The organism is Vreelandella sulfidaeris Esulfide1 (assembly GCF_054072535.1).
Window position 1 is genome coordinate 2,461,807 of sequence record NZ_CM133364.1, and the last position, 57,382, is coordinate 2,519,188.

General features: G+C 54.7%; 54 protein-coding genes and 1 pseudogene (2 of these 55 running past the window's edge). 22 read left to right on the forward strand and 33 right to left on the reverse strand.

Annotated features, from left to right (window positions below):
- The 7 genes in view from ACW44H_RS11535 to cobT are tightly spaced (at most 59 nt apart) and all read right to left on the reverse strand, a layout consistent with a single transcriptional unit that may run on beyond the window.
- Positions 1-168, reverse strand: the beginning of a protein-coding gene (locus ACW44H_RS11535; protein ID WP_457504621.1) for a bifunctional adenosylcobinamide kinase/adenosylcobinamide-phosphate guanylyltransferase. Its footprint begins 258 nt before the window's first position; only the first 168 of its 426 coding nucleotides appear in the window; its start codon is at positions 166-168; its stop codon lies off the left edge, out of view.
- Positions 120-773 carry a histidine phosphatase family protein gene (locus ACW44H_RS11540; protein ID WP_457504623.1) on the reverse strand — a complete coding sequence of 218 codons (654 nt, stop codon included), beginning with the start codon at positions 771-773 and terminating at the stop codon, positions 120-122. The genes ACW44H_RS11535 and ACW44H_RS11540 overlap by 49 nt, the downstream gene beginning before the upstream one ends.
- A complete protein-coding gene (cobS, locus tag ACW44H_RS11545; RefSeq protein WP_457504625.1) occupies positions 710-1,480 on the reverse strand; it encodes an adenosylcobinamide-GDP ribazoletransferase in 771 nt (256 codons plus the stop codon). The genes ACW44H_RS11540 and cobS overlap by 64 nt, the downstream gene beginning before the upstream one ends.
- On the reverse strand, positions 1,477-2,046 hold the full coding sequence (locus ACW44H_RS11550) for a bifunctional adenosylcobinamide kinase/adenosylcobinamide-phosphate guanylyltransferase (protein ID WP_457504627.1): 570 nt from the start codon (positions 2,044-2,046) through the stop codon (positions 1,477-1,479). The genes cobS and ACW44H_RS11550 overlap by 4 nt, the downstream gene beginning before the upstream one ends.
- Complete coding sequence (cobD, locus tag ACW44H_RS11555) at positions 2,030-3,145, reverse strand: threonine-phosphate decarboxylase CobD (protein ID WP_457504628.1); 1,116 nt, start codon at positions 3,143-3,145, stop codon at positions 2,030-2,032. Before cobD ends, ACW44H_RS11550 begins: the two co-directional genes overlap by 17 nt.
- 59 nt (positions 3,146-3,204) lie before the next feature.
- Entirely contained in the window at positions 3,205-4,197 is a 993-nt protein-coding gene (cbiB, locus tag ACW44H_RS11560; protein WP_457504629.1) for an adenosylcobinamide-phosphate synthase CbiB, read from the reverse strand.
- The gene (gene cobT, locus ACW44H_RS11565; RefSeq protein WP_457504630.1) at positions 4,194-5,243 is read right to left on the reverse strand and encodes a nicotinate-nucleotide--dimethylbenzimidazole phosphoribosyltransferase; all 1,050 of its coding nucleotides are present in this window, start codon (positions 5,241-5,243) and stop codon (positions 4,194-4,196) included. Before cobT ends, cbiB begins: the two co-directional genes overlap by 4 nt.
- Positions 5,244-5,521: 278 nt before the next feature.
- On the opposite strand from cobT, the gene edd reads away from it, so the two are divergent.
- From edd to ACW44H_RS11605, 8 genes are all read left to right on the forward strand, one after another.
- The gene (edd, locus tag ACW44H_RS11570) at positions 5,522-7,414 is read left to right on the forward strand and encodes a phosphogluconate dehydratase (RefSeq protein WP_457504631.1); all 1,893 of its coding nucleotides are present in this window, start codon (positions 5,522-5,524) and stop codon (positions 7,412-7,414) included.
- Positions 7,411-8,379, forward strand: a complete 969-nt coding sequence (gene glk / locus ACW44H_RS11575; protein WP_457504632.1) for a glucokinase — start codon at positions 7,411-7,413, stop codon at positions 8,377-8,379. The genes edd and glk overlap by 4 nt, the downstream gene beginning before the upstream one ends.
- 23 nt (positions 8,380-8,402) lie before the next feature.
- Positions 8,403-9,350 (forward strand): carbohydrate kinase family protein, encoded by a 948-nt coding sequence (locus ACW44H_RS11580; protein WP_113269514.1) that lies wholly within the window; start codon positions 8,403-8,405, stop codon positions 9,348-9,350.
- Positions 9,351-9,551: 201 nt separating this feature from the next.
- The gene (locus tag ACW44H_RS11585; protein WP_113269513.1) at positions 9,552-10,274 is read left to right on the forward strand and encodes a FadR/GntR family transcriptional regulator; all 723 of its coding nucleotides are present in this window, start codon (positions 9,552-9,554) and stop codon (positions 10,272-10,274) included.
- 17 nt (positions 10,275-10,291) lie between these two features.
- Complete coding sequence (gene dgoD / locus ACW44H_RS11590) at positions 10,292-11,440, forward strand: galactonate dehydratase (protein ID WP_113269512.1); 1,149 nt, start codon at positions 10,292-10,294, stop codon at positions 11,438-11,440.
- Between the two features lie 43 nt (positions 11,441-11,483).
- Complete coding sequence (locus ACW44H_RS11595; protein WP_113269511.1) at positions 11,484-12,446, forward strand: 2-dehydro-3-deoxygalactonokinase; 963 nt, start codon at positions 11,484-11,486, stop codon at positions 12,444-12,446.
- Positions 12,447-12,529: 83 nt separating this feature from the next.
- A complete protein-coding gene (locus ACW44H_RS11600; protein WP_113269510.1) occupies positions 12,530-13,135 on the forward strand; it encodes a 2-dehydro-3-deoxy-6-phosphogalactonate aldolase in 606 nt (201 codons plus the stop codon).
- 39 nt (positions 13,136-13,174) lie between these two features.
- The gene (locus ACW44H_RS11605; RefSeq protein ID WP_457504635.1) at positions 13,175-14,059 is read left to right on the forward strand and encodes an SMP-30/gluconolactonase/LRE family protein; all 885 of its coding nucleotides are present in this window, start codon (positions 13,175-13,177) and stop codon (positions 14,057-14,059) included.
- A 200-nt stretch (positions 14,060-14,259) separates the two neighbouring features.
- Here the strand turns inward: ACW44H_RS11605 and ACW44H_RS11610 are convergent, their stop codons facing one another.
- The 4 genes from ACW44H_RS11610 to zwf all read right to left on the reverse strand — a co-directional run bounded on the left by ACW44H_RS11610 (position 14,260) and on the right by zwf (position 19,079).
- Entirely contained in the window at positions 14,260-15,855 is a 1,596-nt protein-coding gene (locus ACW44H_RS11610; protein WP_113269508.1) for a solute:sodium symporter family transporter, read from the reverse strand.
- Between the two features lie 260 nt (positions 15,856-16,115).
- The gene (locus ACW44H_RS11615; protein ID WP_113269507.1) at positions 16,116-16,778 is read right to left on the reverse strand and encodes a bifunctional 4-hydroxy-2-oxoglutarate aldolase/2-dehydro-3-deoxy-phosphogluconate aldolase; all 663 of its coding nucleotides are present in this window, start codon (positions 16,776-16,778) and stop codon (positions 16,116-16,118) included.
- A 128-nt stretch (positions 16,779-16,906) separates the two neighbouring features.
- Positions 16,907-17,572 carry a 6-phosphogluconolactonase gene (gene pgl, locus ACW44H_RS11620; RefSeq protein WP_113269506.1) on the reverse strand — a complete coding sequence of 222 codons (666 nt, stop codon included), beginning with the start codon at positions 17,570-17,572 and terminating at the stop codon, positions 16,907-16,909.
- A 1-nt stretch (position 17,573) separates the two neighbouring features.
- The gene (gene zwf, locus ACW44H_RS11625; RefSeq protein WP_113269505.1) at positions 17,574-19,079 is read right to left on the reverse strand and encodes a glucose-6-phosphate dehydrogenase; all 1,506 of its coding nucleotides are present in this window, start codon (positions 19,077-19,079) and stop codon (positions 17,574-17,576) included.
- Between the two features lie 290 nt (positions 19,080-19,369).
- Between zwf and ACW44H_RS11630 the strand changes: the two genes are divergently transcribed.
- Genes ACW44H_RS11630 through trkA form a run of 4 tightly spaced genes read left to right on the forward strand, consistent with a single transcriptional unit; the run spans position 19,370 to position 24,148 of the window.
- The gene (locus ACW44H_RS11630) at positions 19,370-20,860 is read left to right on the forward strand and encodes a TrkH family potassium uptake protein (protein ID WP_113269700.1); all 1,491 of its coding nucleotides are present in this window, start codon (positions 19,370-19,372) and stop codon (positions 20,858-20,860) included.
- Positions 20,861-20,869: 9 nt separating this feature from the next.
- The gene (locus tag ACW44H_RS11635; RefSeq protein ID WP_113269504.1) at positions 20,870-22,063 is read left to right on the forward strand and encodes a sensor histidine kinase; all 1,194 of its coding nucleotides are present in this window, start codon (positions 20,870-20,872) and stop codon (positions 22,061-22,063) included.
- Positions 22,053-22,778: a response regulator gene (locus ACW44H_RS11640; protein ID WP_457504638.1), complete on the forward strand. Its 726-nt coding sequence runs from the start codon at positions 22,053-22,055 to the stop codon at positions 22,776-22,778. The genes ACW44H_RS11635 and ACW44H_RS11640 overlap by 11 nt, the downstream gene beginning before the upstream one ends.
- Complete coding sequence (gene trkA / locus ACW44H_RS11645; RefSeq protein ID WP_113269503.1) at positions 22,775-24,148, forward strand: Trk system potassium transporter TrkA; 1,374 nt, start codon at positions 22,775-22,777, stop codon at positions 24,146-24,148. Before ACW44H_RS11640 ends, trkA begins: the two co-directional genes overlap by 4 nt.
- A gap of 17 nt (positions 24,149-24,165) precedes the next feature.
- Here trkA and ACW44H_RS11650 read toward each other — a convergent pair whose 3' ends face one another.
- The 6 genes and pseudogenes from ACW44H_RS11650 to ACW44H_RS11675 all read right to left on the reverse strand — a co-directional run bounded on the left by ACW44H_RS11650 (position 24,166) and on the right by ACW44H_RS11675 (position 29,192).
- Positions 24,166-24,903, reverse strand: coding sequence for an anti-sigma factor (locus tag ACW44H_RS11650; RefSeq protein ID WP_113269502.1), 738 nt, complete (start codon positions 24,901-24,903; stop codon positions 24,166-24,168).
- Positions 24,900-25,454, reverse strand: coding sequence for a sigma-70 family RNA polymerase sigma factor (locus tag ACW44H_RS11655; protein WP_241524604.1), 555 nt, complete (start codon positions 25,452-25,454; stop codon positions 24,900-24,902). Before ACW44H_RS11655 ends, ACW44H_RS11650 begins: the two co-directional genes overlap by 4 nt.
- Before the next feature lie 118 nt (positions 25,455-25,572).
- Positions 25,573-26,097 (reverse strand): DUF3455 domain-containing protein, encoded by a 525-nt coding sequence (locus ACW44H_RS11660; RefSeq protein ID WP_113269500.1) that lies wholly within the window; start codon positions 26,095-26,097, stop codon positions 25,573-25,575.
- 203 nt (positions 26,098-26,300) lie between these two features.
- Positions 26,301-27,635: pseudogene (locus ACW44H_RS11665) on the reverse strand (carbohydrate porin); the annotation flags it as partial.
- A 30-nt stretch (positions 27,636-27,665) separates the two neighbouring features.
- Entirely contained in the window at positions 27,666-28,919 is a 1,254-nt protein-coding gene (locus tag ACW44H_RS11670; RefSeq protein ID WP_113271324.1) for an IS256 family transposase, read from the reverse strand.
- Between the two features lie 93 nt (positions 28,920-29,012).
- Complete coding sequence (locus ACW44H_RS11675) at positions 29,013-29,192, reverse strand: carbohydrate porin (protein WP_241524651.1); 180 nt, start codon at positions 29,190-29,192, stop codon at positions 29,013-29,015.
- A 522-nt stretch (positions 29,193-29,714) separates the two neighbouring features.
- Between ACW44H_RS11675 and ACW44H_RS11680 the strand changes: the two genes are divergently transcribed.
- The gene (locus ACW44H_RS11680; protein WP_113270878.1) at positions 29,715-30,746 is read left to right on the forward strand and encodes a LacI family DNA-binding transcriptional regulator; all 1,032 of its coding nucleotides are present in this window, start codon (positions 29,715-29,717) and stop codon (positions 30,744-30,746) included.
- A gap of 10 nt (positions 30,747-30,756) precedes the next feature.
- On the opposite strand, the gene gap is transcribed toward ACW44H_RS11680, so the two are convergent.
- The gene (gene gap / locus ACW44H_RS11685) at positions 30,757-31,761 is read right to left on the reverse strand and encodes a type I glyceraldehyde-3-phosphate dehydrogenase (RefSeq protein WP_113270810.1); all 1,005 of its coding nucleotides are present in this window, start codon (positions 31,759-31,761) and stop codon (positions 30,757-30,759) included.
- Positions 31,762-32,051: 290 nt separating this feature from the next.
- On the opposite strand from gap, the gene pyk reads away from it, so the two are divergent.
- Together pyk and ACW44H_RS11695 are read left to right on the forward strand one after the other, a co-directional pair.
- The gene (pyk, locus tag ACW44H_RS11690; RefSeq protein WP_113270811.1) at positions 32,052-33,512 is read left to right on the forward strand and encodes a pyruvate kinase; all 1,461 of its coding nucleotides are present in this window, start codon (positions 32,052-32,054) and stop codon (positions 33,510-33,512) included.
- A gap of 71 nt (positions 33,513-33,583) precedes the next feature.
- Positions 33,584-34,060: a methylglyoxal synthase gene (locus tag ACW44H_RS11695; protein ID WP_113270812.1), complete on the forward strand. Its 477-nt coding sequence runs from the start codon at positions 33,584-33,586 to the stop codon at positions 34,058-34,060.
- Positions 34,061-34,074: 14 nt separating this feature from the next.
- On the opposite strand, the gene cra is transcribed toward ACW44H_RS11695, so the two are convergent.
- Positions 34,075-35,052 (reverse strand): catabolite repressor/activator, encoded by a 978-nt coding sequence (gene cra / locus ACW44H_RS11700; RefSeq protein ID WP_113270813.1) that lies wholly within the window; start codon positions 35,050-35,052, stop codon positions 34,075-34,077.
- 234 nt (positions 35,053-35,286) lie between these two features.
- Between cra and ptsP the strand changes: the two genes are divergently transcribed.
- From ptsP to pgi, 4 genes are all read left to right on the forward strand, one after another.
- On the forward strand, positions 35,287-38,172 hold the full coding sequence (gene ptsP, locus ACW44H_RS11705) for a phosphoenolpyruvate--protein phosphotransferase (RefSeq protein WP_113270814.1): 2,886 nt from the start codon (positions 35,287-35,289) through the stop codon (positions 38,170-38,172).
- Positions 38,172-39,143 (forward strand): 1-phosphofructokinase, encoded by a 972-nt coding sequence (pfkB, locus tag ACW44H_RS11710; RefSeq protein WP_113270815.1) that lies wholly within the window; start codon positions 38,172-38,174, stop codon positions 39,141-39,143. The genes ptsP and pfkB overlap by 1 nt, the downstream gene beginning before the upstream one ends.
- Positions 39,140-40,873 carry a PTS fructose-like transporter subunit IIB gene (locus ACW44H_RS11715; RefSeq protein ID WP_113270816.1) on the forward strand — a complete coding sequence of 578 codons (1,734 nt, stop codon included), beginning with the start codon at positions 39,140-39,142 and terminating at the stop codon, positions 40,871-40,873. The genes pfkB and ACW44H_RS11715 overlap by 4 nt, the downstream gene beginning before the upstream one ends.
- A 185-nt stretch (positions 40,874-41,058) precedes the next feature.
- Positions 41,059-42,726 (forward strand): glucose-6-phosphate isomerase, encoded by a 1,668-nt coding sequence (gene pgi, locus ACW44H_RS11720; protein WP_113270817.1) that lies wholly within the window; start codon positions 41,059-41,061, stop codon positions 42,724-42,726.
- A gap of 252 nt (positions 42,727-42,978) precedes the next feature.
- On the opposite strand, the gene ACW44H_RS11725 is transcribed toward pgi, so the two are convergent.
- The 4 genes from ACW44H_RS11725 to dhiT all read right to left on the reverse strand — a co-directional run bounded on the left by ACW44H_RS11725 (position 42,979) and on the right by dhiT (position 44,997).
- Entirely contained in the window at positions 42,979-43,479 is a 501-nt protein-coding gene (locus ACW44H_RS11725; RefSeq protein ID WP_113270818.1) for a DinB family protein, read from the reverse strand.
- A gap of 248 nt (positions 43,480-43,727) precedes the next feature.
- On the reverse strand, positions 43,728-44,198 hold the full coding sequence (locus ACW44H_RS11730; protein WP_113270819.1) for a GNAT family N-acetyltransferase: 471 nt from the start codon (positions 44,196-44,198) through the stop codon (positions 43,728-43,730).
- On the reverse strand, positions 44,195-44,734 hold the full coding sequence (dhiA, locus tag ACW44H_RS11735) for a type II toxin-antitoxin system antitoxin DhiA (RefSeq protein WP_113270820.1): 540 nt from the start codon (positions 44,732-44,734) through the stop codon (positions 44,195-44,197). The genes ACW44H_RS11730 and dhiA overlap by 4 nt, the downstream gene beginning before the upstream one ends.
- On the reverse strand, positions 44,728-44,997 hold the full coding sequence (dhiT, locus tag ACW44H_RS11740; RefSeq protein WP_167408833.1) for a type II toxin-antitoxin system toxin DhiT: 270 nt from the start codon (positions 44,995-44,997) through the stop codon (positions 44,728-44,730). Before dhiT ends, dhiA begins: the two co-directional genes overlap by 7 nt.
- A gap of 218 nt (positions 44,998-45,215) precedes the next feature.
- Here dhiT and ACW44H_RS11745 point away from each other — a divergent pair, with 218 nt between their 5' ends.
- Positions 45,216-46,301 carry a PA0069 family radical SAM protein gene (locus ACW44H_RS11745; protein ID WP_113270822.1) on the forward strand — a complete coding sequence of 362 codons (1,086 nt, stop codon included), beginning with the start codon at positions 45,216-45,218 and terminating at the stop codon, positions 46,299-46,301.
- Positions 46,302-46,343: 42 nt separating this feature from the next.
- Complete coding sequence (locus ACW44H_RS11750) at positions 46,344-46,643, forward strand: winged helix-turn-helix domain-containing protein (protein ID WP_113270823.1); 300 nt, start codon at positions 46,344-46,346, stop codon at positions 46,641-46,643.
- Here ACW44H_RS11750 and ACW44H_RS11755 read toward each other — a convergent pair whose 3' ends face one another.
- The 4 genes from ACW44H_RS11755 to coxB are packed head-to-tail and all read right to left on the reverse strand — an operon-like array spanning position 46,644 to position 52,811.
- Positions 46,644-48,812 (reverse strand): heavy metal translocating P-type ATPase, encoded by a 2,169-nt coding sequence (locus ACW44H_RS11755; RefSeq protein ID WP_457509019.1) that lies wholly within the window; start codon positions 48,810-48,812, stop codon positions 46,644-46,646.
- Positions 48,813-48,859: 47 nt separating this feature from the next.
- Positions 48,860-49,204 (reverse strand): hypothetical protein, encoded by a 345-nt coding sequence (locus tag ACW44H_RS11760; protein WP_241524653.1) that lies wholly within the window; start codon positions 49,202-49,204, stop codon positions 48,860-48,862.
- Between the two features lie 17 nt (positions 49,205-49,221).
- Positions 49,222-51,762 (reverse strand): cytochrome c oxidase subunit I, encoded by a 2,541-nt coding sequence (gene ctaD / locus ACW44H_RS11765; protein ID WP_457504645.1) that lies wholly within the window; start codon positions 51,760-51,762, stop codon positions 49,222-49,224.
- Positions 51,759-52,811, reverse strand: a complete 1,053-nt coding sequence (coxB, locus tag ACW44H_RS11770; RefSeq protein WP_457504646.1) for a cytochrome c oxidase subunit II — start codon at positions 52,809-52,811, stop codon at positions 51,759-51,761. The genes ctaD and coxB overlap by 4 nt, the downstream gene beginning before the upstream one ends.
- A gap of 44 nt (positions 52,812-52,855) precedes the next feature.
- On the opposite strand from coxB, the gene ACW44H_RS11775 reads away from it, so the two are divergent.
- Positions 52,856-53,317 (forward strand): DUF2231 domain-containing protein, encoded by a 462-nt coding sequence (locus ACW44H_RS11775; protein ID WP_457504647.1) that lies wholly within the window; start codon positions 52,856-52,858, stop codon positions 53,315-53,317.
- A 41-nt stretch (positions 53,318-53,358) separates the two neighbouring features.
- Here ACW44H_RS11775 and ACW44H_RS11780 read toward each other — a convergent pair whose 3' ends face one another.
- From ACW44H_RS11780 to ACW44H_RS11805, 6 genes are all read right to left on the reverse strand, one after another.
- Positions 53,359-53,784 carry a CopD family protein gene (locus ACW44H_RS11780; protein ID WP_113270827.1) on the reverse strand — a complete coding sequence of 142 codons (426 nt, stop codon included), beginning with the start codon at positions 53,782-53,784 and terminating at the stop codon, positions 53,359-53,361.
- 78 nt (positions 53,785-53,862) lie between these two features.
- Entirely contained in the window at positions 53,863-54,708 is an 846-nt protein-coding gene (locus tag ACW44H_RS11785; RefSeq protein ID WP_457504649.1) for a DUF2797 domain-containing protein, read from the reverse strand.
- Positions 54,692-54,976, reverse strand: a complete 285-nt coding sequence (locus ACW44H_RS11790; RefSeq protein WP_113270829.1) for a YeaC family protein — start codon at positions 54,974-54,976, stop codon at positions 54,692-54,694. Before ACW44H_RS11790 ends, ACW44H_RS11785 begins: the two co-directional genes overlap by 17 nt.
- Positions 54,977-54,986: 10 nt before the next feature.
- Positions 54,987-55,838: a rhomboid family intramembrane serine protease gene (locus tag ACW44H_RS11795; RefSeq protein WP_113270830.1), complete on the reverse strand. Its 852-nt coding sequence runs from the start codon at positions 55,836-55,838 to the stop codon at positions 54,987-54,989.
- 226 nt (positions 55,839-56,064) lie between these two features.
- On the reverse strand, positions 56,065-57,051 hold the full coding sequence (locus tag ACW44H_RS11800; RefSeq protein WP_113270831.1) for a metallophosphoesterase: 987 nt from the start codon (positions 57,049-57,051) through the stop codon (positions 56,065-56,067).
- A 2-nt stretch (positions 57,052-57,053) separates the two neighbouring features.
- A protein-coding gene (locus ACW44H_RS11805) for an NAD(+) kinase (protein ID WP_457504651.1) crosses the window boundary here: on the reverse strand, positions 57,054-57,382 show its 3' end. Its footprint extends 604 nt past the window's final position; 329 of the gene's 933 nt are visible here — the last part of the coding sequence; its start codon lies off the right edge, out of view; its stop codon occupies positions 57,054-57,056.

Consider the following 57,382-nt stretch of genomic DNA (forward strand, 5'->3'; position numbering starts at 1 on the left):
AAGCCACTCAAGCACACCGGTAATTACCAGCGGTGTATTGGCGGCTAGCGCCTGCTGGCTATTAATGAGTCGCTGGCCAGCCTCAAGTCGGTGCCAGCTTGCCGAAGGAAAGCGTGACGTTACGGCGTCGCGTTTACCAGCGCAGGCACCGCCGATGAAGAGCTGCATTGCCATTCCCCTTTTCCATGCTCATCTGTCTGATAAATAAGCTGCCAGCGTCTTCCCTGGGCTTGAAGTACCGTGCTGCCCCAGAAGTGGATCGTTTCAAAACGTCGGCGCAGCTCACGAATCACGCCGCCGTGGGTGACGGCCAAAATCTTTTTATGGTCGTTAGCCCGGGCATTACCCGCTAGGTCATACAACCAAGCATCCAAGCGCTCGCGCAGTTGGGCCGCCGATTCGCCGCCGGGAATTTGCAGTTCGCCCACGCTATCGATCCAGGCGCGGTAGTGGGGCAAGTCTTTTAGCTCATCGTAAACTTTGCCTTCATACTCGCCAAAATTGAGTTCGCGCAAGCGTGGCTCAAGGGCTAGGGGCAACCCTTCCCTAGCCGCTTCCGCCCATTTCAGGGTCTGCTGGCAGCGATCAAGGTCACTTGAGTAGATGGCATCGAAATGCTCATTGGCCAAGGCTTCCCGTAGCGCCAGTAGCCCCGCTTCTGCGTCGGGAAAAAGCAGCGGGATATCACGCTGGCCTTGATAACGGCGCTCTAAATTCCAAGCGGTGATACCGTGGCGAACTGCCACCAGCTCCACAGTAAGATCAGTAGCCAAAGCTCTCCTCCTTCGATGGTGGCGCCTACCATATCGCCGTTAATGCCATTAAACAGTCGCAACATGAACCAGCGCATCAGTACCACGAAAACAGTGGCGATTAGCACCATTACCACGACGCTGGGCGCCCACAGCGCAAACACCGCCAGTGGCAGCAGCGCAAACGCCACGTCCTGACCACTAAGCGATTGCTTCCAGCTCCATGCCAAACCCTTCGGCCGGGCGCAGGGAGTCAGCACCAGTAATGCAACGCCTGTCCAGCGCCCTAGCGCGGGGACTATTAACAGCCACCACCAGGGTGCGTGATAAGCTAGTAATGCCCACAGCAGCACGGCCTTCCAGGCAAGCAGAAACACCAGCGCCAACATACCAAAGCTACCGATCTGCGGGTCCTTCATGATCTCCCAACGGCGCGCTAACGGCTGGTTACTGCCCAACGCGTCGGCAATATCCATCACGCCATCCAAATGCAGCCCGCCCGAAAGCGCCACCCATACGCTTAATATGGCCAGTGCGGTGATTGGTGCAGGAACGTTCTGCATGTATATCGCCAATAACCCTATCACGCCACCGATTAACAAACCCACCAACGGATAGGCGCGCACCGCCCAGCGCCGGGTTTCCGGTGTCCAGGGTGCTACTATTGGAATGGGTATCCGAGTCAGAAACTGTAGCGCTAATACCAGCCCAAACAACGCATTTCTCAAACGCACATCTCCCTTTCTCGCTTCCTCTCTTCTTCTTTCCATTCCACGGCACAGCCCGCGATCACCTCAACGACGGAATCGGCTTCCGCCGCCAGCCAGCGATGGGCGCGCTGAAGAAACGCCAGGTAGCGCCAGGTTTCGGCATCCGTAGGCGGTAACGCTTCATTGATATCATTGGAGACAATCACAAAATGCATGCGACGCGATCGGGCATCAGAGAGTGCGTTTGCCAACAGCGCCAATCCCGCCTCTTCACTCAACTCACTGGCATACAGGACTTGACTGGCCCACAGGGTTAAGCAGTCGAGCAGAACGACACTGCCGTCCGGCACCTTGGCTATCGCTTGATCAATACGCAGCGGGGCTTCAATTGTTTTCCACTGAACGTTCTGCCACTGCTCATGCCTGGATTGACGATGGCGGGCCACTCGTTCGGCCATCTCGGCGTCGTAGACGTCGGCAGTGGCTAAGTAATAACAGGACGAACCGCCTGCTGCGCTCACTGCCCGCTGCTCGGCGATGTCGCTTTTACCCGAACGCGCTCCGCCGCTAACGAAGACAATCATTTAGCACCTTTATCAAGCGTCGATTGGCGGGCTCGTCGCGCAGCGCCACCCGCAGCCATTCGCCATTAAGCCCGACAAAATTATGTGTATGGCGCACCAATACGCCCCGGCGCAGCAGCCGCTCAAACAGGATGTCGCTGGTGATGCCCTGCCCTCGCTGTTCCCCCCCAGGGCGAAGCAGGAAAAAACACGCTTGGCTAGGCACTACCTCCAGGCCTAACTGAGTAAGCGCTTGCGCCATACGCGGTCGCTCAGTGGCCAGCCACCGCTGGGTGCGTCGGACAAACACAGCGTCTGCCAGTAGTGGCGCCACTAGTTCAGCCGCGAGGTGATTAACGCTCCAGGGCGGTTGGTGGGCCTGTGCCGCTTGAACAGTCGCCGCATCCGCCAGCAGGTAGCCCAGCCGGAGACCTGGCAGGGTATAAAACTTGGTCATTGAGTGCAGCAGCATCAGATGCGGATAGCGCGCCAACAGCGGTGCCAACGAGCCCTGTTGTGGCGTTTCACCCACCGTATCACCCACCATGTCGACAAAGGCTTCGTCGACCACAACGCAGCAACCAATTGCAGCGGTGTGCGCCAGTATTGTCTGCATCGCTGAGAGGTCGATGAGCGTGGCCGTGGGGTTATTGGGTCGGCAAAGGAACAGCACATCAACGTCGTTGAGTGATGCCAGTAGCGCATCAACATTCAAACTGAAGTGCGGTGCGGGCAGCGCAATCTCGCTGATCGAAAGCCGATGGGCGTGACAGGCACGGGCATACTCGCCAAAGCTTGGGTTGATAATCGCAGCTCGCTGGCCTGCATGCAGTGCGGCGGCGAGATAAATCGCCTCAGCACCACCGTTAGTTAGTAGCACCTGTTCGGGCTGAAGTTGGTGTTGAGCGGCGATCGCATGACAGGCAGCGTGATAGTCTGGTGCTGGATAGTGCTCAAGGCCCGCCAGTTGCTTCGTTAACCAATCGCGAACCCATGCGGGCGGCCCCAGTGGATTCAGGTTGGCGCTAAAATCTTCCAAGCGATGATCTGCTGGCAAACCAAAGTGCGCCAGGAGCGCCTTGGCTTGGCCACCGTGGCTAGGCCATGCATGTGTAATCATAGACGCCTCGAGGCTGTATCTGAAAAACTAGCTGTGCTCACTGGTTTTTCAAACAAAGCCTAAATAATGAATAGTAGCCCAGCTATCACGCCCACTGAGAGCAGCATAAACAACACCCAAGCGCCGTGCATTAAACGAATCGTGGCGTTGATATGGGCAACCCCAAGTATTTCCAATGGTTCACCCAGGGTAGCGCGATGAGAAGCCACGCCCTGATAAAAATTAGTCCCGCCTAGTTGCACACCCAACAACCTAGCTACCATGGCTTCCGGCCAACCGGCGTTGGGGCTGGGATGCCGTGGGGCATCGCGGCAGGTGTCGTGCAGTGCACCTTTCCAGCGCAATCTTAGAATACCTAAAACATTCATTAGCAGGCCGGCGAGCCATAGACACAACGCGGTTAAGCGTGCCGGTAACCAGTTGGCTACATCGTCCAGCTTGGCGGAGGCAAAACCAAAATCAGCATAGCGTTGGTTTTGGTAGCCGACCATCGAATCCAGGGTATTCACTGCTTTATACGCCAGCGCCAGCGGTGCCCCGCCAATCAGGGCAAAAAACAGCGGCGCAGTGATACCGTCCACGGTGTTTTCCGCGACGGTTTCCACCGTACCGCGGGTGATTTCTGCTTCGTCCAAGCTATGGGTGTCGCGACCGACAATCATTCCCAGCGCTTTTCGCGCAGCGGTTAAATCGCCCATGCTCAGCGGCTTTACCACAGCACGGGCCGCATCGCCCAAGCCTTTAATCGCCAGTGTCGTGGAAAGCAGCCAAAGTTCTGCAATAAGCGCCAGCCCGGGGTGCAACTGCATCAGTACTAAAAGCAACAGCCAGCTAATACCCCATACGCCACCGACCACGATGAGCGCTAGCAGCGCGCCGCTCCATCTTCGCTGCTGCGCCGTACCGCGATTCCATAGCCGTTCAAAACTGCTGATAAAGCGGCCCATTATCACCACCGGGTGCGGCAGAGCGCGCGGGTCGCCAACGATTAAATCAATCGCGATCGCCAGTGCGATCAGCGTTATCCCACCTAACGTGGCACCAACAATCATGCCCTCGCCTTGTCACTAACGCCTGCTGAATCAAAGGTGGCCATTTCCGCTATCATCGCTGCCGCTGATTGAAGCAAGGGATAAGCCAGCACGGCGCCGCTGCCCTCGCCTAGCCGCATGCCCAGGTCCAGCAGCGGCTTCGCATCGAGGGCACGTAGCGCCACCTCGTGTCCGGGTTCTTGGGAGCGATGGCCAAAAATCAAATAACCGCGCACGGCTGGACAGATTCGACAGGCGGTTAATGCAGCGACGGTGGCAATAAAGCCATCCACAATGGTCGGCAATCGATGCGCGGCAGCGGCTAAATACGCACCGGTCATGGCGGCAATTTCCAGCCCGCCTAGCTTGGCAAGCACTTCCAAAGGATCCTGTGGGTCAGCATTGCGTGCGGCTATGGCGCGTTCGATTACTGCCACTTTGTGGGTTAATTGCTGCTGATGAATACCGGTTCCCACGCCCGCTAAGCTCGCCACCGACTCGCCGGTTAATACCGCCAGCATTGCGCTACTGGCGGTAGTATTGGCAATGCCCATCTCTCCGACCATGATGCACTTTGCCCCCGTTTTTTTTGCCCGCTCAACCGCTGCCACACCGACGTTAACAGCCTCTAACGCTTGCTCAGGCTGCATCGCATCCGCTACCACCATATTAGCGGTACCGCGGCATACCTTGGCATTGACCACACCAGCAGCCGTAATATCGCTCGCCACGCCGACATCCACGACTTCAATACGCGCGCCAATCTGACGAGCAAAAACATTAATCGCCGCGCCACCCTGAGCAAAGTTCGCCACCATCTGGGCGGTCACCGCTTGCGGAAAGGCAGAAACGCCCTCAGCGGCAACCCCATGATCGGCGGCAAAGACGATCACGGCCGGTGGTGTAATGCTGGGCTTAAGTTCCCCGGTAATGGCGCACAGCTGTGCGGCTAACTCTTCCAATGCGCCCAAGCTACCTGGCGGTTTGGTCAATGTATCCAAATAACGACGCGCTTCTTCACCCGCATGTAAATCAACTGACTGAATGTGGTCAACAATGGCGTGCATGCAGGCTCCGGCTTGGTGAATTGACAATAAAGGTTAAACATGGCGCGCAAAATGGTAGCAAAAGCCTGAGTGCTATACTTGCTATTTCCTTGGTGGCTCTACCAAGCTGTTGGGGTCTTGAGGTTTCACGCTCGTAGCTGCGTGACGTATTCGCCAGCCCACATTCGGGTAAGAAAACTACAAATGCGGTTTTTATTGCCGTAAAGTCTCTTATATCGACGCTAAAAAATGTAAAATAACTACATGCCACACACCGTCTCTATCATGCAGAGGTCCCTATGCCGAGCTCAACACCTGCTACTTTAAACCCCACCGTTGCTGAGGTTACCCAGCGTATTCGTGACCGCTCGAGACAACGGCGTGCTCTATATGAAGCCCATATGGCTGCCCAGCATAAACAAGGCGTACATCGTGGCGAACTTTCCTGCGGCAACCTGGCGCACGGCTTTGCAGGTTGCGACGTGCCTACCGATAAGGGCCGACTTAAGTTAACCAATAGCGCGAACTTGGGTATCGTATCGTCCTACAACGATATGCTTTCAGCCCACCGGCCCTTTGAAGATTACCCTGCTGCGATTAAAGAAGCCGCACGCGGCATGGGCTCAACCGCTCAGTTTGCCGGTGGTGTACCCGCCATGTGCGATGGGGTGACTCAAGGCCAGCCGGGCATGGAGCTATCTCTTTTCTCCCGCGATGTGATCGCCATGGCGACAGCAGTGGCACTTTCCCATAATATGTTTGATGCCGCTCTGTATTTAGGTATCTGCGATAAAATCGTGCCTGGGCTGTTCATTGGCGCGGCCCGCTTCGGCCATCTACCCGCCATATTTGTGCCCGGCGGCCCAATGACGACTGGGCTGCCCAACGACGAAAAAGCACGTGTTCGTCAGCTTTACGCAGAAGGCAAAGCCGGTCGTGAAGAACTACTGGAGGCTGAATCCCAGTCTTATCACAGCCCCGGCACCTGCACGTTCTACGGCACCGCCAACTCTAACCAGTTGATGATGGAGATGATGGGGCTGCATTTACCTGGCGCCTCCTTTGTGAACCCCGGTACTCCCCTACGCGACGCGCTCACCCGTTACGCAACCGAACAAGCTATTCGTAATACCGAGCAAAGTGGCAATTATCGCCCATTCTACAAACAGATTGATGAGCGTGCGATCGTTAACGCCATTGTCGGTTTGTTGGCCTCAGGCGGTTCTACCAATCATACCTTGCACTTGGTTGCCATGGCGGCAGCAGCAGGGATTACCATTAACTGGGACGACTTCACCGACCTTTCAGCCGTTGTGCCCAGCATGACCCGCATTTACCCCAATGGCCAAGCGGATGTTAACCACTTCCAGGCAGCTGGCGGCATGAGCCTGCTCATTCGTGAGCTACTTGAAGCAGGGCTAATGCATGCGGATATTCCTACCGTATTTGGCACTGATATGACCGCCTATACCCAGGAGCCTTTCCTTGAAGAGGGTAAGCTCATATGGAAAGAAGGCCCGACGACCAGTCACGATTCAGACGTACTGCGTCCGGTTAGTAACCCCTTCTCCCCCACCGGCGGCCTTACCGTGCTTGACGGCAACCTTGGCCGTGGCGTGATCAAAATCTCGGCGGTTAAGCAGGCTCATCGGATTGTTGAAGCGCCGGTTAAACTGTTTGATGACCAAAATCAGGTAAAAGCGGCGTTTGAATCCGGCCAGCTTGATCGTGATGTTATCGTTGTCGTTCGGTTCCAAGGCCCCAAGGCCAACGGCATGCCCGAACTCCATAAGCTCACTCCGTTTTTGGGCGTACTCCAGGACCGTGGCTACAAAGTTGCCCTGGTAACCGACGGGCGCATGTCCGGCGCATCGGGCAAGGTACCTGCCGCCATCCACGTCACGCCAGAAGCCGTTGATCGCGGACCACTATCGAAACTCCAAGATGGCGATATCGTGCGCCTTGATGCCGAGAGCGGCGAACTTAACGTGCTCATGGACGCAGCTACGCTTGAAGCGCGCCCTTGCGCGCATATTAGCCTTGAACATAACCACTTCGGCATGGGGCGTGAGCTCTTTGGCGGCTTCCGCCACTTAGCCACTAAGGCTGAAGAGGGGGCGGGTGTATTTGGCGGTTTCGAAGCGGAAGTGCTAGCGCGGGAGCTCGAAAAAATTGAGCAGGAGGACCAATGAGCCGACCGGCCCTCATTGGCGATATTGGCGGCACCAATGCACGCCTGGCGCTAGTAACGCCAGGCGAAATCACGCCGCACGATATTATTAATCTACCCTGTGCTGACTATCCCGGCGTTATCGAAGCGGTTCATGACTATCTGGAACGCGTAGGCGCCACGGGCGCAAACGCGCCCCAAGAGGCTTGTTTAGCCTTCGCCTGTCCCGTTCATGCTGAGCGGGTCAAAATGACCAACAACCACTGGGCGTTTTCAAAAAGTGATGTTCGGCAGACGCTGAATCTGTCGCTTTTTAAGGTCATTAATGACTTCACCGCCCAGGCGCTGGGCGTTCCTCATGTTGCTGCCAGTGAATTGGTCGAAGTCCAGCCGGGCAAGAGCCAAGCGCACGCCACGCGCCTTGTCATCGGGCCTGGCACGGGGCTAGGCGTTGCCGGCGTATTTCCCGGTCAGCGAGCTTGGATTCCGCTTCCCACCGAAGGCGGCCATGTCACCTTCGCACCGACAGATGATACCGAGCGGGCGATTGTGGATGTATTTAAACAACGCCACACACGCATCAGTGTAGAGCGCATATTATGCGGTCAGGGTATAGTAGAGCTTTACCAAGCCTACTGCAGTTTTGAAGGCACTGAGCCACGTTTTACGCACCCAGCGGAAGTCACACAAGCAGCTAACGAAGGCGACCGACTAGCCACTGCTGCCCTACTACGCTTTCTAAAAATTCTTGGCGATGTGTGCGGCGACGCCACTTTAACCATGGGCGCCCGCGGCGGCGTTTACCTATGTGGCGGCATACTACCGCGCCTACTGGACTGGCTGCCAAAAAGCGAACTGCGCGCCGCTTTTAGCAATAAAGGCCGTATGGGCACCTACAACAACGACATCCCTATTTGGGTGGTTACCGCCCCCTGGACCGGCTTATTAGGCGCCGCCGAAGCGCTGCATAACGAAGAAGTTTTCTAACAATATCAATAAAGGAGCGACGGATGACTCCAGTCATCGCATTTGGGGAGGCACTGGTTGATATGCTCTCCAGCCGTTTAGGGGCAGCAACCAATGACCAGGAAACCTTTACGCCCTATGCGGGCGGGGCGCCTGCCAATGTGGCGGTCGCCTGTGCCCGCTTGGGGGTGCCTAGCCAGTTCCTTGGTATGGTGGGCGACGATACGTTCGGACACTTTATCGTGCGCGAACTCGACAGCCACGGCGTAGATACCAGTGGCGTGGTCTACACTCAGCAATCACGCACCGCACTGGCGTTTGTTTCCCGTGATACACACGGTGAGCGCACCTTTGACTTTTACCGGCCACCCGCGGCTGATTTACTTTATCGCCTCGAGCATTTACCCCAGGGCGTATTTGAGAATCCTGCCATTTTACATCTATGCAGCAATAGCCTGACCGACCCAGAGATCGCCGACGTTACCCTGGCGATGGCCACCATGGCCAAACGGGCAGGCTGCTTGGTCAGCGTAGACGCTAATCTGCGTCATAACCTTTGGCCGAGTAGAGAAGCGGATACCCACTTGGTAACGCAACTGCTGGACAGCGCGGAGCTGCTCAAACTTTCCCTGGAAGAGCTTGACTACTTACGTGCCGATCATCCCGCAGAAGCCTGGCTTTCAGAACGGTTGGCATCGGGGGTTAAGGTCATTCTGATCACCGACGGCCCCAATGACGTCGTGCTTAAAGGCGTCGGAATCGACCAGCGCATTGCACCACCAAACGTTGAAGCCGTAGACACCACGGCCGGGGGCGACGCCTTTATTGGTGGATTGCTGGCTGAGCTCTCGGCCCATGGCATCAATGAAAACTGGCAAAACGATAACGCCTTTCTACACCGCGCCGTTGATACTGCTTGCCGCTGTGGTGCCCACGCAGTCACCCGGCCCGGCGCGTACGCGGCGTTGCCAACGCGGGCTGATATTACCTAACCAACAGAAAGCAGAGTATTAACAATATGGCGCGCCTCAAAAAGGCACGCCATTTTTTATGTCTCCGTTAAGGGTTGCTATGCTTCATGGGGGGGTTTCTATACGCGAATTCTATTCGTACTTATGTCTAAAGCTGTTGGCTTGTGCAAATGTCAGACATTTAATAGACTGAGTTCAATAACGTCTATTACGAGACACACCATGACATTGGACGCCCTGCCGCCCCATCAAGGGGGCGCTGAACATTTAGCGCGTTTACTCGCCCAAGCGCTACTAGCAGGCCACTGGCAGCCGGGGGACACCTTCCCTCGTGAATTGGATATCAGCCGACACTTTGCGGTTAGCCGCAATCAGGTCCGTAACGCACTGACCAGCCTCACCGCCGCGGGATTATTAGAGCGTACGGCGGGCCGCGGCACGTTGGTTCGCGAGATAGGAGACTGGCACCTGCTCGACCCACTCATGAGCGAGTGGATGACGGGCCTGGTTAACCTTGATCCTCAGCTGGTACGGGAGATTTACGCTTTTCGCTACTCCGCCGAGCCGGTAGTGGCGGGGCTGGCGGCACTGGCAGCTCAAGCTGAGGACATTGACCAGTTGGAGAATGCTTTTGCGGGCATGCAAAGCACCGCTGGCAGTGTTGATTCGCGTGCCGAGCATGCTGAGTACGACGTTGCTTTTCATGATGCCGCCTACCGGGCCAGCCACAATCTTGTCTGGCGGCAAATGGGGCATTTACTCCGCCCTTCCATCATGGCGCTGGTACACCGTTCGCAGCACCGCACCGACACATTAGACGACAGCCTAGCCCGCCACCGTCAAGTGCTTGAAGCCATACGCAACCGCGATGTCAACGCAGCTGAAAATGCCGCCCGGGAAGTATTGCGCCGCACCGCCACCGACCTTGGCATCGTTAGTCAATAATAGAAGGATGACCGAATATGAAAATCACCCAACTTAAGACTTGGCAAGTTCCCCCGCGTTGGCTGTTCCTCAAGATCGAAACCGACGAAGGCTGCTACGGCTGGGGCGAGCCGGTCATTGAAGGCCGTGCCGCCACCGTTGAAGCTGCCGTACACGAGCTTTCCGACTACCTGATCGGCCAGGATCCTCACCGCATCGAACATCTATGGAACATCATGTATCGCGCCGGTTTTTATCGCGGTGGGCCCATTCTAATGAGCGCCATTGCCGGTATCGATCAAGCGCTGTGGGATCTTAAAGGTCGCGACCTGGGCGTGCCCGTTCATCAACTATTAGGCGGTGCCGTGCGCGACAAAATGCGCATGTATGCCTGGACGGGTGGCGACCGCCCAAGCGACGTCGGCGCTGGCGCCAAAGCGTTGGTCGAGAAAGGTTTTACCGCCTTCAAAATGAACGGCACGCCTGAGATGCAAATCGTCGACTCACACCGTAAGGTCGATGAAGCTGTGGCTCGTGTAGCGGAAGCCCGCAACGCGGTGGGTCCTGATGTGGGTATTGGCATCGACTTTCATGGTCGTGTGCACCGTCCAATGGCCAAAGCGCTGCTGCGCGAGCTAGAACCCTTCCACCCGATGTTTGTAGAAGAGCCGGTCGCCCCCGAGCACTTGCCCTGCTTGAAAGACATTGCCGGTGGTTTAGGCTACCCGCTGGCCACCGGCGAGCGGCTACATACACGCTTTCAGTTTCGCGACCTGCTAGCCGACGGCATGATCGATATTATTCAGCCGGATATCTCTCACTGTGGCGGTATCAGTGAAGGCCTCAAGATCGCTGCCCTGGCATCCGCCTACGATGTCGCCCTGGCGCCTCACTGCCCGCTTGGCCCATTGACCTTAGCGGCTTCGTTACAGCTGGACGCGGTCAGCCACAACGCTTTTATACAAGAACAAAGCATGGGCATTCACTATAACCAGGGCAACGATGTACTCGACTACTTGGTCGATAAGTCAGCACTCGCCATTGAAGACGGCTTCTGCGCCATTCCCCAAGGCCCTGGGCTTGGCGTTGAGATCAACGAAGAATTCGTTGAAGAACGCGCCAAAGTGGGCCACCGCTGGCGTAATCCGGTCTGGGCTCACGAAGACGGCTCTGTTGCGGAATGGTAAGCCACGCGATCAATCTTGAGAGCAAGCCGATGAGTACAAGCCCATGAGTACAAACAAGGCATTAAATAGCCTAGTGTGGATTGCCGTGGACTGGGGTTCCAGCAACCTGCGTGCCTGGGGGTTGGATAAAGACGACCAAGTGATTAGCCAAGCCAGTAGCGATAAGGGCATGCTGTCGCTAAAGGCCAATGAGTATGAAGCCGAACTGCTGCGACTGGTGGGCAACTGGTTGCCCGCCACTGGCCAGATTGATGTAGTGGTATGCGGTATGGCGGGTGCCCGCCAGGGCTGGCTGGAAGCCGCCTATTTGCCGGTACCCACGCGGCTTGACCAACTCAGCCTGGGTGCGGTAACGCCCATGCTGACGGGCAGCCAGTTACGTGTTTATCTGCTCCCGGGATTAAGCCAAACCCGCAGTGCCACGACGAACTTTGATGTGATGCGCGGCGAAGAGACCCAACTGGCAGGCTTGGTCGCCGAGACGCCAGGTTTTTCGGGCCTCGCCTGCCTACCTGGCACCCACGCCAAATGGGCGACGCTTGAAGCTGGCGCCGTTACTCAGTTCACTACCTATCTAACTGGTGAGCTTTACCAACTGCTAGCACGCCAATCGGTTTTACAGCACTCTATTGGCAATGACGACCTCAACGACGCAGTTTGTCTTGACGCTTTTACTGCAGCAGTCAAAGAGAGTTATGAAGCGCCAGAAGCATTCAGCAGCCGCCTATTTGGCCTGCGCGCGCAAGATTTACTCGATAGCCAACTTCCTGCTGGGAAAATGCGGGGTGCAACACTTGCTGCAAGGCTCTCAGGTCTTGCCATCGGCCTTGAACTCTCCGGCGCCTGTCGTCAGCGCTCTAACGATGAGCCAATCATGTTGATTGGCGGTCAAGCCCTTTGCCATCGCTATACCGTGGCACTGAATACGATCGGCTACCAGGCGCAGCATTTGGAGGGCGATAAGGCGGTGCTTGCGGGCTTACGGCTAGCCCACCATGCGTTATAGGTTTGAGGCTGCCGCCATTGTTGTGCCGTACATAAGTTGTGCCGTACATAAGTTATGCCGTACATGAAATGGAGAGATTGCCTATGTCACTGCCACTGATTGGTATTTTACGCGGTGTTACCCCCGAAGAAGTCGTTGAAATCGCAGAAGCGGTGCTGGCCGCGGGAATTACGAAAATTGAAGTGCCGCTCAACTCACCCAACCCACTGGAAAGCATTCGTCTGCTGGTGAATGCATTTGGTGAACGCGCATTGATTGGCGCAGGCACAGTATTGACGGTTGCTCAAGTGCGCGATGTGTACGACGCTGGAGGACGATTAATCGTTTCGCCCAACTGCCGACCCGCGGTGATTGAAGAAACGCACCGGCTTGGCATGGCAAGTTGGCCAGGCATTGTCACACCTTCCGAAGCCTTCGATGCACTCGATGCAGGCGCTACCGGGCTTAAATTATTCCCGGCGGTACAGGTTGGGTTAGAAGGTATGAAAGCCGTACGCGCGGTACTACCGCCAGGTACACTTTTATATGCAGTGGGCGGCGTAGGCGTCGACAATTTTGCCCAGTGGCGCGCTGCAGGCGTCGATGGCGCTGGTCTTGGCAGCGCCTTATACAAACCCGGCCAAAGTGCCTCTCGGGTAGGTCAACAGGCGCAGGCCCTGGTCGACGCTTGGCAAGCGGGAGAACAATAAGGAAAACAATAAGGAGAACAAGCTAAAATGAATACCGACATGAGTGTTTCAACGTGGCAGGCCGAATTAGCGGTCGATTGTCGCTGCACCCTGGGTGAAGGCCCGCAGTGGGACGCTGATAACGAACGTCTTTGTTGGTGCGATATTCTCGAACAGCGGCTGCACTGGTTGTCACCTATCAGTGGGGAGAGTGGTCATTACCAGCTTGATCATATGGTATCGCTGGCCGCTCCACTCGATAGCGGCGGCCTGCTACTAGTCGGTGAAGACCGCTTGAGCCGCTTCGACCCAAGCAACGGCAGTACTGAAACGTTTTGTGATTTTGAAGCCGATAACCCTATCACCCGTAGCAATGATGCCCGTGTAGATCGTTACGGCAGCCTATGGCTTTCCACCATGGGAAAATCCGCTGAAAAAAACGCAGGCAGCCTTTACCGTCTCCATCGCGGTAGGCTCACGCGTTTGCGCTCAAACCTGACGATACCCAACGCCATTTGCTTCTCGGCTGATGGCCAGTTTGCCTGGTTTACCGATACAGTGACGGGCGTAGTGATGCGCTGGTCGCTCGACAGTGAGGGTTGGCCCCAAGGCGAACCGCAGCCCTGGGCAGACTTTTCCTCAACAACAGGCAATCCTGATGGCGCGGTAGTGGATAGCGAAGGCTGCCTATGGCTGGCCCTTTGGGGCGCGGGCCGGGTTGTTCGTCTGGACCATAACGGCCAAGTTATCGGTCGTATTGAGCTTCCCGTCAGCCAACCTTCTTGCTCAGCCTTTGCTGGCCAGGACCTAAAAACACTGTATATCACAACGGCCCAAGAGGGGTTTAGCGCTGAACAGCTTGCCCAGGAGCCAACCGCCGGCTCGCTTTATGTCGTCGAAACCGGTGTCAAAGGGCTAGCCGATCCGCTGCTGCGTCTAGAATAAACGTGTTGCCATTACTCCAAGCTAACCCTCTGTCATTGTAAGCAAGGCGAAGCAATCTCGGGGTATCTGGCATCGAAAGTTGAGATTGCCGCGTCGCTGCGCTCCTTGCAACGACGCTGTTTTAAACAAAAGGCCCCGCTAGTAAATACTAGCGGGGCCTTGTCGTTACGGCTTCACTTCGTCGCTGCTCAGTATGGCAATTAACCAGCGAAGCTTATGTACATAACGATTACCAATACCACCAAAACGATACCGGCGGGCACGGCGCCTTTCCAAGGCGTTAGATCTACATCTCCGCTGTGCTCCTGAATCCAGTCCGTTTCCCTTGGGCGAACCTTGCCAATAATCAGCATCATCACTACCAACAGTACGAAGACTAGCGCCACAAAGTGGAACTCATGCATGATCTGCGGTAGTAGAGTAAACGGCGGTACAAAATAGCCTGCGGCAATCAATAAGCAGCCACCCACCAAGCCAATTTTAGCCGCCATGGGAGGAACGCGCTTCGTTAACAGCCCGACCAGTACCACCGCCAGGATTGGAATAAAGTAGATAGCGTTCATTTTTTGCAGATAGCCAAACAAGCTCTCCTGGCCTGCCAGCAGCGGCGCAATAATCATGGTGATAATAGCCATGATCCAGCCAAACACCTTGCCCGACTTAACAACCTGCGCTTCTGTAGCGTCCTTATTCAGTACGCCTTTATAGATACCCAGACTGAAAATCGTGGTGGTACTGTTCAACGCCGAGTTAAACGACGACAAAATCGCACCAACCATGACCGCAGCGAAAAACCCGGTTAGGTAAGGTGGTAGTACGTTGAACACCAAGTGACCATAGGCCTCATCGGCACGCACGCCCTGGTCGGCATAAAGGTGATAAGCAATGATGCCGGGCAGCACTAGGTAGAGTGGCCCCAGCAGCTTGAAGAGACCGGTCAACAGGACGCCCTTTTGCCCTTCAGCAAGGTTCTTCGCTGCAAAGGTGCGTTGGATAATCTGCTGGTTAGTGCTCCAGTAGAAAAGGTTAATCAGGAAAACGCCGGTAAATAGGGTGAAAAATGGCACTTGCTGCTCGGAGCCGCCAATCGAATTAAGCTTCTCCGGGTCGCTCTCTTTAAGGATATTCCAGCCTTCTATAACGCCAGTACCGTCACTGACGGCCTGCAAGCCGAAATAGACAATAACGAAACCGCCAATCAATAGACCAACACCGTTAAGGGTATCGGAAACCGCTACCGTGCGTAGTCCACCAAACAGTGCATACACCGACCCGATAATGCCAACAATCCAGACCGTTAACCATAGCAGTGTCGTGGAAGACTCAATGCCGGTTAACCCTTGGAGGTCGAGCATCCCCTGCAAGCCTATAGCTCCCGAATAGAGAATAATCGGCAAAAGAATGACGGCATAAGCAATCAAAAAGATAATGTTCGTGATTAGCTGGGTATCTTTATCAAAGCGGATTTCGAGCAGTTGCGGTAGCGTAGCAATACCGCTTTTCAAAAAGCGGGGTAGGAAAAATAACGCCAATGCAACTAGCGCAATGACCGCCACTACTTCCCAGGCCATGACGCTCAAGCCATCGGCAAAAGCAGCGCCGTTAAGCCCCACCATTTGCTCGGTGGAGAGGTTGGTCATCAGCAAGGAGCCGGCGATCAAGGGGAAGGTTAAAGTGCGTCCAGCGAGAAAGTAGCCACTGGTGCTTGAGTGGTCATCTCGGCGAGTGATACGCCAAGTGATAAAGGCGACAAGTCCTGTAAAGAACAGGAAGGACGCCAGGGTCAACGCGTGCATTTTGACTCACCTCATCATCATTATAAGTGGCACGCACGATACTGTATGCGCGTATAGCGAAATGTCAGACAAATCGTTTAGCTATTTTAGTTGAGCTAAATTTAGCCCGTTATACGCCTTTGGTCTTATACAATTTATGAAGCGTTCAAAAAGCCGTAAAACTCAACAAAAGCCCCAGTTATGCTTTTAAAACCTAACGTTTAAAAACATAAACTGGGGCTATGTCGAACACTGTGCGAAGTTGGGCAACTACCGCTTATTTAATGATGAAAACGCTCAGCTGCTTGGCGGGCCAGTTCACGAATGCCCTCCCAATCTTCTGCTTCCACCATCCCTTTAGGCGTCAACCATGAACCGCCGACACATATAACGTTTGGCAACGATAAATAGTCCTCAGCGTTGTCAACTGTGATGCCGCCCGTCGGGCAAAAACGTGCTTCAGGAATGGGTGCGCCAAACGCTTTGATTGCTTTGGCGCCGCCGCTGGATTCCGCAGGGAAGAATTTGAACCGGCGGTAGCCATACTGCCAGCCGGTCATCAGTTCAGAAATTGTGGATACGCCCGGCAGCATCGGCACTGGGCTTTCAACACCATATCGATAGAGCGCCTCCGTCGCGCCAGGCGTAACAACGAAATCGGCACCCACTTGTTCAGCCTGGCGGTACTGCGCTGGGGTTAATACCGTCCCCACGCCAATGCTCGCGCCCGGCAGCGCTTCACGCATGCGCTTGACTGCTTCCAGGGCACAGTCGGTGCGCAGGGTGATTTCCAGCACAGTTAGCCCACCCTCCACCAAAGCGCGCCCTAACGGTACGGCGTCTTCCAGGCGCTCAATAGTGATGACAGGAATAACCTCGGCTTTCGAGCAAATGCTATCAAGCTCTGCGGTGCGCGTGGACGGTAACTGTTTTTCGATAGTCATTAGTGAGACTCCAAGCAAATTATTATTGGCTAAGGCGGCTATTTCTCAAGAGCCAATCTTCAAGGGCCAAGCGTTAAGGACTGAGCTTTAAGGACTGAGTTTTAAGGGCTGAGCTTTAAGAATTGGCCTCAAGGCGCCCAATAAATCGCCAGTGGGCAGGTTAAGAAAACGCGTATAGGCAGTTGGCGCGCGTCGTCGCCGCTTAATGCTTTGGCCAATACGGCACGTTTATCATCCCCGGTAATATGCAACATATGGCGACGTGCCTGATGCAGCCGGTCGGCTGAAAATGTTATCCGCGGCTGTGGCTGGCTAGGGGTGCGCACAGCCACCAGCAACTCACCGGTGGCTAGCGCCAGATCTAACTCACGGCTGTCAGGAAATAGTGAGGCAGTGTGACCATCGCCGCCCATGCCCAAAACCACAACGCTAGCCGGCCATGCCAGGGAAGACGTGCGCTTGGCTACTTCCTCGACCCCTTCTTCAGGAGTCTGGGTCGCACAAGTTAACGGTATAAAATTAGCCGCCTTCGCTTCGCCTTGAAGAAGATGCTCACGCACCAATTTGGCGTTGCTGTCGCTGCTTTCTTCCTCTACCCAGCGCTCATCGGCAAGAGTGACAACTATGCGCTCCCAGGGTAGTGTTTTCGCCGCCAGCGCTTTAAAAAAGGGCACCGGCGTTGAGCCGCCAGAGACAACTAATAAAACACGCTCTTGGTGGTTTAAATCTTCTTGAAGGGCTTGAAACACCGCTTCGGCAAGCTGCTCTGCGAGCTGTTGGCGTGCTTGGCTCATATTAATAATCCTCGTACCAGCTGCGGCCGTCTTGGGTGATCATGGCGATAGACGCAACGGGCCCCCAGGAACCTGCAGGATAGCGGCGTGGCGGCGTATCGCGTTTTTTCCAACCGTCGATTAACTGATCGCACCAGCGCCAGGCGTGTTCGATTTCATCGCGTCGAACGAACAGGTACTGCTGCCCTTTCATCACCTCCAATAGCAGGCGTTCGTAGGCATCCGGTATCCGCGATTTGGGAAAGGCGCTATTGAAGTCCAGGTGCAGCGGGCCGGGGCGTAGGCGCATGCCTTTGTCCAGGCCGCTGTCTTTGGTTAATACCTGCAGGGCGATGCCCTCTTCCGGCTGTAGGCGAATAATGAGTTTATTTGAAGCGATGCCACGCTGATCCGGGTCGAAGATATAGTGTGGCTGCTGACGGAAGTGAATCACAATCTGCGACAGTTTCTCCGGCATGCGCTTACCTGTGCGCAAATAGAAGGGCACGCCCGCCCAGCGCCAGTTGGACACCTCGGTTTTCATGGCCACAAACGTTTCGGTCTGGCTCTGGGTATTGGCATCCTCTTCTTCTAAATACCCAGGCACTGACTGGCCATCGCTGGTCCCCGCGATGTACTGACCACGAACCACATCGCGCCCAAGCGCTTCGCCCACAAAGGGCTTAAGGGCTTTTAAAACCTTTACCTTCTCATCGCGAATGGCGTCAGCGTCCAAATTAGAGGGAGGATCCATTGCGATTAAACATAGCAGCTGCAATAAGTGGTTTTGCACCATATCGCGCAGCTGACCTGCCTCATCAAAATAGCCCCAGCGCCCTTCGATACCTACTTTTTCAGCAACGGTAATCTCCACATGGGAGATATTGTTTTGGTTCCACTGGGTGCCAAACAGCGGATTGGCAAAGCGCAGTGCAATCAAGTTTTGTACTGTTTCTTTACCTAAATAGTGGTCGATACGGTAGATACGCGACTCGGGAAACACCTCGCCAATAGCGTCGTTAATTTCAACCGAGGAGTGCAGATCGTAGCCGATGGGTTTTTCAACCACGACGCGAGACTCTTCATCCAGGCTTTTGCTGGTCTGCAGGTGTCGGCAAATATCGCCATAAATACGCGCACCGACAGAAAGATAAACCACCATAGGACGAGGCGAGCCCTTTCGCCACTGGCGAATAGTGTCATACCCATCGACACTGGAGAAATCGAGTTTTAAGTAATCCAAGCGCGCGAGAAAACGCTCAAGGCTCTGCTCGTCTTGTTCGCTGCTTTTCAGCCGCTTCTGCAGCGCTTCATTTACCCGTTGTCGAAAAGACACCGCATCGTGCTCTTGGCGAGCCAGTCCCATAATGCGCGTGCTTTCAGGCATCAAGCCTTCGCGATCAAGATGGTATAAAGCAGGGAATAGCTTGCGCATGGCAAGATCACCCAGCGCTCCAAAAAGCGCTAAATCAATAGCATGATTCGGATCACCAAGCACAGCACCTTGGGAAGCATTGGACTGGCTCATCGTTGCTCCTATTTATAATTAGGCTATCTAATGTAGTTAGATTACCTAAAATCTACCGTAAAGTGGGCATTATACGCAATAATTCGTGTAATTTTACTACAAAAATAATCCGTAATGATAATGGGGTAATTTTAAAATCCACCCGACGCCTTCGCAGGATAATAAAAGCTAATGGGCATCGCGTGGTTTTCGGTAAACGTCTTCAATACAACTGTATTTTTTACGGATTTTTTATGGAAGAACATGATGTTATAGCGCATGTTAAGAATACTAAATCACGGGCTGGGCATATGACACCGTTCACACCATGGGTTTATCGTAGCAGGGATATTTATCGACACTGGGCGCCTGTCTTTAAAATCATCTCGATTCTCTGGATTGTGCTAGCCACGTTTATGCTGGTACCCCTGGTTGTATTACTTCTTGAAAATGATCCAGATGCGCCCGCCTTTGCTGTTTCCGTGCTGATAATCATCAGCGCAGCCGCGCTGACCTGGCTACTTACCTATCGGGCATCGCTGGAACTCAAGCCCTGGCAGATGTTTATCCTGACCGCGGCAAGTTGGGTCACGATTAGCGGCTTTGCCAGCCTACCGTTGATACTGGGTGCTCCTCAATTAACCTTCACTAACGCCGTGTTTGAATCGGTATCGGCGATTACGACCACCGGCTCTACCATTCTGGTCGGCATTGAACACTTCTCCGATGGGTTGAAGCTGTGGCGAGGGTTGATGCAGTGGATGGGCGGCATTGGCATTATTGTGATGGGCATTGCCATTCTGCCTTTTCTGAAAGTTGGCGGTATGCGGCTGTTTCATACCGAATCATCCGACTGGTCGGATAAAGTCATGCCACGCACTGGCGGCATTGCTAAAGCGACGTTAACGATTTATGTCAGCCTCACCTTGTTCGCGATTGGCAGTTACTGGTTTGGCGGAATGACGCTGTTGGACGCCACCGTTCATGGTATGAGTTCTCTTTCTACCGGCGGTTTTGCGAACTCAGACGCCTCCTTCGGCGCTTACAGCGAGCAGCCGTGGCTACTTTGGATGGCGAGCTTATTTATGCTCAGCGGCGCATTACCGTTTGTGCTTTATATCCGCTTTATACGCTCATCACGTGATGCTCTGTGGAAAGACCAGCAGGTGCGCGGTCTTTTGAAGCTTTTATTGGCTGCGATTTTAGTGCTCAGCGCTTGGCGAGTCCTGCACGGCGATAACTGGTTTGTGTCGTTAACCCATGTCACTTTTAATGTGGTCTCCGTAGTGACCACCACCGGCTACGCCTCTGATGATTATACGCTGTGGGGAGCGCTGCCGGTGGCCGCCTTTTTCTATTTGACCTTTGTCGGTGGCTGCAGCGGCTCGACCAGCGGCGGGATGAAGGTCTTCCGCCTACAAATTGCTACCTTAATGCTGCGAAACCAGTTGCGCTACTTGATCCATGCCAATGGCGTGTTTACCACTCGTTATAACCAACAGCCGGTAACTAGCGATATATCGCGCAGCGTGGTGGCGTTCTCATTTTTCTTCTTTATCACCATCGCCGCCCTGGCACTCAGCCTATCCGCGCTGGGGCTGGACTTAGTCACCGCGCTTTCCGGCGCCGCCACCGCGGTGGCCAACGTAGGGCCTGGGCTTGGCGATATCATTGGCCCCGCCGGTAACTTCTCCTCCCTACCGGACGCAGCCAAGTGGCTGCTATGCATTGGCATGCTGATGGGGCGCCTAGAGATACTAACGGTGGTCGTATTACTAACGCCGATGTTCTGGCGGCGCTAGTGAATCACCATGAAGGGCAATAATGTCATGCCGCTTAGCAAACCGATGACTCGATACTTCACGCAATTTGTTCGCCAATTGCGTGTTCCAACGCAGTGCGAAATTATGATTGCGCTGACAAGCACCTGCATCGCCCTGCTGATCGCCTGGGGGCTTTACGCATGGCTCGCGTTAGCCAATCTTTCGCTGATCTTTCTTACCGCGGTGCTCACCAGTGCCGTATTGGCGGGCAGCTACGCAGCATTACTTAGCGCCCTACTAGGCTTTCTGACCTTTAATTTCTGCTTCACCGTCCCGCATTTTTCGCTCGCGGTTGAAGAGCAAGAGCAGCTTTTAACGCTGTTATTCTTTCTGCTGGTGGCGTTGGTCGTGGGCAAGCTCGCAGGAGATAGTCGCCGTCGCCTATTAGAACTTAGCGCCGCGCGCTTGGCAGAAGAGCAAGAAAGGCTGCGTTCGGCACTACTCTCGTCGGTTTCCCACGACCTGCGTACCCCACTGGCGTCAATTATTGGTGCAGCCAGCTCGCTACGTACACTGGATGCACAGCTAACCCAGCAGGATCGCTTCGAGCTACTAGACGGCGTGCTTAGCGAAAGTGAACGGTTAAACCGTTATATACAAAATCTGCTGGATATGACCCGTCTCGGCCATGGTGACATGAAAATCGAGCGTGATTGGGTTGCTTTTGACGATCTGGTGACCTCGGCTCGTAAGCGCCTAGCTAGCACACTTGAGGGTCTTCAAGTAAAGCAACAGTGGTCTGACGATCTACCATTACTCTATGTTCACCCCGCTCTGATTGAGCAGGCATTGGTCAATGTGCTTGAAAATGCAGCCCGCTTCTCACCATTCAATGGTTGCATCACTATTGAGGCTCACTGCGCTGGTAATCACCGTTCAGTTGAAAAAAGCTCAGCTAAGAACTGTTTTGATGGCACATCCACCCTGTATTTTTCGGTCACCGATCAAGGCCCAGGAATACCGCCTGCGTTACGCGAGCGGGTATTTGATATGTTTGTGACAGGCAATGAAGGCGATCGCAGCCTACACGGCAGCGGCCTTGGATTAGCGATTTGCCGGGGCATGCTGGGCGCTCACGCAGGGCATATTTACGCAATCCCAGGGCCTGCTGGCATTGGCACCACAATCACCATGATGCTGCCTATATCGGCACCCAGCGAGGACGCCGAGAATGACGATTGATCAAGCGCGGATATTAGTCATTGATGACGAACCCCACATTCGCCACTTTCTGCGTATCAGCCTAACCTCACAAGGTTTCCAGGTCATTGAGGCAGCCAATGGTCGAGAAGGGCTTGAAAAACTCAATACCGGAGCCCTCCCCCCTAATGTAGACATCATTTTGCTGGATCTTGGTCTACCCGATATGGATGGCCAGCAGGTGCTTGATGCTATCCGAAAGCGTTGCGAGGTGCCGGTCATCATCGTCTCGGTACGCGGGCATGAGGCTGAGAAAGTTCGTGCACTGGATAACGGAGCAAGTGATTACGTCACCAAGCCATTTGGTATTCAGGAGCTTCTGGCGCGTATTCGAGCCCTGTTAAGACGGCGCGTCAGCAATTCGAGCACCCAGCGCTACCATCATGGCGGCTTACTAGTGGATATTGCAGCCCATCAGGTAAGTCTGAATAACGAAGCGGTTCATTTAACCCCTAAAGAGTTTGCCGTTCTGGCCCACCTTATCGCCTCCGCTGGGCAAGTCGTCACACAAACTCAGCTACTTCGTCAGGTATGGGGCCCCACCCACCAAGATGACTCCCACTATTTACGTATTGTCGTGAGCAAACTGCGTTACAAATTAGGCGACGATCCCCAGTCACCTACCCTATTACAAACGGAACCCGGCATTGGCTACCGGCTCTCTCCTGAACCCGACCGTGAGGATAAGAGCGTATGAAAATCATCATTCTCGGCGCCGGCCAGGTCGGCGGCACCCTGGCAGAACACCTCGCCCGCGAGGAAAACGACATTACTGTCGTTGATACCGACGCCAAAAAACTGCGTGACCTACACACCAAACTCGATATCCGTACCGTGACCGGGGCGGGTTCTTACCCCATTGTGCTGCGCCAGGCAGGCTGCGAAGACGCCGATATGTTGATCGCCGTCACCAACAGCGACGAGATCAATATGATCGCCTGTCAGGTCGCCCACACACTGTTTCGGACTCCGACCAAAATTGCTCGCGTGCGCGCCACGGCGTACTTAACCCGCAAGGGCCTGTTCGCCCACGAAGCCATCCCCATTGATGTACTGATCAGCCCCGAACAGGTGGTGACCGACCACGTGCGCCGTTTGATTGAGCACCCCGGCGCCCTGCAGGTGCTGGAGTTTGCCGGCGGCTTGGTCCAACTGGTAGCGGTAAAAGCATTTTACGGCGGCCCGCTGGTGGGCCAGGATTTGGCTTTTCTACGTCGCCATATGCCCAACGTGGATACCCGCGTGGCGGCTATTTACCGCCGCAGCCGACCGATCATTCCCCGCGGCGATACGGTCATCGAGGCTGACGACGAGGTGTTTTTCCTCGCTGCCCGTCTGGATATTCGTGCGGTAATGAGTGAACTGCGCCGGGTCGAGCGGGACTTCCGCCGGGTAGTGATCGCCGGGGGTGGCAATATCGGCGAGCGGCTGGCGGAACATTTGGAGCATAGTCACCAGGTCAAGATCATCGAGCACAGCCTGGAGCGCTGCACCACCCTCTCTGAGCGGCTGGATCGCACCGTGGTGCTCCATGGCAGTGCCACCAGCAAACGCCTGTTGGAAGAAGAGAATATCGAAGAGTGCGATATTTTCTGTGCGCTGACCAACGACGACGAGGTCAATATCATGTCGTCGCTGCTGGCTAAGCGCTTAGGCGCCAAGAAGGTGCTGACGCTGATCAACAACGCCGCTTACGTCGATTTGGTACAAGGCGGTGAAATCGATATCGCCATTTCGCCCCAGCAGGCCACTATCGGCAGCCTGCTCACCCACGTGCGCCGCGGTGACATCGTTAACGTCCATTCGCTGCGCCGGGGCGCCGCCGAGGCGATTGAAGCCATCGCCCACGGCGACAAGCAGTCCTCCAAAGTGGTGGGGCGCACCATCAGCGATATCGACCTACCCGAAGGCACGACCATCGGCGCGATTGTGCGCGGTAAAGAGGTCATCATCGCCCATGGCAATGTCATGGTAGAAAGCGGCGACCATGTGATTCTGTTTGTGATCGACAAGCGCCGCATCCGCGATGTGGAGCGCCTGTTCCAAGTCGGTCTTACGTTCTTTTAACTGGCGCTTTTGAGTGGCTAGATCTCAACCGCGCGGCCAATAAACTCAATCGGCCCGGTGGGCAGGCCGGTGGGCGAACCGGTGTCGTCTTCCAGTGTTAGCTCAAATAGCTGGTTATCCTCAAGGGGTGGCAGTTCATCCAAGCGCAAACGGATCGGCTGCCCTGGCTCCACCAACCCCAATGACACCGGCGCCTGCCACTCATCTGCTTTGGTCCAAAACTCTAGCGCTTTACCTTCGGGTACTTCGAAAGTGCCCAACGGGATCAGCTCAATTTCCTGGCGCGTTGAGGCCTGCACTACCCAACCCGCTGACTGTGTTTGCGGCGCCAGCAGAACCACCATGTACTCGGGGGTCGTCGGTTCAGTGACTTCATTGGCCAGCATCACGCCCAATACTAGCGCCGCCGCTAAGCCAAACCCGGCAGCGCCACGCCAAAGCGGCAGGCTGTGCAGCATACGGCGGGGTCTTGGCGGCACGGCAGAGGCAGGTCGAGCACGCTTAGCAACCGCCTCCCGTGACGCTAAGCTGCGCTCAATACGCGACCATAAATTGTCAGAAGGCGTTACCGGGTCGGTGATAGCGGTATAGGGCAAGAAACGCTCTTCCCAAGACATCACGGCTTGTTGCAATTCAGGCTCGTTAGGTAGCCGGGCCTCTAGCGCTTTACGCTGCTCTAACGACAGCGTACCCAGCACATATTCACCCGCTAAAGTATGGTCGTCTTCGTGTTCGTGCTGACTGGGACGGGTCATGCCATACACTCCCGTAGGCGCAGCAAACTGCGTTTTATCCAGGCTTTTACGGTTCCCAGCGGCGCGCCGGTATGCGCAGCAATTTCCGCGTGACTAAGTCCATCAACATAGGCATGGAGTACGCAGTTACGCCGCTCCGGCTCAAGCGCTTCCAAACAGCTATCCATCCGCTGGCCGGTTTGCCAATCGAAGGCTTCATCGGCAACAGAGGTGTGCTGAAAATGTTCATCGAGATCTAATTCGGTGGAATCGTGACTATCAAAAGTGACTTCACGGTCGCGATAACGGATGGCGTTCAGTGCCAGGTGACGCGCCACGCTAAATATCCACGTTCGCGCGGATCCCTTGGCGGGATCAAAACTATCGGCACGCTGCCAAATATTAAGACAGGCATCGTGGACAATATCCTCGGCCATACCACGATCCTTGACGATTCTTATGACCACGCCTAATAGTCGGGCACCCTCATGTACATAAAGTTGGTGCAAAGCTTCATGCTCGCCACGAGCACAGTTAGCCAATGCAGCAGCATGATCAAATTCTGAAGACACGTCAGTCAAACCTCAGCTCCCTGGTGACGGCACCGACGCCGGTCGTCGTTCTCGCAAACAGCATAGCCGCTAGGGACTCGCCAAACGAGCCCCCGGTTGAATGAGCAATTTTGCGGACTTATTCAGCCGTCCAGAAGTGGTAATCGGCTTGGTAAGTCACTACGGCGATCGCACCCTCATGATCCATATCACAGGCCACATCAGGTGCAACCCCACCCTGGGTATTCAGCCTTTGAATGTAGCTAACGCCGGTCATTGCGCCTTCACCTTCCGCGGGGTTGGCTTCAACAAGCTGTAGCGGAATGTTGCCATCACCATTGGCTGCCGTGGCTAGCTGAGTGCCGGTAATTTTTGAACCATCCAGCGCCTCCCAGGTAGCGGGCGGGCCGTAGTAGCTTCCCACTTGTGTGCCTTCACTGTCGTTCAGTGCAGCGTGGGGGCCTTTGAACACCCAGCCCATATTACCGTCGTCCTTGGTTTCGCACATGTAGGTAATAGCGCCAACACCCACGGTTTCGAGGGCGACGGTATTACCGTCCGGTACCTGGACATCCGCGGGCGTCATGTCGGCCAGCGCGACGTGACTGAAGGAGGCAATCAAGGTAGCGGCGAGTGTTGCACGCGTAAGAGGTTGGATGGTCATTTTCAGTCTCCTAAAAGATTTTTATCAGCCGCCATCAATAGCAGCGGTATAGGGATTACCCGCGAGGAGACGAATTGGATGCACTTTTATTGAAAAAATAAAACGGACACTTTTGCTTTTCTAATAACTCAAGAAAAAGCCCGCGACAGGTCGCGGGCAAAGAGCAATGGAAGAGAAACAGCTACAAGCTAGCCTTTCATGGCTTAGAACCACACCTCTGACTGAACGCCGAAGGTCCACTGTCCACCGGCAAAACCTTCATTACCTAATGAGCTAGCGCCATAATTGTTCAGGTCGTCATCCCAATCGCTGAAGGTAGTAAACAGACGAATCTCAGGGCGCTGCCAGAAGCCGCCTACTTCAGGCTTAAAGGTAGGTGCGATTGTGAACTTGCTGAAGCCACCGTCTACCGCGTTACGCCCGTTATAACCCTGCGGATCAAGATCCATCCACTGATAGCCAGCTTCGTATTGCATTTCGAAGTTTTGCGTTAGCTCATTTGCCAGGCGGACGTTAAGGCCTGCCCAGTTGTACTTGTCGCCCTGGACATAACGGTCTTCACTGGTTTCAGCCAGAATAGAGGGGGCTATACGCCACTGAGGGGCAATATAGGTGGTGCCGTAGACCGCCAGACGAGTGGCGGTAGCGTCATCCGTTAGCTCACCGCGCGCACCAATATTTTTGGTCTCGGCGCCGAGCCCTTGTCCATGCAGTACTGCCGCCTTGAAGCTACCTTCCCCCATACCGAAGAAACTGTCACCGTGATAAGCAATCATGGTGTGGAAGCCGGTATCGGCAGCGGTTTGGCCTACTCCAATATCACGCTCGTCATTGTCAGCGGCAGACATGCCGTTAACCATCCACTGCCAGTTACCAAAGTAGTTGTTAGAGGTCAGAATCAGGTTGTCCGTATCGCCCTCAAGGCCAGGATCTTCACTGCTTACCAATTCAAAGTCGGCAAAACTACGGCCATAAATCGAAAGGTTGGACTTCCAATTGTCTGCCAGCTGCATGTCGTAGATACCGCCACCGGTACCGGCGAGGAAGATCACGTCGCTGTCGAGCCAGTGAATATCGAAGTTGTCTCGATCAAAGCGTTTACCGGCCCAGATAGAGACATCTTCAAATGCGCCAGTAAAACTGGGAAGATCACTGAATTCGGCAAATACCTGGCGCACGTTGATATCCGATTCACCGCCAGTCCAATCATTGCTGGAAGTTGTACCGTCAGCAATCATGGTGCGATATAGCGCTTTGGCACCGTTATCAAATTGCATACGGTAATTGAAAATAGCTTCAGCGTAGGTATCAGGCTCATTACCCAAACGGCCAACGGCGCCGCCTTCACCACCCGCAGGGGTTAAATAGGGGCCAGCATTTTCGCTTTTGCCATCTTCGCCAATCAGTAACCCTGAGCGGGCATAAACGTTAAACGAAAACCCCTCTTCGCCATCGGCGTAACGCTCCACCCGCGCTAGGCGTTCTTCGATCTCTGCATCGCTTTCCGGCGCGACCTGGGACCGCTCGGCGACCTCAGCAGAGTTATAGTCAAATCTGGTGGATGGCGGTCAGGCGGCAGTCCTGTCTGACTGATCGGTTACTTGCTCTCCATCCTGGAACCGGACGTTGTTCACGACCAGTTCCAGCTTGCTGAACCCCTTGATGCGCTTCCAGCGCTTCTCGGCGCTCTGGAGCAGCTTGAAGACCATCGCCAGGGTCGTCGCTCTGGAGCCGCAGTTCCGGCTGCGCTTGCTCCGCAGGCGGACCGTGGCGAAGGTCGACTCAATCGGGTTGGTGGTGCGGATATGCACCCAGTGCTCTGCCGGGTAGTCGTAGAACGCCAGCAGTTCCTCCCGATCCTTGGCCAGGCACGCCATCGCCTTGGGGTACTTGGCCTCGAAGCGTTTCAGCGTGCGATCGAAGGCCTTGTGCGCCTCGTCGCGGGTCTCGGCCATCCAGATGTCATGCAGGTCGGCCTTGACCTTGGGCTGTACTGACTTTGGCAGCTTGTTCAGCACGTTAGCCGTCTTGTGAACCCAGCAGCGCTGATGGTCGGTCTCCGGGTAAATCTTGCTCAGGGCCGCCCAGAACCCCATGGCGCCGTCGCCCACCGCCAGCTTGGGAGCCTGGGTCAGGCCGCGTTCTCGCAGGCCTGTCAGCAGGGTCTTCCAGCTGTCCGCCGACTCGCGGAAGCCGTCCTCGACGGCCACCAACTCCTTGCGGCCCTGCTCGGTGACCCCGATGATCACCAGCAGGCACAGGCGGTCATCCATGCGCACGTTGCTGTACACCCCGTCGGCCCACCAGTAGACGTAGCGACGGTCTGACAGGTCCCGCTTTCGCCACTCGGTATGCTCGTCCTCCCACTGCTTCTTGAGCCGTGACACAGTGTTGGCCGACAGACCCTTGGCCTGGTCGCCCAGCAGTGCCGCCAGCGCCTCCTGGTAGTCGCCAGTGGAGATCCCCTTCAGGTAGAGCCAAGGGATCAACTCCTCGATGCTGCGGGCTCGCTTCAGATAGGGCGGCAGCAGGCTGCTGTTGAAGCGAGCGCCACCGCCACTGCGGTCACGCACCTTGGGCACCTGCACGCTGACATCCCCGATCCCGGTCTGGACCGTGCGCTCGGGCAGGTAGCCGTTGCGGACCACGGCCTGGCGTCCATCGTCGAGCCGCTGATCGGCATACTGCGCCAGAAAGGTGGCCAACTCGGCCTCGACGGCCTTGGCGATCAGGTCACGGGCACCTTGGCGCAGCAGCTCGTGCAGCGGGTCAGCGACCTGGGGTTCTGGTTGTGAAAGAGTCCGGAGGGTAGAATCGGCCATGGCGTATCCACTCGTGTTGGTTGAGATCTTGGTCGTGATCAATCAACAGGATACGCCACCCTTCCTACCTCCTCCCATACACCAGACTTGAGCTTAACTCACCTCAGCACGGCGCTCGGCGGCATCGGCCCGCTGCTCCGCCGCTTCAATGCGCGCTTCCAATTCTGCAAGGCGCTGTTCCATCGTCATCTGTGCCGAAGCGACACCACTCATCACCATGCTTGCGACGGCAATGGCAATCGCTAACGGCTTCTTGAATGTCATGTTATGCATTGTTATTCGTACCTATTGTTATTGGTTAATATCTTTTAATCCCACGCTTTCAATCGCTTTTTTCAGCCCCTTGTAGCACTGCCTTTGGCTGAGCAGGGATGGTTTCCTCACCAGGTGCATATTTTGATAGCGCTTTATCTGAATCGATTAAGTTAAAATCGAAAACTCTTCCCTTACACAGTACGTTCTACCAAGTAACCAATGGTGCTTTTAAAACCGCTAAGCGAAGCCTGCTGATCTATAACCACCCACTTGAGACGACACGGTTAAGAGAAGATAGACAAAACTTAATCGATTAAGTCATTAATTACCAACTGCCAAGGGCTGATTAGCGACCAATGTCTAAGGCGAGATTTCCAAGCGAGAATTCGAGCATTTTAATAGTTGTCTATCGCACCCTTCGTTTATGATCAGGGCGGCGCCGCACACAGAGGGGTTTGGATTATTTTGTGACCAGTATTCAACTAAATAGCTTATTAATAATTAGTTTTTATAGGGGGCATCGTGCCTGATCAACGCCAAATGACTCTCAAGGACCTTGCGCAGGAACTCGGCGTCTCCACCGCAACAATTTCCAATGCTTTTAACCGACCCGACCAGCTATCACCGGCGCTGCGTGAGCGCGTGTTAAAGGAAGCCAAACGGTTAGGTTATAGCGGCCCCGACGCCAAAGCGCGTAGCCTGCGCACCGGTCGCTCGCGGATTATTGCGGTAATTCTTGCTGAGAGCCTTCCCTACAGTTTGAACGATGCCGTGTCTAGCGAGTTTCTATCGGGTGTCGCCGAAGTTCTCGATGCCCACGGCCATACGCTATTACTACTTACCGGCCGCAATCCCGCCTCGCAGCCGCCCGGCGCTGCAAATATCGCCGACGGTTTTATCGTTTACGGCTCAATGACAAATAACAAACTGCTCAACGAGCTGCCTACTCAGCGCCCCTTGGTATCGGTCGATTTTCATATTGAAGGCTGCCCGACGGTGCATATCGATGACACCGCTGCCAGCTACAAAATCGCTATGCATGCACTTCGAACTCCACCCAAGCGTCCGGCTATCATTAATTTGCGTTTAACCAAGGAGCACTACAACGGACAGATTACGCCTGCTCACACCCTGCTACCCGAGACCAGCACGATTAGCCGGGCACGATTGGCAGGTTTTCATACCGCACTGACGGAACAGGGCATGGATACAACGCAGGTGCCACTATGGAATATCGAAGAGAATACATTTGAAGTAAGTTCGCGGGTGATTGCTGAGATTCTTGACCAGCCTGCAGCGCAACGGCCTGATTTATTGCTGTGCATGACAGATCGCATCGCGCTGACAGCACTAACACTGGCAGAACAGCGCGGCATCCGAGTGCCCGAAGATCTCCGCATTACTGGTTTCGATGGCATTGCCGAAGGGCAACACCGAGCACCGCGTTTAACCACGGTGCGACAGGATAGCGTAGGCAAGGGGCGGGTCGCGGCGCAGATGATCCTGGGCCGCACGCCTCTTGCTCAGCAGCAGCTAAAAGCTGAGTTGATACTAGGTGACACCTGCCCTTAAGCCAGTAACGTTACTTATCTGTCGCCTGCATCGCCAGTGCCGTATCTAGCATACGGTTGGAGAAACCCCACTCGTTGTCGTACCACGCCATGATTTTTACCAGACGACCATTCACACGCGTGTGATTGGCGTCAAAAGTCGATGAGTTGGCATCGTGGTTAAAATCGATAGATACCAGCGGCTCGGCGTTAACAGCGAGCACTGGTGAATTTGCAGCGGCCTTTTCAATAATGCCGTTAATTTCTTCTTTGGTCGTATCGCGGCTGGCGGTGAAAGTAAGGTCCACCAGTGAAACGTTGATGACCGGCACGCGCACCGCCAGGCCGTCAAACTTGCCAGCAAGCTCTGGCAGCACGATCCCCACCGCTGCTGCCGCACCCGTTTTGGTAGGAATCATGGAATGGGTGGCGCTACGCGCACGGTAAGGGTCGGAGTGATAAACATCCGACAAGTTCTGATCGTTGGTGTACGCGTGCACCGTGGTCATCAAGCCATTCTCGATACCAACTGCATCGTTCAAGGCTTTCGCGACCGGTGCTAAACAGTTGGTGGTGCAGGAAGCGTTGGAGACAACCGTGTGATCCGCGGTGAGTATTTGGTCGTTCACCCCATAAACAATGGTGGCATCAGCATCGGGGCTAGGCGCGGATATCAGAACACGCTTGGCGCCAGCAGCAATATGCTTGGCTGCTGCTTCACGCTTGGTAAATAACCCTGTGCACTCCATCACCAAATCAATCTTCTGTTCCGACCATGGCAGCTGTGCCGGATCGCGTTCCGAAGAAATCGTAATGCGGTCGCCATCCACCGTGATGCTTTCAGCGTCATGCTCTACCTTAAAAGGGAAGTGGCCATGCACGGTATCGTGACGCAGCAGGTGAGAGTTTAAAGAAGGGTCGCCCAGGTCGTTGATAGCAACCACCTGAATGCGGTCACGATAGTTATTTTCGTAAAGGGCGCGCAGCACATTGCGGCCGATACGGCCAAAACCGTTAATCGCAACTCTTATTGTCATGATAGCTCCTCAATCAACCAGTGTTTGCAAGTGGCGTACTTTGTAGCAAATTTACTAAAAATACGTATTTAAGCGTCATGAGGCTGATGAATCGCGTTACAACCGCCCCAAAAGGCTAGTAATCATCCGATATGTAGTAAAATTACTATATGAGCGCTATCGTAGTCCAATATTTAATCGCCAACAACTACACCCGTTATTAGGAGAGTGCACACGTGACGAAAGCGACTTCGAACACAGCAGCCCAGGTAGCGACTCCCCCTCTTTCCTATCCTGCCCTCGGTTCCCATATGCCCTTAAGACGTACCAAAATCGTTGCCACTCTCGGCCCCGCGAGTGATCGCCCCGGCGTATTGGAAGCCATGCTGAAAGCAGGCGTAGACGTTGTGCGGCTTAATTTCTCGCATGGCTCAGCCGACGATCATCGTCGCCGGTTAAGCGAAGTACGCGAGATTGCTGAGCGCATAGGGCGTAGTGTCGCTGCATTAGGCGACTTACAAGGCCCTAAAATTCGTATCGCTCGCTTTGTCGAGGGCGCTGTCAAGCTTAATGCGGGCCAAGCTTTCGTCTTGGATATGGCGCTGGATGCCGATAGCGGCACTGCAGAACGGGTGGGCTGTGATTACAAAACCTTGCCCGATGACGTGGTTGAAGGCGACCGTCTATTGCTCGATGACGGGCGATTAGTATTGGACGTGACCCAGGTAGTCGGACAGGAAGTACACACCCGGGTTCACGTTGGGGGCAAGCTCTCCAACAATAAAGGTATTAACAAACAGGGAGGCGGCCTATCCGCGCCCGCCCTCACCGATAAAGATAAGGCCGACCTGAAAACCGCCATTGAAATCGGTGTTGATTACTTGGCCGTTTCTTTTCCACGCAGTGCTGCTGACATGCAGGAAGCACGAGAATTGCTTGGAGAAAGCGGCAAAGAAATCGGTCTGGTGGCTAAGCTCGAACGTGCCGAATCCGTTGCCGACGACACCACCCTGGATGGCATTATCGAAGCCTCAGAGGCAGTCATGGTAGCTCGCGGCGATTTGGGCGTAGAGATTGGCGACGCAGCCCTTATTGGCACCCAGAAGCGTATTATCAAGCATGCACGTACTTTGAACCGCGCGGTGATTACCGCTACCCAAATGATGGAATCGATGATCGAGTCGCCGCTGCCGACCCGCGCCGAAGTCTTCGATGTGGCCAATGCGGTACTCGACGCCACTGACGCGGTCATGCTTTCAGCGGAAACCGCCGCGGGCGATTATCCGGTTGAAACCATTGAAGCGATGGATCGTGTCTGTTTAGGTGCCGAGCGGGAACGCCTTGCTCAAGAATCGGGCCACCGCATTCATGAAGGCTTTGAGCGCATCGATGAAACCATTGCGCTGTCGGCGATGTATGCCGCCAACCATCTAGCCGGCGTTAGCGCGATTGCCTGCATGACGGCAACCGGCTATACGCCACTCATTGCGTCGCGCATTCGTTCAGCGCTGCCTATCGTCGGTTTGGCTCATAATCCTATCGCCCAACGGCGTATGGCGCTTTATCGCGGCGTTGTTTCCATTCCTTTCGACACGACGCATATGGCGCCAACCGAGCTTGATCAAGAAGCTCTGCAACGGTTACAAGCCCATGGTCTTATACACCCAGGCGAACATGCCATCCTCACTCGTGGCGATCATATGAATGCCCATGGTGGTACCAATACTATGAAAATTCTTGCTCTGAATAACGGTGTCCTTGATAGCGAATAGCAGGGCAATAACATTGTGAGCTTTATAAGAAAAATTGATAAGGCCGTAGGGCCAATAAGGAGACTGACGCTATGACTGACGCGCAACCGCCCCGCCAAACCATTCGCACCTTGCAAGCGCGCAAACGCATTGCGCTGATTGCCCATGATGGCAAAAAATCTGAAATGCTCGAGTGGGCGACTCGCTGGCAAAACGCGCTCAGCCAGCACGAGTTGATTGGTACCGGCACGACCGCCGGACGGCTAAAAACAGCGTTAGGGCTTAGCGTGGAAGGGTTGATGAGCGGACCGCTGGGTGGCGATCAGCAGATTGGCGCGCGAATAGCTGAACAGCGACTAGATGTACTGATTTTCTTTTGGGACCCCTTCTCGCCTCAGCCCCATGACCCGGATGTCAAAGCACTGCTACGTTTAGCTGCGCTATGGAATGTCCCCGTCGCCTGTAATGCAGCCACCGCCGACTTCCTGCTTTCATCGCCTTACCTAAGTGAAAGCTACGATATGTCGATCCCAGATGCCAACGCCTGGGCCCAGGCTAGAACGACCTAGCCTACACGCCATACCTATCGTTTATGCAGATGGCGCGCGACCACCTGCAGACCGAGCTCGTAGCGCCCGTTCATGGCAGCTAATGCACACTTCAACGTTAACTCGGCGATTCGGTCGTAATCCTGCAGCGCTGAGTTGACCGGCTGGGGAAGAAAATCCAGTAGTCGGTGATCGCCAAAAGTTGCCAGGCGCATCGTGTCCGGCAAACCGCCACGCTCCAAGAATTCGTCAAAAACCCCTTCCAGCAGTGTGTAAGAAGCGGTGACCAGCGCATCAGCACCACCTTGTTTATCCAGCAACTGAGCCGCTAAGCTTGCCCCTTCGCTACGCTCGTAGCGCGTGCCGCTTAAAATAAGCGGCTCAATATCAGTGCCTTTAAGTGCCGCCTGAAAACCCGCCCGACGCTCACTGCTAATCGACAAATCCGGCATCGCTTCCAGCCACGCAATGCGTTTGGTTGCCTTATCAATCACTGAGCGAGTCAACACCTCTGCCGCTTCGCAGTCATTACTCACTACGCTGGAAAAAAGCGTTGGGTCCAAGCCGCGGTCCATGCCCACCACACACCAACCCTCGGCGACCAAGTCCGCATAAAAAGTATCGTTGCTGGGCAAACAGCTGGCAGTGATCAGCACTTCACAGCGCTGGGCTCGCAGCGCCAAGGCGAGGGTACGTTCGCTTTCTGCACAGTCATCAGAACTGACAATCAGCAACTGATAGCCCTGCTCCCGCGCGCCACGTTCCAGGCGTTTAGCCAGCCGGGCATAACTGATGTTCTCCAAATCCGGCACAATAAGGCCCAGCAAGCGGCTCGCCCCACGGCGTAGCGCTGCCGCCTGCGGATCAATGTGATAGCGATGCTGGCGAACCACCGTCATTACTTTTTCAATCGTTGCCGCGCTAATGCGCCGCTGCTCGGCTTGGCCATTGATCACGTAGCTAGCGGTCGTACGCGAGACGCCGGCTAGCCGGGCAATATCGGCAAGTGTCATTCAGGTCCCCCTTGGTGTAACCGAGCAGTTTATCAGCAAGTCAGCGCATATCAGACCAAAGTCTAAAAACACAAACCTTGTGTCATTCAGTGAATCGATTCAGCATAGCATTAAAATAAGGTGAACCGATTCACCCAGCTTCCTTATGGCTCTCAATGATCAGTTTATGTACACGCCTCTGTCTTGCTACGAATTTACAGAGCTGTCAGCAGAATGCGTATACAGGAGAATACTATGTTGACTCTCGGCACCGATGACATTTTGCTGGACCGCCATGCTGATAGCTGGCAAACAGCGCTAGACTTAGCCGCTGAAGCGCTGGTAGACGCCGGATTCGTTGAGGCCGAGTACCGCGATGGTCTGCACGCGCGTGAAGCCCAGTCATCAACGTTTTTAGGCAATGCCATTGCGATTCCGCACGGCACGCCAGAAAGCCGCCAACATGTAAAACGTACTGGCGTGCGCGTGCTGCAGTTTCCTCAAGGCGTGAAGTGGCACGATGGCCAGCAGGTACATGTGTTGGTGACCATTGCGGCTCAAAACGATGAACACCTGGATATTCTGCGCCAGCTCACTCACGTACTGGATCGCGAAGGCGTTTCCGAGCAGTTGGCCAGCGCCAGTTCCGCTGCTGAGGTAGCGCGACTGCTTTCCAAACCAGCATTAGCACCGCGCCTGGATACCGACACCCTGTGCGTCAACTTTCCTGCTCGTGACCCGCAAGAGCTGGCCCTGGCTGCCGCTGCCCGCTTACGCCAAAGCGGCTGTGTCGATAACAGTTTTATTACCGCCGTCGCCGCAGCACAGCCGACCTGGTTAGGCAAAGGGCTGTGGCTGGCCAGCAGTGCTCAGGGCGTTAACCAGCCCGCGCTAGGCGTTGCCACACCGGCAGAGCACACTCTAGAAAGCGCTGGCCACCCGGTACATGCTCTCTTCTGTTTAGCCGCCCACGGCGATGCCCACCGTCCGTTGCTAGAGCAATTGATGGCGGTGCTAGAAAGTGGAGAAAGCGACAATTTGGTGGGCAAAACCAGCGCGCAGCTACTGGCCACTCTGGCGGGCGAAACCGCAAATACCCAAACCCGTCGTGTACGCGTGCTCAACCCCCATGGCTTGCACGCCCGCCCCGCTAAACAGTTAGTACAAATTGCACGCGCTCAGGCCATGTCAATTAATGTGCGCTTAGAAGAAGGCAGTGCCACACCGGTATCGGCGGCCAGTTTGACCAAAGTGATTGGTCTTGGCGCACGACGTGGCCAGTGGCTGGTACTTTCTGCCGAAGGCGACGGTGCGCAGCAAGCGCTGGAGAATGTGGCGGAAATAATTGAGGCGGGCCTGGGCGAAAAAGTGACTCCCTTTGAAGGTGGACGCGACACGGCCCCAGCGAACGCTGACCTAACAGGCATTGCGCCTGAGGCCGAGGTAATTCCGCTGAGTGCGGATACGCCGCATGCTGGCATCGCGGCATCGCCTGGGTTAGCGATCGCACCGGTGTTCGTCATTCGCCCAATGCAGTTTAATTATCCGCAGCATGCCGATGACACCGAGCAGCAGCTGATTCGCTTGAATCATGCCATCAAGGAGGGCGGGGCCCAGCTACAGGCGCTGGTGCGCAATGCACCAGGCGGCGAAGTGGCCGATATTCTCTCGATGCACGAAGAGATGCTCGCCGACCCAGAGCTTCACCACGCTGCTACGGATGCTATCCGTGAAGGACGTACGGCGGAAGCGGGCTGGTGGGAGGCAATTGAAACCGCTGCCCATGCTCAGGAAATGCTTGCCGACCGTCTACTGGCCGAACGTGCCGCCGACTTACGCGATGTAGGCCGCCGGGTGCTTGGGGTACTCTGCGATGTCACGCTGCCCGAACCGCCGGATCACCCTTACATTCTGGTCATGGACGATATCGGTCCTTCCGATGTAGCTCGACTGGATACATCACGTGTCCGCGGCCTGCTGACCGTTCGCGGTGGCGCCACAGCACACAGCGCTATTCTGGCCCGCGCATTGGGTATTCCCGCCGTGGTGGGCGCGGGTAAATCGGTAATGGCGCTTAATAACGCCAGCATGATGATTCTGGACGGCGAGCGTGGCCGGGTAACATCACAGCCTTCAGAACAGAGGCTACAGCGCGCCGAGCAGCAACTCCTCGATCATCAGCAACGCGAAGCCGATGCCTGGGAAAGCCGCTTTGAAGTAGCGCAGACACGCGATGGCCACCGTGTCGAAGTCGCCGCCAACCTGGGCAATACTGCCCACGCCGCCGATGCGGTAGAGCGCGGCGCCGAGGGCGTTGGCCTGCTGCGTACCGAATTCCTATTTATGGCCCACGCCAGCGCGCCGGATTTAGCCACCCAGATTAGTGAGTACCGGCAGGCAATTGACGCACTCAATGGACGCCCGCTGGTCGCGCGCACATTAGATGTCGGTGGTGATAAGCCCCTGCCCTACTGGCCAGTGCCCCAGGAAGACAATCCTTTCCTCGGCCTGCGCGGCATTCGTTTAGCGCTGACGCAACCCGACGTACTAGAAACTCAGCTACGCGCCCTGTTAATGGCTGGCACGAATCAGCCTTTGCGAATTATGCTGCCGATGGTCAAAGATATTGCCGAGTTCCGTGCGGTCAAAGACATTTATGACCGCCTACTGCAAGAGCTCCCTACGTCTCAACGCGCCACTGATGTGCAGTTGGGGGTGATGATTGAAATACCCTCTAGCGCGCTGCTAGCACCCAGCCTTGCCGCCGAAGTCGATTTTTTCTCAATCGGCACCAACGACTTGACCCAGTACACATTAGCAATTGATCGCGGTCACCCGGAGCTTTCCGCTCAAGCTGATGGGTTACACCCCGCAGTGCTGCGTTTAATCCAAATGACCGTGGCCGCAGCGCATAGCCAAGGTAAGTGGGTCGGTGTGTGCGGCGAGCTAGCGTCCGACGCCATGGCTATTCCCGTGCTGGTGGGGCTGGGTGTCGACGAGCTTTCGGTCAGCGCCCGGCAAATTCCCTTGGTCAAGGCCCGCCTGCGCGAGTTTGATTTCGCCGACGCCCAGGCCAGCGCGCAGCTAGCGCTTTCCCAAGCGACCAGCGATGCCGTGCGCGATGTCTTGGAGGCTCACTAATGGCCCGTGTGCTATGCATTACCCTAAACCCGGCGCTGGATCTCGCCTTTAATCTTGATGTGCTCGTGCCAGGAAGCGTGAACCGCCCCACCAGCGCGCAGTTAGAAGCAGCGGGGAAAGGCGTTAACGTCGCCCGCGTACTGGCAGGCCTTGGTCACGCCGTCACCGTCAGCGGTTTTTTAGGTGCCGATAACGGCGCTCCCTTCGAGCTGGCATTTGCCAAGTACTCCTTAACCGACGCCTTTGTACGCGTGCCGGGGGAAACCCGCATTAATGCCAAAATTGCTGAACAGAGCGGTCGCGTTACCGATATTAACGGCCCCGGCATGCCCATTGACGCCACGCATTTGCAGGCGCTGATCGATACGCTGAATACCGAGCTTGCCAGCGCGACGCCACCTCAGGCGGTGGTCGTCGCAGGTAGCCTGCCCCCTGGGCTATCGCTGGACGATTTCAGCGAGCTGTTAAGCTATTTAAACGCTAGCGGCGTGCCGCTTTGGGTGGATACCAGCGGCGCGGCACTCAATGCGGCGATAGCGACTCAACCCGCTGGCGTTAAACCCAATGAAAACGAACTGGCAGCGTGGGCGGGTGCAGACATGATGTCTTCCGATGCGCGCTTAACTGCTGCTAAGCGCTTGCATGAAAGCGGCATCGCCAATGCGCTGATTTCAGCGGGTGCCGAAGGGGTATTGTGGGTTAACGCGCACGGTGCCTGGCAAGCCACCCCACCCAAGGTTACCGCGAAGAATACCGTTTGCGCTGGCGATACCTTTGTCGCGGGCATGCTCCACGGCTTACTGAATCAGCACGCCCCGGAACAAACGCTGCGCTTTGCCACCGCGCTCTCGGCCGAGGCCGTCCGCCACGTTGGCGTGGGCACCCCCCTCGCTGCCGATTTCGATTCACTCCAACAACACACCCGGATACGGCGTCTTGATGACACCATCACCGAGGGAGCCACGCTATGAATATTATTCTGATTACCGCCTGCCCCAGCGGCATGGCAACCACCTTCCTCGCCGCCAAGCGCCTGGAGCAAGCTGCCCAGCGCCAAGGCTGGGTGGCACACGTGGAAATGCACGGTGAAGTGGCCCCGCTCCAGGCCGCTACTGCCGAGCAGATTGCTAACGCCGATTTGATCGTAGTTGCCGCCGATCACGTGCCTGCCCCGGAACGCTTCGAAGGCAAACGCCTATTCCAAGCGCCGATTGCCAGCGCCCTACCCGACCCCAGCGACTTTCTGGCCCAGGCCAAGCGCGAGGCGCCCATTTACAGCGCCCCCAAAGCCGCCAGTGCGCCAGCCTCCACTAGCGCGGCGAACGGTAAAAAAATAGTTGCGGTCACCGCTTGTCCTACCGGTGTGGCGCATACCTTTATGGCCGCCGAAGCACTCGCAGAGGCAGGCAAAGCCATGGGCCACGCCATACGGGTGGAAACCCAAGGCTCGGTGGGCGCGCAAGATAAATTGACCGAAGAAGAGATCGCCGACGCCGATGTGGTCGTACTGGCCTGCGATATCGATGTTGATCCGTCGCGGTTTGCCGACAAGCGGATCTACCGCACCTCGACCGGCAACGCGCTAAAAAAGCCGCGTCCCACGCTTGAAGCGGCGCTCAGCGAGGCCGTCATTGAGAACGGCAGCAGTAATGCAGGCACAGCGAATAAGAGTGTCAAAGAAAAAGGCGTTTATAAGCACCTGCTCACCGGCGTTTCCTTTATGCTGCCGATGGTCGTGGCGGGCGGCCTGCTGATTGCGCTCTCCTTTGTGTTTGGCATTGAAGCCTTTGAGCAGGAAGGCACGCTAGCCGCAGCGCTGATGCAGATCGGTGGTGGCACCGCCTTTGCGCTAATGATTCCGGTACTGGCAGGCTATATCGCCTACTCTATCGCCGACCGTCCCGGTATCGCCCCGGGTATGATAGGCGGCATGCTGGCGTCTAATATTGGCTCCGGCTTTATCGGCGGTATATTGGCTGGTTTCCTCGCGGGCTATGTGGCGCTGGCGGTTACTCGCTACGTCAAGCTGCCCTCCAGTATTGAATCGCTCAAACCGATTCTGATCATTCCGCTGATCGCCAGTTTGGTCACCGGCCTGACCATGATTTACGTGATTGGCGAACCGGTCGCAGCGCTGCTTAATGCCCTGACCAGTTTCCTGGAATCCATGGGTTCTACCAACGCGATACTGCTAGGTATTCTGCTTGGCGCAATGATGTGCTTTGACCTGGGTGGCCCTGTCAACAAGGCAGCTTACACCTTTGGTGTGGGCCTGCTCGCATCGGAAACCTACGGCCCCATGGCGGCGATTATGGCAGCGGGAATGGTGCCTGCCATTGGCATGGGCATCGCCAGCTTTGTCGCGCGCAACAAGTTTTCGGCACCGGAGCGGGAAGCGGGCAAAGCCTCTTTTGTACTGGGCCTGTGTTTTATCAGTGAAGGCGCGATTCCCTTTGCGGCGAAAGACCCGCTACGCGTTATCCCCGCCTGTATCGCAGGGGGTGCCCTCACCGGCGCTCTCTCAATGCTGGTAGGTGCTAAACTGATGGCGCCTCACGGCGGTATCTTTGTGCTACTGATCCCCAACGCCATTACTCCGGCACTGCTCTACCTTGGCGCTATTGTGGCTGGTTCGTTGGTGACGGGGTTAGGCTATGCGTTTATCAAACGTGATGCGGCACAGGTAGCACTCGCCACCTAACCGCTGCTACCAAAAAGTGAGGGCAGGCGAACATGCCTGCCCTTTTAAATACGTCGCTTTACGCATTTAATACCTTTTCACGTCACTTATACCCTCTACTCTTTATCATTTTTTATGTAGTATTTTTACATAACGCCACTTTTGTATTTGATTACCACGTTCACTTATAACAAACGGATCGCCCTATGTTTCAGCTCACTCGTAGTGTTACCTGGCAGGCGCTTGACCGCCTGCGCGACAAGACCGCTAACGATCGCATTCGTGATTACTTCACCAATGATCCGCAGCGTTTTGAGAAAATGAGCTTACGGGTGGGCGGTCTGTTTCTTGACTACTCCAAGCACCATGTCTCCGATGAAGTGCTTACCAAGCTGATTGAGCTAGCCGACCACTCCGCATTGGTACAGCGCCGGGCACAGATGTTCTCCGGCGATATTATCAACGTGACGGAAAACCGCCCGGTACTGCATACCGCCCTGCGCCACTTGGGCGAAGAACCGGTCTATGTAGACGGCGAAGACGTCATGCCGGAGATCACCCGCACCCGCGAGCAGATAAAGCTATTCTCGGAAGCGGTGCGCAGCGGCGAGTGGAAAGGCTACAGCGGCAAACGCATTAAAGACGTGGTCAATATCGGCATTGGCGGCTCGGATCTTGGCCCCAATATGGCGGTGCGTGCGCTGCTCAAATACCGCCACCCAGAGCTACATTTCCACTTCGTCTCCAACGTGGACGGCACACATATTCAGAAGGTGCTCTCGCGCCTTGATCCAGCCACTACGCTGTTTATCGTCTCTACCAAAACCTTCTCTACCCAAGAGACGCTGCTCAACGCCAAAACCGCGCGGCGCTGGTTCCTGGAGAACGCTGGCGACGATGCCGACGTGGGTGCGCACTTTATTGCCGCCTCTACCAACCGCAAAGCGGCGATGGAATTCGGTATTCGCGAAGAGAACGTATTTGAATTCTGGGCCTGGGTGGGCGGCCGCTACTCCATGTGGTCGTCCATCGGGCTGCCGATTGCGCTTTCGATCGGTTTTGAAGGCTTTATCGAGCTGCTGGAAGGCGCTCATGAAATGGATAACCATTTCATCAACGCGCCCTTCTCGCAAAATATGCCGGTGCTGATGGCGCTGATTGGTATTTGGTACATCAATTTTATTGGTGCCGAAACCCAGGCCATCGTGCCCTACGATCAAGCGCTGAACCAACTGCCTTCGTTCTTGCAGCAGCTGGATATGGAGTCTAACGGTAAGTCGGTGGATATTTTCGGCCACCCGGTAAACTATAAAACCGGCCCAATTGTGTGGGGGCAAACCGGCTCCAACGGCCAGCACGCCTTCTTCCAACTGCTGCACCAGGGCACCCGCTACGTGCCGATTGATTTTATTGCCTCGCTCAAGCCCGAGCCCGGCGTCGAAGACCACCACTTCGCTCTACTAACTAACATGCTCGCCCAGGCCAATGCCTTTATGGAAGGCAGCCAAGGAGACAGCAAAGAGCTCAGCCAGCACGACCCCTACAGCTGCCCAGGCAACCGCCCTTCTAGCACCCTTTTGCTTGACGAGCTAACGCCAAAAAACCTGGGTGCGCTGATCGCGCTCTACGAGCACAAGGTGTTTGTTCAAGGCGTCATCTGGAACATCAACTCATTTGACCAGTGGGGCGTACAGCTCGGCAAGCGCATCGCCGGTGAAATCAGCGAACGCATCGATACCAACGCCGCCGATTTCGACGCCTCCACCCAAGGCCTGCTGGAATTGGTTCGTGCTCACTTCCCTAATGGCGGCAGCGGCGAAAAGGAAAGCGTACCGACCAGTGCCGAGAAGAAGCCATCACGGAAGAAGTGTTGAACGGATAGATTGGTAAAGGGGTAGAAATAGGTAGAAGAACGAACGCCTTGGTTTAAGAAAACCAAGGCGTTTTTAGCATCTGATATACGTTCGCCTCAGCAAAGTGTGGAAGAGGCACCACGTGAGGTGATGAAGAGGCCGGAACGCTAACGCCTCCGTCAAACTCCCAAATATGGCCGCGGCTATAATATTTATTATCAACATAGGCTGAACGGACTGGCCAACCGGGTTGCTGCCCGCTCTGTAGGAAAATTAGGCCTCTCTGCGTGTAGGTTCGCTGACATGCAAGAACTTGCTATATAGGTCGCGAGGCGGGGAAACTGAAATTGATTTCAGTATCTCGCCGACGTTGCCACGGTGATAGCCACCGTGAGTGATGACATGAAGAAGAATCTCTTCTCGGCTCATTCGCCCTGCATCGCCGTCGGTAAACGTGAAAGACAAGGCTTCAAACTGTGCTGAATCAGTAAGCTCGGCTACGTAGTTTACGTACCAAGCATCTGTTACGTTCACATCTTCCTGCAATTGGTTGAGTAATGGGGTATCTCTCGTGTTTGTTGCATCGAACAAGCACGGTTCTCCGCTAAGATGTGAACGAAAAATTCGATCCACGACATAAATATGGTTGAGCGTACGGACACAGCTGTGCAACTGCTCGGCCCGATTTGGTGGCAATGTTGACAGGAGCTTAAACAGCTCAGAATTGGCCCATGCTTTGTAAGCGAAGAGCGATTGCAAGGTAGAGAGGGACATAGCGCTTCCTTTTGATATTGAGAGCCTAAAGAGATCGTAGAAGAACCCAATGTCGTGCTAACTCTGCCGCCAGCTGTTTTGATTCTCTGGTCGTAGCTATCCTCTTCGCTCTCTACCTGTTACTGAACTTCTTGCCATTTAGCTTTAAGCTCGTCAGGCGCGGGCGGCTCATGGTCAGAACCTACAATCATTACATACCCGAGCGAAATTTGCCCTCGTTTCAGCGACTCTTCCTTTCCTGCGTTAGATCATTGGATGCCCCAATACATAATATGTTGAGGCCCTGCAGCCCCACCCAGGTAGTGCTCACCTGTCTCATGAAAGCCCGCCTTTTGGTAACAGGTGTATGCCGCTGGGTTCTTACAGTTCACCGTTAGGTAGATTTGGGAGTAGTTCGCATAGTTTTCTTTTAGGTAGGGAAACAGCGCTTTTACCGCCGAAGTTCCGAATCCTCTGCCCTGCTGCCTGGCGTCAATGAGAAACGTGCGCAAGCCTATGCTGCCTTCAGTGCAAAAGCCATAGTCATCAGCGTAGGCTATATCGATTTTGAAGCATCCTACCACCTGATCATTGTGTTTAATCACATGTAGATGGGTGGTCTCATTTTTATCAACGAGAAACTCTTTAGCGGTTCCCACAAACTTCTGTTGATCATCGTATACTGTGATATTGCCCACCTCAGTGGCATCCGAAGCATTCAGTTTTTCTAGCTTGATCATCGAATTATCACGGCTTTACAGGGGGTTTCAGAACGCTCATTTGCACTTTCTTTCGCTAGCTCAATAACCGCATGCCCCAACTGAACCAAGGTGGCGAAATTGGGTGTCGTTTGTGGCTTTAGGGAACGATAGGCACTGGTACGGCTTTTGATACCTGCTTTGGCAATGACTTGGCTATGCCCAAACTGCTCCACATAAGAGCGAATGGCAGCCTGCAGAATGTCGGGGCGTCCTTCCTGCATAGAGTCCCAAGAAGCTTGCTTAATAACGTCCTCCATTTCCTGCACGTTGAAGCTAAAAGCTGCTGTTTTTTGCACGCCTTTTGTCACTGCGCGTAGGGTGCTCGCAGAAAGCTCATTACCGCTCCAGTTGAGTGCCCCATCTGCAGTCAGTGAGAACTTTTGGAAGTTTTTGATCCCAGAAAAAGGAGCTTTGCTAAAATATGCTGACAAATCAGCAATCCCCTGGAAACCATCGCTAAAAATTAGCGCTAGTTTATATGGCTCAATAAAATCGACATCAATGATCTTTAGCATACGTCACCTAACTTACCTGGGTTTTCACCATTTGCTGCTTTTTGCCACATATCCATGAGCTGCTTACGATGCTCAGCAATATGATTTTCAGCCCGCTTACGTTGTTTATTGGGTAAATAGCCTTCTAGGCATTCACCGGATTCGATAGCGACGATCAACTCGAAATTGCCGTACTTAACGTGTAAATGAGGTAGCTTGTGCTGCTTGTTATCAAAAAAATACATACAAAATGAAAGCCCTAGCAGAGCATCAATCTCTGGCATGAACACCTCTTGAATGACACCCTAAAAACAGAATAGCACCGTATCTTAGAAGAGACAAAATAATCATCATCCTTCCACCTCATCTGGAATCAGCGCCAGCAAATCGGTAACGCCAGTATTTATACCGTCTTACTTGAGCAGGCCTGCCTTGCGCCTTTAACTAAACGCCATATACTGTATATATAGCCATGTACGTTTATACAAGTCAGAGGTGGCAAATGCCGACTCCCGATCAAGCAACAAGTGTTTCAGCCGTTCGTAAAGGACGCGGGGCAACGTACGACCCGCACAATCGTTTTGCGCCTACCAATAGCGTGGCAGAAGATGATGGCTGGTGGCGGGAAGAGGCATCTACGACCATTGCCACCGAGGTGCGCGAGGAAGTGAGCAAAAGCGCACTGTCGTGGAATAAATCGCCGGATTTACCCTTTGACCGCTCGCTAAATCCTTATCGCGGCTGTGAGCATGGCTGCGTTTATTGCTTTGCTCGCCCTTCCCACGCTTACTGGGATTTATCGCCCGGGCTGGATTTTGAAACCAAATTAATTGCTCGTAGCGGTTTAGTGGAGCGACTATCCGAAGAACTCTGCCACCCCAACTATGTATGCCGACCGATCAATCTTTCTGGCAACACCGACTGCTACCAGCCGTTAGAGGCTACCTACCAAACTACCCGTCGTTTATTGGAATTGCTGCTGGAGTGTCGCCACCCGGTGACGCTGGTGACTAAAAGCACCTTGGTGCTTCGCGATTTAGAACTGCTGGCGGAGATGGCCGAGCATCGATTGGTGCGAGTATTTGTCAGTTTGACCAGCCTGGACGCTAACTTAAAACGTACTTTAGAGCCCCGGGCGGCGTCGCCTCAGGCGCGCTTGCGGACCATCCGTGAACTCAATACGGCGGGTGTGCCGGTAGGAACACTGATTTCACCGGTGATTCCAGGGCTGACCGATCATGAAATTGAAAAGCTGTTGGAAGCCGCCAGCCGTGCAGGAGCGAGAACCGCCGCCTGGATGCTGCTTCGCTTACCCTATGAAGTGGCACCGCTATTTGAAGCCTGGTTAGAAGCTCACTACCCAGAGCGTGCGGCGAAAGTGATGAGCCTAATGCGTCAGTGCCGTGGCGGTAAGGCGTACGATGCCAAGTTTGGTAAGCGCTTTCGCGGTGAAGGAGTATTTGCCGATTTAATTGCACAACGCTTTGCCCGCGCCAGCCGCCAGTGGAACATGCAGGATCGCACTGAACAGGGCTTGAACACACGCGATTTCCGGCCACCACGCGCGCAGGGAGATTTATTCCTTTAAGCTAAGCCGCAACGTTAATGCATTTGCTACAAAGGAATCCGAATGACCGTGCTTAGCAAAACAAAATCAAGCTTTTACCGACGTTTATATGTTGCTCATTTGATCGAAAAAGGTGTTACCAGCGTGCCCGCATTAATCGAAGCCACCGGCATGCCGCGGCGTACCGCCCAGGACACAATTGCATCCCTTGCCGAGTTGGATATTGAGTGCGTGTTCACTAAAGATGACGGCGAACGCCATAATATTGGCCGCTACCAGATACGCGACTGGGGAGCGATTGATCCACGCTGGGTGGCTACCCATGCCGAACGGCTTAAACAGGCGCTTGGCTATGCTATTTAGTTAATCATTCTCATCCGGCTCGGCCCAGGCCAGCCGTGCAGCATTGAGGGTCACCGTCAGCGAGCTTGCTGCCATGGCGAGTACCGCTACTAGCGGGGGTATCGCCATCAGCACCACCAACCCCAAGGCTAAAGTATTGTAGAGCGCCGAAAAGAACAGATTCTGCACCATGATGCGCCGAGTGCGCTTGGCAATACCAAGTAATCGCACCACACCACTTATGCCGGGCGTCATTAGCTGAGCAGAAGCGCCTTCCCGGGCGGCCTCGCTGGCACTCAGTGGCGCAATACCGACATCAGCTGCGGCCAAGCTCAACGTATCATTCAAGCCGTCGCCCACGAAGAGAGTTGGCGATGGCAGCGCCTGCAACAGCCGCGCTTTGGCTTCAGGCGAGCGTTGGGCATAGCAAGCGTCTCGCGTAAGCCCTACCTGCTCACCCAACCAGCTAACGGCCCCCTGCCGGTCGCCGCTGATCATCGCGACCACATAACCTGACTCAAGGAGGCGCTTTACGCTAGTTGCAGCATCAGCCACGGGTTGATCGGTGAGATAGAACGTAGCCAGCCAGCCCGCTTTGTCAGCCAACATCACCTGAGAAGCAAACGCCATCGCGGGGTCTTCTGCTTGGGATGGCAACACAATCTGCTGTCGATTTAGCCAATTAGCACTGCCTAGCGTTAGCCACTCGCCGCTATTTAACCGTACACGGCGCCCTTCCCCAGGCGATTCATTTACTCCTATATTTTGCTCAGGGTTTTGCCCGGGGTTTTGCTCAGGGTGCTGATCACGTTGATCGCTCGACCAGCGTGCTAACGCGTGGGCTAATGGATGTTCACTTCCAGCAACGGCAGCGCTGAGCTTTTGTTGCAATGCATGCTCATCAATACCCGCCCTGGCCTGCCAATGCAGCACGGAATGGCTACCGGTGGTTAATGTACCGGTTTTATCCAGTGCTACCGAGCGAATACGCGCCAAGGTTTCAAGCGCTGCCGGGTCGCGTAGCGCAATACCTTGCTGCATAGCTTGGCCGCTGCCGGCAAGACTTGCCAGCGGCACGGCAAGCCCGACGGCGCAGGGGCAGGCGACTACCAATACAGAAAGTGCCCGCACGAATGCCTCTTCCCAGCCCAGCCCAAATAGCAGCGCAGCGGGCAGCGCCAGCAGCGCAAGCAACAATGCTAGTGGGCTTAGCCAGGCAGCAAACCGGTCAGCAAGTTTTTGAAGCTCACCTTTTTTAGCCTGATAGCGGCGCATTTCATCACATAGCCGATCCAGCCGACGCTTGCCCACCTCTGCGCTTACCTGCATGACGACAGGCGTTACGCCAAGATAACGGCAGCCCGCGTATACCTTCTGCCCTGCATTAAAATAGCGCGGTAGGCTTTCGCCGGTCAGGGAGGCGGTATCGATCCAACCGGGTGCTTCGAGGGTGCCATCCAGCGTCAACAGCTCTCCCGGTGCCAACTCTACATGCATTCCAGCGCTTACTTCCCCGACCGGGAGTGATTGAAAAGTGTCGTTTTGCCAAACGCTTACGTTGTCATCTGGGAGTGCCAGGGCATCCAGCGCTTTTAACCCACGATGGCGACATAGTGTTTCCACCAGCCGCCCCACCAGCAATAGCACAATCAGCATGACCGCTGTATCAAAATAGACTTCAGAGGAGCCACGCCATAAAAGCACAACAGAGACAATTACCGCGCCAAACACGCCAAGGCTGATCAGCACATCCATACCGGGACGCTTGGCAATCAGGGTACGCCATCCAGCGCGGTAAAAAGGGAGGCCTGCAAACAACACAACGGGAAGTGAAAAAGCCCCCGACACCCAGGCGACTATTAGCTCAACCTGCTCACTGGGCAACGCGCCAACGTATATTAATAGTGAGGCAAGCATGGCCCACATGCCGAACAACGCCCCCACCATCAACCTCAAGGTTAAATAGCGGCTCTCCTCTTCTAGGCGCGCATGGGCATCGGCCACCGGCTCAAGTTCACTAAGCCGATAACCCAAACGTTTAACTTTTGAGGCGAGTACTGAGAGCTGGGTTGCGGCAGGCGTGCCATTGATGCAAAGCGTAGCACTAGGATAGTGCACGCTTACCTCGTGAATCCCATCAAGCCGATTGAGGGAACCCTCCACGGCGAGAGCGCAACTGGTGCACCACATACCGTGGAGAGTATAGAGCTGTTCGGCGTTGGCTTGTGTCACGCCACTTACAGGCAAGGCGGTATGCCAACAATCGGCATCGCTGCAAAGACAACGCCTAGCGTAGAGAAAAAATATAGGCCAGTGGAGAGCCAAGCATTAAAGCGTAGTCTCCCCTGGTGGCGTTTAGTTACTTGCCAACATCCCCACGTAAGCCACGCCAATAGAGCAGCTGCCAGCAAGCTAATAACCAGTAGAGTGGCGTTAATCAACGTGAACACGCCCTGCTCTGGTTCGGGAAGCGCCACTTCACAGGCCAGGGCATGTCCGCCGTAAACGGTTACGAACCAACCGCTCCAAAGCGTTAAACCGATAATGAAATGAATCGGATGGGTAAAATGTAGACGTTCCATCGTGGCTCTCATTGGGCTTAGCCTCCTATTACGCGTGGCAACACGGCAAGCGAGCCCACAATGATCCAAAACGTTACCACGCTATAACGCCACCACTGTGCAATCACCACAGGCTCGAATGGGGCGTGGGCGCCGACATAACCGTAGCCTACTCGTAGGCCCTGCAATAGGGTCAGTATGGCACCTAGCCCACCGTGCAGAAGCACATAAGCCAGCCCCACCATAATCACCGCATCGTGAGTAGTCTCAGTGACAGCGAGATTGGCGTTAAACAGTACCCACAGTGTGATGGCTACCTGCACAAAGCCAAGTGCACTAATGCTATACATACCCACTGCTAGCCCTGCATCGTGCTGCCGGCGCAAACCACGCACAAGCTTTTCCAATAATCCTGCGCCAGCGGTCAACGCCAATCCAGCGACGATTAGACCCACCAATGAGAGTGGTGATGTCTCAGGCATTCGCCATTCAGGCGAGACCGTCCAAAGGTAGAACCAGCCAAAAAGATAGGAAAGGAAAAACGAGCCATTCGCGAGCAGCGCAATCGCCATGGCCCACAGGCCCGGGCCATCCATCGTCCGCGAATGTAATGGTGGGTCGCCTGGCTCTACCCGTGCATCCGGCGCAGCGTTAGGGTGCGCGCCATTTTCCCATGACCAGCGCAGTAGAAAGATCACCGCCACCACCACGGCGACACCCGCCAATGGATAAAGACGGGTTAGCAAACTTAAACACACCACAGCCAGCGCCAACGCGGCGAACAGCGGCCACCAGGAGTTACCAGGTAGGTGAATGATTTCACGCAGTTTGCCAGTGATGGGGTCAGTTCCCCACATTTCGCGTCGGCCATGAGTGGCTATCGCTAGCCCATGCCGGCCTTCCATCATAGTACGCGGCAAGTCTGGGCTATCCCATAGCGGATGGCGTGTTTCGACGGTTGGTAAGCTGACAAAATTATAGGGAAGAGGGGGCATGTTATTAGCCCATTCTAATGAGTCTGAGTTCCAAGGGTTATGTTTCGCAGGTTTACCAAAACGGAAGTGCAGCGCAATATCCAGCAGTACCATGGCAATACCCACAGACGTAATGAAGCCCCCGACTGAGGAGATGAGGTTAAAGATTTCCCAACCTGTTCCGGCTTCATAGGTGTACACGCGGCGCGGCATACCCAATAGGCCGGTCCAGTGCATAACGAGGAAGGTGGTATTAAAGCCGATAAAAACGAGCCAGAAGCCCCATTTGCCTATGGTTTCTGACGGCATACGCCCCGAAAACAAGGGCAACCAATAGTACAGCCCGGCGATCAGCGGAAAGAACATACCCCCCACCAGAACGTAGTGCATATGCGCCACCACAAAGTGGGTATCGTGCACCTGCCAGTCAAACGGCACCAGGGCGAGCATAACGCCAGTTAAGCCACCGCATACAAAAATGACCAAGAAACCTACGATCCACAGCATCGGCAGTTTCATTTTAGGCTTACCCAACCACAGCGTCGCCAGCCATACAAATACTTGAATACCCGTGGGAATGGCGACCATCATGCTCGCCGCTGAAAAGAACGCTAGCGATAACTGGGGAATGCCCACCGTAAACATGTGGTGAACCCACAAACCAAAGCTGATAAACCCAGTAGTAAGAATGGCGAAGACAGCCCAGCCATAGCCAACAATTGGACGACCTGCGAAGACCGGGATTAATGTGGAAACAATACCCGCCCCCGGTAGGAAAATAATGTACACCTCAGGATGGCCAAACAACCAAAACAGGTGCTGCCAAAGAATGGGGTCACCACCGCCGGCGACGTCGAAAAAAGGCATTCCCACTGCTCGTTCAAGCTCTAATAAGACGCTGCCTAAAATTAACGGCGGAAAGCCGACCACAATCATCATCGCCATGGCGAGGATATACCACGCAAATAGCGGCATTTTGTGCAGTGCCATGCCTTGAGTACGCGTACGCAGTATGGAAACCACGAGTTCAACCCCGGCAGAGAGCGCCGAGATTTCGACAAAGGTGATACCCAGCAGCCAGAAATCCGAGCCCAAACCAGGCGAGTACTCACTGCTGCTCAGTGGCGTATACATAAACCAGCCACTGTCAGGCGCCATTTCCAGCACTAAACTGAAGGTGAGAATGATGCCGCCAAACAAGTAACACCAATAGCCGAGCGCTGTCAGACGGGGGCAGACTAGATCGCGTGCGCCGATCATCTTGGGAATCATGTAAATCGCTAACCCTTCGAGGATCGGGATAGCAAATAGAAACATCATCACCGTGCCATGCATGGTGGTGACTTGGTTATAAATATCGGGCGACATGAAGTCTTGATCGGGCAGTGCCAACTGAGAACGTATCAGCATGGCCAACATGCCACCAAACAAGAAAAACACCATCCCGGTCACCATAAACCGCAGGCCAAGGGTGGTGTGGTTTACGATAGTTAGCGCTTTCAGACCACGCGGGTTGCCCCATATTTCATTTAAACGCTCGTGTAGGCGCTGCGGGTCTTCGGGTAGCTCACCCACTGGAGTCGTTTCATAGTTAATATTGGTCATGGGGTTAGCGTCTCCAACCATGCACCCAGGGACTCCAAGGTAGCCGGATCAATATCGTAGTGAGGAGGCATTTTATTGCCAGGTTTAAGCGCTTGATGCTGTTTAAGCCATGTACTCACCGCCCCTTCTTCCATAGCGATGACACCGGCGCCTAGACTTGCTCGACTACCAAGATCAGAAAGAACTGGCCCTTCTCCTCCGGTTGAAAGCCCCGCTACCCGATGGCAGCTCGCGCAATGACTCATAAATGCCTCCCTGGCAAATTCATGCTGTTGGTCGTTTACCGCTAACGACGACAGCTCATCCGTTTGGCGTGCTGCCAACCACGCTTCATACTCATCGCGTTCAACGGCTTCTACATAAAGGTGCATTTGAGCATGCTGAGTACCACAGAATTCTGCACACTGCGCACCAAATATCGCAGGCACATCCGCTTCTAAGCGAATTTTGTTGACATGCCCAGGCACCATATCGATCTTGCCGCCCAACCGCGGTACCCAGAAGGAATGGATCACATCGGCACCGGTAACATGAAAATCTACGGGCTCACCCGCTGGCATGATAAGTTGATTGGCGGTAACCACTTCGCCACCTTCCGCGCCCGGGTAGCGCACCTCCCACCACCATTGGTGGCCGATCACTTCTATCACTTCCGGCGGCTCTCCCAATGGCAGCGTTAACATACGCTGCCCCGTCGGCACGCCGAAGGTTAACAGCGCTATGATACTGGCTACTGGAAGTATAATTCCGCCGCCAACAATCCAACGACGCGCTATTCGACGCTCCTCCACGGGTGTTCGCGTCACCTCCTTACGCTTAAACGTATAAAGCCAAAAGAGGGTAACCATCCCTAAAACCACGGTGCTAAAGCCCAACATCACCCACCAGACCATCGCTATATCTCGCGCTGCCTGGCCTGCCGGGTCTAGAATAGATTTATCACCTGCGCACCCTGTTAGCAGCAATCCAACTAATAGGGCGAACGCTACACGCAGCCGGTTGACCCACTGCTTGGTTAAGCGTTGAATACTGATTAAACGGTGAGTCATCAGCCTCATCCTTGAATTCCTTTTTCTGCCCACAGGAAGTGACCATGGCAAAACCTCGTCCACTCTCGATCATCAGCCGCGCCTCTATCGCTGGCCACCCGCTTCATCCATTGATGATTCATTTCCCCGTCGCCGCATTGTTGGCACTGGTGGCCAGTGACATTGGTTTTTGGCTGAGTGGTGATCCCTTTTGGATGCGCGCCAGTTTGTGGCTGGCAGGCGTGGGCGCTTTTGGCGGCTGGATAGCCAGTACAGCGGGTATTGTCGACCTGACAACCGTGCCGCGTATCCGTCGCCTGGTTACCGGCTGGAGCCATGCCATCGTAGCGGTCGTAATGCTCTCGTTGGCGTCGCTGAACTGGCTGTTGCGCTTCAACGATCCCAGCGCCATTCTGCCTTGGGGAATGGCAGTATCGCTGTTGACTGCCGTCTTGATCTCGGTGGCTGGCCTGTTGGGTGGTCAGTTGGTTTATGAACATGCCGTCGGCGTCGACATCGACGACTGAGCTAAACAAGTCTGGGCTAAATAGGTTAAATTTCATCGTGGTTAGCTCCAATCCAGCGGTTTTGCTAACACGAATATTAAAACGCTTAAAATTCCCGCCAACGCAACGCATAGCGCTGCCCAGTTGGCGGCTTTTATCCAACGATAATGCCCCTTCTCCACACGCAGAATTAGCCAACCAAAACAGCCGTGAGCCGCCACCATGGCCACCACTGAACCCAGCTTTATTATTAGCCAGCCGCCCAATATGCCATAAACGAGAAACAGCAGCGTACCCGAAGCAATTGACACCAAGGCGGCAGGGGTAGCAACAGAGTTATAGAAAAACCGCGGAATCGGCGGTGTGCCCTGAGCAAAACCAGAATCTTTGCGTAGTTGCAGCGCTTGACTCAGCAAGGCGGGCAGATAAAGCAGCGAACCGCACCAGATCACTAGCGCGGCAATGTGAAGCAGTTTAAGCCAGGGCATCGGGGCTTCCTTGCATTGCTTAAGGCGGCATAATTCCTGTCCTAACCTTAGTCAAAACGCCGCACTCTGGCTAGCCGTTTAACTCACCTGGACCTCGTAACCTGTGAATTTGCGGAGGTTAATAACGCCGCTATCAAGCAATAAATATTGCCCTTTTACGCCTAGCAGCACGCCTTCCACCAGCGGTTGTTTATCGAAGTTATGTGACACCACTTTTTTGGGGAAGACGCTGACAGGATAGTAAAAATGTTGCGCTGGACTATCCAGTAGGCGAATGGCATCCGCTCCATGGGTCTCGCGCAGTTGACGCAATCCATCCGCTAACAAACTCAGCAAGCGGTCACGCTCGGCAATTAAATCCAGTGCTTCTACTTCACCTTTCAGCATGGTACGCCAGTTGGTGCGATCAGCTACTTGCTCTTTAAACAGCATTTCGACGAAGCCGGACTGTTGACGTGTATTCACTTCAAGGATTGGCAGCGCCTGAATGGCGCCTTGGTCCAGCCAACGGGTAGGCATTTGAGTTTTGCGGGTAATGCCTATTTTCAAACCAGAGGAGTTGGCCAAATAAACAATATGGGGCTGAAAACAGTGCTTTTCGCCCCACTCCGGCTCACGGCAGGTGCCCTGGAAAAAGTGGCAAGTTTCCGGCTTCATAATGCAGGTGTCGCACTGGGCTAGCCGCTTGAAGCATGGATAACAGTGTCCCTGAGCAAAGCTTTTTTTCGTCGCGCGTCCGCAATGAGTACAGGCAATAGCGCCTGTCCAACGCAAGCTAAGTGGCTCACCGATACGTTCATTAAGTGCAATGCGGTGCTCGCCAGCACGCAAATGGTAGACCACCTGCTCATCTTGGCGGCTAGGCAACGCAGCCGCCATTTTGCTTAAACACCCTTGTACTGCCGCTTCAATCACGCGTGGCATCCCGAGCCAAGCCCGCCATTTCAGGCGTCACACCAGCGCCGCTGGCAGCCGCTCCGCAGGTACGCTGCTCCAAGTACCCGACGCGGTTCTCTTCCGGCACGTTATTCTCAGCTTCATAGCGCATCACGGCTTCCAAACAGAGCTCGGTCTGTTCAGGCGTTAAGCGGCGTCCATCGGGCCATTTGCGTAGCGATACCGCTTGTTTAAGGCTCTCATAGATCGCCGGGGTCATCTGGTTAATCATTTTTTCAAACGTCATTTCGCTCATTGCCAGCCTCTTAACGATTTTTCAAACGGCGTGATGAATAATACCAGCCTGTGACAAGCCCCACGAGTAGCCCTCCCAAATGGGCTTCATTAGCGACGTTACCAAAGCCAACACTGCCCGCCATATCCGTCATGGTGAACACCATCCACCCCAGCATAAACACCACCAGCATTTGCGGTACAAAAAAACCACTTTGGGGTACTCGCCGTGACATCAACCAAACGTGCGCCAGCAAGGCGTAAACCACGCCGGACATACCGCCGAATAGCACGGTACCGGTCAGGTACTGAGCGACATTCGCGCCGATACCGGCCAAGAAAAGCAGCAATAGCATGGTACGGCTGCCCTGCAGCGCCTCAATCTGACGTCCGAAGTACCACACCCACATCAAGTTGAATATTAAATGCATCCAGCCAAAATGTAGAAACGCAGGTGACAGCAAACGCCACACTTGCCCTGACGAGAGCGTTTGTATCAAATTGCCGAACACCAGTTCGCCACTTGAAATGCCGATTGGCACGATGGTCAAGGTTACGATCAACTGGTCGCCAAACACCCCAATCAATGCAAACACCATCAAGCTAATCGCAATCATCAGTGCCGTCACCGGCACTTGTTTCAGTGAGGCCCAAGAGCTAGTCATGTTATGAGCTCGCTTAGCAGACTGCTGAAGCTTTAGGGGCTCACCCCGCCGCCACTGTTCTACCAATGCTTTAAGCTCTTCGTATTGGCGTGGGTCAGCGATCCATAACAGCTGGCCATCGGCCTCGTCGGTAATGCGGTGACCAATTCGATGGCGCCAAAGCGCTTGGCGCAGTTCGCTTGTATCCGCATGGTCGGGCAAAAGCATCACTGGATGCATAACATCTCTCTAAACAAAGCGCTAACGGTACGCTCTCCGCAGCGGGTAAGAATTGAGTGCAATGATAGCTACCAACAAACAGGCAAAAAAAACCGGCGGTGGGGACCGCCGGAGAATAAAAGCAAGGGATCATTCAAGGGAACACTTACTCTGATAGCCGACGGCAGGGTTAGTTCAGCCGATTTGCAAAAATAATGTAACGGAACGTAACCTAAAGGAAGAAACGTTAATCAAAGTCGATTTCCCAGGACCTAGGCAGCGCCCTCTCTTCTTTCGGCACCTTAATCCAAACAAAGTGGTCAGCGTTTAATGTGGCTTCTCCGTTCCACCGATAAGCGACTAAACGCCCATATTTAACCGCACTATAGTCTAAACAAGCGATATTGCGGGCAGGTAATGCCGGTATCCCCTCGCACCAATAATGGCCAATAAATAGCGGCGGCTGGTCCGGCCCATAATAACTCAACTGCTGGCGTTCTTCGTTTGAAAGCGCATGTGTCTCAAGATCGCCGGGCAAATTATCGGGCTGGAAGACTACATCACCCCACTGCTGTGGATCTTTGGCCCAGAAATGGGCGCGAAAGCTTTTTCGCGTAAATCCATCACCAGAATGTATCGCAATCCCTTCAGGCAGTGATACGTGGGGCCCACGGGTGAGCCGATCCAAAATCTTATACGCCTGTGTACCTGGTTTAGTGGACTCGACCAAAAACGAGGTATCCATGCATTGGTCTGGGCGCCGCTGCTTAAATTCATCAATCAACGCCTGATCCCAGCACGCATGCACCACCCGGATACCATCTATTTCAAGGCAGAGCGGTATGGTTTTAAACCAAGCCAACGTATCTTCCCACTCGTTGGTGTAATCGCGATACTGCTCCAAGGTGTCTTGAATAATTCGATTATGTCGAGGTGTATGTTCGCGTAACCAGCGTTTGTGGCTACCTGGGGGCCCAGGGTGGGTGTAGGCCAAAGCGTTATATTCATGGTTACCCATCACAATATACGCCTCGCCCTGCTCCACCATTCGCTTGGCAATATTGACCGCCAGGCGGATACGCGGCCCACGATCAATTAAATCTCCGAGAAAAATCACTTTGCGGCGAGGGTGGCGATATACGCCACTGCGCTGGTGGTAACCCAGTTTTTCGAGTAAGGCAGCTAGCGTAGCGCCACAGCCGTGGACATCACCAATCAGGTCATATCCTTCCATACTTAATCCCCCAGCCGATGGCTCCAACCTAACTTGCTACGTAGTACTTCGTAGAAATTATGTCCGATGGGGTGCGCCAGTTGGACACGCTCAGGTTTGCGTGTGATCACCAACACGTCGTTGGGCTTCGCCACCGCCCGCGTTTGCCCATCGCAGCTAATATGCGGATAGGTTTGGTTGGTTTCGCCAATGTGAATACGAATTTCACTAGCGGCATCAATGACAATTGGCCGACTCGAAAGCGTATGAGGAAACATCGGCACCAGCGTTACCACATCGAGTTTGGGGTGCATAATGGGCCCGCCACCCGAGAGTGCATAAGCCGTGGAAC

Coding starts and splice junctions, on each gene's coding strand:
- ACW44H_RS11550 (WP_457504627.1), bottom strand. CDS start 2,046: ATGATTGTCTTCGTTAGCGGCGGAGCGCGTTCGGGTAAAAGCGACATC.
- cobD (WP_457504628.1), bottom strand. CDS start 3,145: ATGATTACACATGCATGGCCTAGCCACGGTGGCCAAGCCAAGGCGCTC.
- cbiB (WP_457504629.1), bottom strand. CDS start 4,197: ATGATTGTTGGTGCCACGTTAGGTGGGATAACGCTGATCGCACTGGCG.
- cobT (WP_457504630.1), bottom strand. CDS start 5,243: ATGCACGCCATTGTTGACCACATTCAGTCAGTTGATTTACATGCGGGT.
- edd (WP_457504631.1), top strand. CDS start 5,522: ATGCCGAGCTCAACACCTGCTACTTTAAACCCCACCGTTGCTGAGGTT.
- glk (WP_457504632.1), top strand. CDS start 7,411: ATGAGCCGACCGGCCCTCATTGGCGATATTGGCGGCACCAATGCACGC.
- ACW44H_RS11580 (WP_113269514.1), top strand. CDS start 8,403: ATGACTCCAGTCATCGCATTTGGGGAGGCACTGGTTGATATGCTCTCC.
- ACW44H_RS11585 (WP_113269513.1), top strand. CDS start 9,552: ATGACATTGGACGCCCTGCCGCCCCATCAAGGGGGCGCTGAACATTTA.
- dgoD (WP_113269512.1), top strand. CDS start 10,292: ATGAAAATCACCCAACTTAAGACTTGGCAAGTTCCCCCGCGTTGGCTG.
- ACW44H_RS11595 (WP_113269511.1), top strand. CDS start 11,484: ATGAGTACAAACAAGGCATTAAATAGCCTAGTGTGGATTGCCGTGGAC.
- ACW44H_RS11600 (WP_113269510.1), top strand. CDS start 12,530: ATGTCACTGCCACTGATTGGTATTTTACGCGGTGTTACCCCCGAAGAA.
- ACW44H_RS11605 (WP_457504635.1), top strand. CDS start 13,175: ATGAGTGTTTCAACGTGGCAGGCCGAATTAGCGGTCGATTGTCGCTGC.
- ACW44H_RS11610 (WP_113269508.1), bottom strand. CDS start 15,855: ATGCACGCGTTGACCCTGGCGTCCTTCCTGTTCTTTACAGGACTTGTC.
- ACW44H_RS11615 (WP_113269507.1), bottom strand. CDS start 16,778: ATGACTATCGAAAAACAGTTACCGTCCACGCGCACCGCAGAGCTTGAT.
- pgl (WP_113269506.1), bottom strand. CDS start 17,572: ATGAGCCAAGCACGCCAACAGCTCGCAGAGCAGCTTGCCGAAGCGGTG.
- zwf (WP_113269505.1), bottom strand. CDS start 19,079: ATGAGCCAGTCCAATGCTTCCCAAGGTGCTGTGCTTGGTGATCCGAAT.
- ACW44H_RS11630 (WP_113269700.1), top strand. CDS start 19,370: ATGACACCGTTCACACCATGGGTTTATCGTAGCAGGGATATTTATCGA.
- ACW44H_RS11635 (WP_113269504.1), top strand. CDS start 20,870: ATGAAGGGCAATAATGTCATGCCGCTTAGCAAACCGATGACTCGATAC.
- ACW44H_RS11640 (WP_457504638.1), top strand. CDS start 22,053: ATGACGATTGATCAAGCGCGGATATTAGTCATTGATGACGAACCCCAC.
- trkA (WP_113269503.1), top strand. CDS start 22,775: ATGAAAATCATCATTCTCGGCGCCGGCCAGGTCGGCGGCACCCTGGCA.
- ACW44H_RS11650 (WP_113269502.1), bottom strand. CDS start 24,903: ATGACCCGTCCCAGTCAGCACGAACACGAAGACGACCATACTTTAGCG.
- ACW44H_RS11660 (WP_113269500.1), bottom strand. CDS start 26,097: ATGACCATCCAACCTCTTACGCGTGCAACACTCGCCGCTACCTTGATT.
- ACW44H_RS11670 (WP_113271324.1), bottom strand. CDS start 28,919: ATGGCCGATTCTACCCTCCGGACTCTTTCACAACCAGAACCCCAGGTC.
- ACW44H_RS11675 (WP_241524651.1), bottom strand. CDS start 29,192: ATGCATAACATGACATTCAAGAAGCCGTTAGCGATTGCCATTGCCGTC.
- ACW44H_RS11680 (WP_113270878.1), top strand. CDS start 29,715: ATGACTCTCAAGGACCTTGCGCAGGAACTCGGCGTCTCCACCGCAACA.
- gap (WP_113270810.1), bottom strand. CDS start 31,761: ATGACAATAAGAGTTGCGATTAACGGTTTTGGCCGTATCGGCCGCAAT.
- pyk (WP_113270811.1), top strand. CDS start 32,052: ATGCCCTTAAGACGTACCAAAATCGTTGCCACTCTCGGCCCCGCGAGT.
- ACW44H_RS11695 (WP_113270812.1), top strand. CDS start 33,584: ATGACTGACGCGCAACCGCCCCGCCAAACCATTCGCACCTTGCAAGCG.
- cra (WP_113270813.1), bottom strand. CDS start 35,052: ATGACACTTGCCGATATTGCCCGGCTAGCCGGCGTCTCGCGTACGACC.
- ptsP (WP_113270814.1), top strand. CDS start 35,287: ATGTTGACTCTCGGCACCGATGACATTTTGCTGGACCGCCATGCTGAT.
- pfkB (WP_113270815.1), top strand. CDS start 38,172: ATGGCCCGTGTGCTATGCATTACCCTAAACCCGGCGCTGGATCTCGCC.
- ACW44H_RS11715 (WP_113270816.1), top strand. CDS start 39,140: ATGAATATTATTCTGATTACCGCCTGCCCCAGCGGCATGGCAACCACC.
- pgi (WP_113270817.1), top strand. CDS start 41,059: ATGTTTCAGCTCACTCGTAGTGTTACCTGGCAGGCGCTTGACCGCCTG.
- ACW44H_RS11725 (WP_113270818.1), bottom strand. CDS start 43,479: ATGTCCCTCTCTACCTTGCAATCGCTCTTCGCTTACAAAGCATGGGCC.
- ACW44H_RS11730 (WP_113270819.1), bottom strand. CDS start 44,198: ATGATCAAGCTAGAAAAACTGAATGCTTCGGATGCCACTGAGGTGGGC.
- dhiA (WP_113270820.1), bottom strand. CDS start 44,734: ATGCTAAAGATCATTGATGTCGATTTTATTGAGCCATATAAACTAGCG.
- dhiT (WP_167408833.1), bottom strand. CDS start 44,997: ATGCCAGAGATTGATGCTCTGCTAGGGCTTTCATTTTGTATGTATTTT.
- ACW44H_RS11745 (WP_113270822.1), top strand. CDS start 45,216: ATGCCGACTCCCGATCAAGCAACAAGTGTTTCAGCCGTTCGTAAAGGA.
- ACW44H_RS11750 (WP_113270823.1), top strand. CDS start 46,344: ATGACCGTGCTTAGCAAAACAAAATCAAGCTTTTACCGACGTTTATAT.
- ACW44H_RS11755 (WP_457509019.1), bottom strand. CDS start 48,812: ATGTGGTGCACCAGTTGCGCTCTCGCCGTGGAGGGTTCCCTCAATCGG.
- ACW44H_RS11760 (WP_241524653.1), bottom strand. CDS start 49,204: ATGGAACGTCTACATTTTACCCATCCGATTCATTTCATTATCGGTTTA.
- ctaD (WP_457504645.1), bottom strand. CDS start 51,762: ATGACCAATATTAACTATGAAACGACTCCAGTGGGTGAGCTACCCGAA.
- coxB (WP_457504646.1), bottom strand. CDS start 52,811: ATGACTCACCGTTTAATCAGTATTCAACGCTTAACCAAGCAGTGGGTC.
- ACW44H_RS11775 (WP_457504647.1), top strand. CDS start 52,856: ATGGCAAAACCTCGTCCACTCTCGATCATCAGCCGCGCCTCTATCGCT.
- ACW44H_RS11780 (WP_113270827.1), bottom strand. CDS start 53,784: ATGCCCTGGCTTAAACTGCTTCACATTGCCGCGCTAGTGATCTGGTGC.
- ACW44H_RS11785 (WP_457504649.1), bottom strand. CDS start 54,708: ATGCCACGCGTGATTGAAGCGGCAGTACAAGGGTGTTTAAGCAAAATG.
- ACW44H_RS11790 (WP_113270829.1), bottom strand. CDS start 54,976: ATGAGCGAAATGACGTTTGAAAAAATGATTAACCAGATGACCCCGGCG.
- ACW44H_RS11795 (WP_113270830.1), bottom strand. CDS start 55,838: ATGCATCCAGTGATGCTTTTGCCCGACCATGCGGATACAAGCGAACTG.
- ACW44H_RS11800 (WP_113270831.1), bottom strand. CDS start 57,051: ATGGAAGGATATGACCTGATTGGTGATGTCCACGGCTGTGGCGCTACG.